This is a genomic window from Pseudoalteromonas sp. APC 3691 (genome assembly GCF_030408135.1).
GTDB lineage: Bacteria > Pseudomonadota > Gammaproteobacteria > Enterobacterales > Alteromonadaceae > Pseudoalteromonas.
This window is the reverse complement of sequence record NZ_JASDCB010000004.1, coordinates 57,672-115,342: the sequence shown is the minus strand read 5'-3', so window position 1 is coordinate 115,342 and position 57,671 is coordinate 57,672. Positions and strand designations below refer to the sequence as shown.

The following is a 57,671-nucleotide window of genomic DNA, read 5'->3' as shown; positions in this document are numbered from 1 at the left end:
TCATAGTCCACACTCGGCATTTATAATTTTAGTGGATGTAGTTATCGCAGGCTTTATTATTTTGACTACCTCCTTGATTACTTTTTATAATTTGACTTTATTGCTAAGTTTAACGTTATAGAAATATTTAGTATGATGTGTTCTTTTGCTATAAAGCCACCAGCTAATTTATATTAACTGCATTAAGAGTGTAAAAAGATGGTGAAATTATATTGAAATTGCAAAGTACTTACACTGCTTATTGCTGATCACAAAGGCGTAAGGCTGATTAAAAGCAGTAACAAATAGATGCGTATATGCTCATAGGTACTGACAGCATTCTAACTCAATAGCTACGCACTGTATATAAACACAGTGATTATATTTCCTGCGCAAATATAATTTAAACCAACTTTCCTTTGTAAGTCGTTAATAATATTAAACTAAGTAAAGTGCTATAAAACTGATTGAGCATTCTAAATACACAAAACAGCGATAACTGTATATACATACAGTTATCACTTAAACCTATCTAACCTACTTTTTAATAAACGTACTATAACCAGCTAATGCCTTAGCCACACTAATTGATGGATTATCTGAATGCTCAGCACCTTTGTTTATATCACTTTGCCACACAAGGTTATTGTTAGGATTGGTTGATAAAGCGGCCTCTAAATTACTAAACGCTTTTAACATTAGCGGATGCTCTGCCCCGCCCACCGAAAGATATAAATAAGTAGGCGCCTTAACTTTGTTAGCTTGAGTAGTTAAAAACGCTTCTACATTATTAACCACTGTCATGTCGTCATACCAAGCCGCTGGGCTAAATGCAAAGTAGCCATTAAACAGTTCAGGCTTTGTATGCAGTGTATAAAGTACAAAGCTACCACCTGCCGAAAAACCACTTAATACACGGTTATTACTAAGCTTATATTTTGCCGATAAATACGGGAATAACTCAGTTTCAATAAACGCTAAAAACTTGTCGGCTTCACCATTAGGCTCTATAAGTGTTTCGCCCTCTGGGCGCGCTTGTGTATTTACATCTTGGCGAGCATAAGGAGGCACTAAATCGCGATTACGTGTATCTGTAAAAAACAAATTAGGAATAGACACCAATATAGCCTTATCCCCTTTTTCGCTCTTAGCTTGCTTTGTAAGTGCTTTGTCCCATGTGTCTAAATTAAAGTTACCATCGGTTTTAATAATTAACGGATACGCTTTTTTAGGATTGTAATTAGCGGGTAATCTTATAAACACTTTGCGCGACTCGTTAAGCACGCTTGAGTTAATTGTTACGTCTGTATAGGCCGATACATAATGGTTGTAATAACGTATGGCTAAAATACTGATAGCAAAAATGACTACGGCTAAACTTAAATTAATAAAATAGTGTTTTGTTATTTTTATTGCCATGCGGCATTCCTTTAAATGTTTAGGATTTATTTAATCGAGCTTAACCCATTGTTTTATTTCAAGCGCGGTCATAATAAGCTCAACCGAAAATGCGGCTAAAATCATCCCCATCACACGCGTTAAAATAGACGCGCCGCCAGTACCAATAAGCTTAATTATTTTACCCGAAAGCAGCAACAGTATTAAAGTAATACCCAACACACCAAGTGTAACAAGCGCTGTGCCTATTTGAGTAGTAATTGGGTGTATGTGGTTGTCGGTAAGTAGTATCACCGCCAAAATAGCGCCTGGGGTCGTCGTTGCGGGTATAGCTAGCGGAAACACTGCTATATCGTGATCAGGGTCTTGTTTAGCTTTGTTAGAATCGTTTCCAAATATCATTTGCAGGCCAAACAAAAACAATATAATTCCACCCCCTAACTGAAACGACACCAACCTAATTCCCATCGCATTAAGTATTAGCTGCCCTATTAAAATAGAACCCAATAGTACGCAACCAGCATTAAGCACCGTTTTAAAGGCTGTTTTACGACGTTGTTGATCTGTTAAATGAGAAGTAAGCGCAGCAAACAGCGCCATAGTGCCTATTGGGTCAATGGTAGCCCAAATAACAAGCGCATCTTGAGATAGTTTTTCTAGCATATAAAATCCTTGTTAAGCGTAAATATTTAATAAAACACGGGTAACAAATTCATTTGCTTACGCTTAACTATAATAGAAAGCCGTTATTTTTTGTATTTTATTTACACTTGAAGGCGTTGACCTTTCAGGATTGAAAAAAGATAAGCACTTATAATTGCCGTCTTTCGTTAAAGTGATTTATGCCAAATAGAATTTTCTCTTAAACTAAAACCTAACTTAATAAGTAAATTATGGGAACGTGCATTGTGTGCACTCACCTCAGCCGATAAATGTTTAAGCGCAATTTCCTTAAGTAGCGTTTCAATAAAACCGGTGACTACTTCAAACATTACACCTTTATCCCAAAAGTCGGGGTGCAGCTCAAATCCTATAAACGCACTACTTTTACACGGTGTTAAATTATAAAGCCCACAAGTACCCATTAACTTCCCAGATGTATTATGTTCAATTGCCACTCTAATCACTTCGCCTTCGTAATAGGCGCTAATATCATCTTGTATTAATTGTTTGATTTGTGTTTTGCTGAGCGGTGTTTCGTAGTCGTTAAATTCTGACACATGCGGGTGGTTTAAAATATTAAATAAACACGCAGCGTGTTTGTGGGTAATTAAACGCAGCGTAACGCGTTCAAGCTTTGTGGTATTAAACATTTTATTTAAGTGGTTAGTTAAATTAGCTCTTTATGGGCAGGCATTATTAACTTACCATACCCCATTAACAAGCATTATCTTTAAAGCAAAAAGAGTAAGAGAACGTAATGAGTGACGATTTTCAAGTAATACAACCCACTACCACAGTATATTGCCCAAAGCGCGGCGAAGGCTGGACCTTAACAGGCATTACTAATATTAACGAGTTTACCTCAGTAATGTTTGACGGCACACGCTATACACTTCCAGCACGCGAAATAGTAGAAGAACTTCTTCCTAACCAAGTAGCGCGTGAGCAAAATAGCTAACCAAACACATACACAATAAAAAGGCTGCAATTTTGCAGCCTAATATCTAATTAACGAGTTAAAATGCTTCGTCTTCACTGTAAACATTAACGTTTAACTCGTCCTCATCTTCAAATACTACAAACGAAATAGGCTTACAGCATACTTGGCAGTCTTCTATGTATTGCTCATCAATATCTGCTGCATCAAGTAATACTTCTATACTTTCTCCACAATAAGGGCAGCTTATTGATTTTTCAGTTAACTGGTTCATTTATCACCTGCTAATTTATATTTCGAATGTTGTAACTTTAATGAACAAGCCAGCATAATTCAACACCCCATTAAATAACGCTTATTTGGCTAAACTAATTAAACAATGCTGCTAACTAAAAAGTGATCTAAATACCTGCTTTACGTTTATAAAACACCATAAGCACATTAGTTTGCACCATATATAAGTTAGCCAGCTAAAACTATGCCTCTACAATGAAATAGTATTAGCACTTAGCGGGTCTAACTTCATAAGTATTTAAACTCACACTTCAGGTGGATAATTTTATGAAAAAATCACTCGCACTCGCATTAACATCTGCCGCAATATTGTTTAGCACATTTACTCATGCAGCTAAAACCGAAAAAGCGGTTTTAGCTGGAGGTTGTTTTTGGTGTATGGAAAGTGACTTTGAAAAGCTAGAAGGCGTAACCGATGTAATATCGGGCTTTACTGGCGGTAAACTTAAAAACCCGACATACAATGCTAATCATAAAGGCCATTACGAGGCCGTAGAAATCACTTACGATCCAGCCATAGTAAGCTATCAAGGTATACTTGATCATTACTGGGTTAATATTGATCCTTTTGATGCAAAAGGCCAATTTTGCGATAAAGGCCCTAGTTACGTAAGCGCTATATTTGTACAAAACGACGAACAACGTAAATTAGCTGAAAAAACAAAAGCAGCAGTAGTAGCAGAGTTTCCTAATCAAACTGTGGTTACACCTATACTAAACGCAAGTGCCTTTTACCCTATTAAAGGGAGGGAAAGCTTTCATCAAGATTATTATAAAAAAAGTCCAATTCGATACAATACTTATCGTTGGCGCTGCGGTCGCGACAGCCGCCTAGAAGATATTTGGGGCGACAGAGCAACTCACTAACATACACACCTAAAAAGGCTGCTTAAATAAAGCAGCCTTTTTAATTTAACTGATACGCAGTTATTTTTTCTTATTTAATCTTGGCCATATTTTTGGTTAAATGCTTCATCAGACATCGTTAAATAAATTATAAACTCAACAAATGCTACTAATGCCGGTATAAACGTCCAGAAAAATATAAGGTATAAAAACCCTAAACCAATTTGACCTAAATAAAACTTGTGAACCCCAAAGGCACCTAAAAAGAAAGCTAACAACGCAGCCGCTATTTTACTTTTACCGTTTGGAGCTGTAGCCGAAAGAGAATTAGGTGCCGCTATTTGCCTAACACCACACTTAGGGCATATTTCAGCTCTTACTTTAATTGTACTACCACAATCAGAACAAAACTTCTCATCTGGACTTTTCGAAATTGGTGTATCACTCATTAATAACTCTCCATTGTTTTATAATTATGACTTACCCATGTAACCATAAAGTTATAATTGCTATTTGCTTGTTGCTATCACTTCAAAATTTAGCATACAAATGTAATCAACTTCAATACCTCTTTAAAATCATAAGGATATTTTTAACAATAACTGTATTACCCGTTCGCTTTAAGGCGGCTAAAGTACGACCTTAATCACATAGCTGTAGACACAATGGGTCAATACGGCGATCTAAATCCTCATTATCAATAAATAGTATATTCTGTTTCCTAAAGCAGGCTGTTTATCTACTAAATCAAATGCAATAAATTGCACTCCTAAATTGATATAAACCAAATTCAACAACTGGAGTTACACAAAATGTTTGCCAATCAATTACAGCTAGCGCGTGCTCTAGAGTTACCAACACGCCAAGCCATGCTTTACCGTGAACCAGCAGTACAACACTTTTGGAATAACAACACCGACCTAATTACAAACGCGTGGAGCGAATGGAAAACAACATCAATAGATGGCTCAACGTTTACGGTTGACGACACACTACTTGATAAAAACCTACGTGAAGCAGTAAAGCAAGCATGGGAAGATCCATCAAAAGAGCTGGCCGTAAAAGCGTTATTACACGAAGTTGCGCCTGATGTATTTCAATTTCAATTTTTTGATCCAGAGCGCCTTGCCGTATTACGCGGGTATTTAGAACAAGTATGGAATTCGCAAATTCCTATGCGCCCACCATATGGCATCGTGTTAAATCGCCGTGGTGCCATGCTTGATAGTCGATCAGAAGGTTATTTAGCAGCGCCAAGCTTTCAAGCGTTTTATAACGAAATACTAAACACTTACATGCGCCCTATTTCGCGTATGTTGTTCCCTGAGGTTACGGGGTTTGATACACAAACATTTGGTTTTTCTATTTATTATGAGCCAAACACAGATTCGTCAATTCGCCCACATACCGATGCATCGGCGGTAACGCTTAATATTAACTTAAACTTACCAGGCGAAGAGTTTACAGGGTCAGAAGTTGACTTTTATCACCCGTACACAGGCGACATTAAATCACTTACGTTTAAGCCCGGCACTGCCATGTTACATCGTGGCAATATTGCACACGCAGCCAAGCCTATTACCAGTGGTGAGCGAACTAATTTTGTTTTGTGGTTGTATGGAGAACGTGGGCGATTACCAGCACAAGGTGCACCACGCATTCCTATTGATGCTAAACAGCGCTGGATTAACCCTAAAAAGACGAACGACGGCTATGCACCATTTTAATCGAGTTATTAACTAAGTTTTTAACTAAACAAAAGGCTGCTTAATTTAAGCAGCCTTTTTGTTAGTATCGTTTTAGTTTACGTTTAAAACTTATACGTTGCAGATAGCCTTACACTTCTGGGTGTCCCCGGTTGAACCCAGGCATCAGCAAATGAGTTAGTGTAATAGGTCTCATCAAACAGGTTATCTACTTCTGCACGCAAGCCAATTGCCTTAGTTACATCAATATCTATAAAAGTACGCGCTGTTGTATAGCTTGGTAGCTCAAAGTCGGTACCAAAAAAACCGTTTCGAGAGTCTACATAAACTAAACCTGCGCCAAATTTAATTGCTTTGCCATATAACTCGGCTGATTTAACAAGCTGTAAACTAAGTTGATGTTTAGGAATATTTAATAAAGAACTACCCGCTTCAACGGTATAGCCAAAGTTAGCATCAAAAAATGAGTTTTCAATAGTTGCATCAACATACGCATACGATAACCATAGGCTTACATCATCCGTTAGCTCACCGTTTATATCAATCTCTATGCCTTTGCTTTGTGCTTCCCCTATTGCAGCAAAAGTAAATGCAGTGGGATCGTCAACCACCAGCATGTTGTCTTGCTCTACTTTAAACATCGCGATAGTGCCAAATAAAGCGCCATCGTTTAAAGTAAATTTAACTCCCAACTCTGTTGAAGTAGATCGATTTGGTTCAAACCCATCGCCATTTGTATCAGTGCCTGATAAAGGCCTAAAGTTTTCGCCATAAGCGGCATAAACAGATACAAACTCGCTCGCCTCATACACAACACCTAATTGGGGGCTAACACGTGACTCATTTTGTTTTGATTGTGTATCAGCTAAACGATTATTGAGTGTTTGTTGGTAGTCATCAAAACGTATACCAATACGTACATCAAGCTTATCGGTTAGGCTTATTTGGTCTTGTATAAATACACCTAACGACTCTTGCACTTCTAACTTATCGGTATTGGCCGTTGGCGTAGGTAACTCATATGCTCCATATACAGGATTAAAAACATTTATATACTGATCGCCACGTACACGAAGAACAAATTGATCATTTTCGAACTTATCAGAATCAACACCAATTATTAAACGGTGATCCAACCCTGCAACCTCTAAACTACCTGTCACCTCTGCTCTAAATACCTGATATTTTGCATTGTAATCACGGTAGCGCCTAAAGCGATTTACTTCGCCATCAATCACGCCATCAAAACCGGTTTCGGTAGCAACCCCTTTCAGCGAAGTATCACGGTAGTTAGCGCCCAGCAATACGCTCCAATTATCATTAAAGTCATGAATAAACTCTAATTGATGGCCAAGTACATCAGCCTCTATTGGGCCATCACCTGGCTCACCTAAAAAGCGGCTTTGTGGTATTAAACCAAGTTCGCCATCTATGGCTAATACGCCTCTATCAAAAGGAACCTCTTGGTCGCTGTATTCAAGCTCATATATTAGCTGGCTGTTGTCATTAATGTTCCATGTTATTGATGGGCTAAAGCCTTGTTTAGTTGTCTCTATTGTATCGCGAAAGCTTTTTGCGTCTTCATAAAAACCAACCAGTCTAATTGCTACGTCGTCGCTAAGGGGCGTGGTGTAATCTACATCAGCGCGGTAGGTGTCAAAGCTGCCTACGCTTAGCTTTAGCTCGCCGCTTGTATCAAACGTTGGGCGCTTAGTAACGAGATTTACTGTACCGCCAGGTTCACCACGGCCAAATAAAGCAGCACGTGGACCTTTTAACACCTCAACCGATTCAATACCCGACAAATCACGTGAGCCACCAAAGCCACGCCCAGCATTAAACCCATTAACAAGGTAATTGCTTGGCAAGTTTTCATCGCCTACAAAGCCGCGTAGCGCAAAGCTATTCCAAAGCCCGCCAAAGTTATTTTGACGCGCTACCGATGCCGATAAATCAAGCGCTTGATTTAAATTTATAGCACCTGCGTTTTCAAGCGCTTCTAAATCTATTTTTAATTCTGGTTGCGGTGTTTCTAACGCACTAAATAGCCTTTAAAACCTCGTATCTCTCTCACAAGGTTCACCATCCCTATCACCATCCATTTTTGTATTCGGGCAGTTATTAATAAAAAATATTGCTTCATCTTTAGATGTCATTTGGCTGCAGTGCTGCCTGCCATCACACGTAAAATTTTGCGTGCTTTTAGGAATAACGGTTTTTGGGTATTTTTCATCAAAGGTGACTAAATCATCATTAGTAGCTAAATCATCATTAGGGCGTGTTGACCTTTCGTGGTTGATTTTGCAGCTGTATGTTTGGTTTTTAGGCAAGGCAGAGCCTATGTAGTGTGGTTATTCCCCATAAATAGGCGATAACGCAGCATAAATGCCGAACATGCGCTGCCCTTTGGGTTCTTTCTAGGGGCGATTAACTCTTTGTTGCTCGGTTTTTACTTAGCCCACTAGGTTACAAACCTCGCGCCGCGATTAAATCGCCCCTAGATTGAACAAATTTCAATCCACAAAGGTCAACACGCCCTAGTAATAACGGGTGTTTGGCTGCTTGAGTGAGTATTGTATTTATTAATCGCATAAAAACAAAGCGCAGCAATAAGCGCTATTGAGGCAACTTTGCCCAAAAAGCTACTAGCAAAATTAGATTTGGCAATGCAGTGCGGCTGGTTATTGTGTTTTTGATAAGGTGCTTTAAGCTCTGCAACGCCTTCTATACGGCAGTTAATTGCTTTGGTTTTACCGTCGGGCTGTGTAGCAACTTCAAAGTAAATGGTATCGCCAACTTTTGGCTTACGGCTCATGTGTTTGAGCGCTGATATGTGTATAAACGTGTGGTGTTCTAGGGTGTCTGATTTAATAAAACCAAAACCTTTGTCGGTTTTCCACGACTTTAACAATCCTTTGTGCATGTATCCGCCTATTATGCTTAAGCTGCGTTTTACGCAAATTCCATTTAGTTAACACTTGTTATTATACGTTCCTAAATTAAAACCATGCAACTAAATATTCATATTGTGTTAATTTTACGCTTTACCTACTAAACAAAATTATTAAACTAAGTTATTAAATTTAGCTAAAAATAAGCGTGCTAAAAACAACTAAACCTCAACCTGTTTTATTTATAATTTGCGGCCAAATGTCCTTTAATTCATATCAGCCACCGCGCACTCACCGATTAGCTTAACAGCTTGTTTACACTAGGTTTTGTCATTAGCTATTTCTATCTGAATTAACCGTTTTTAGTACGATTTTTCATTCGTTATTTACTTAATTTATCTATACAATCCACACCTTATTTTTACGCACGTATTTTAAGTGATTATCTCATGCTATTAACGATTGTTTATATTATTGGTATTACAGCAGAAGCCATGACTGGCGCACTTAGCGCAGGACGAATGAAAATGGATTGGTTTGGCGTAGTGCTGGTAGCCAGCGCCACCGCAATTGGCGGTGGTAGCGTACGAGATATATTACTAGGCAATTACCCGCTTACGTGGGTACAACACCCAGAGTATTTATTAATTACCTGTATTGCAGGTATTGTTACTACGTGGCTTGCTAAATGGGTAGTTAAATTTAAAGGCATTTTTATGCGCTTAGATGCGCTGGGTTTAGCTGCCTTTAGTATTATTGGCTGCCAAGTGGGGCTAAATATGGGGCTGCATTACGGTATTTGTGTAGTGGCTGCGGTTGTTACTGGCGTATTTGGTGGGTTACTGCGTGATTTAATATGCCGCCAAGCGCCGCTTGTATTACATAACGAGCTATACGCGAGTGTATCGTTACTTGTTGCCTGTTTATACTTAGCGCTACACCATTATAATATTGACGACAACATCAGCATTATTGCAAGCCTTGTTGCAGGCTACTTAATACGTATGGCATCAATACGCTTTAAATGGCGCTTACCTACCTTTAGTTTATTAGAGCAGCATGCTAAATAAAAATAAGCTTTAATACAAAGTAAGGCAGGTTATACCTGCCTTAGTTCATATAACTATTGGCGTATTAATTTAATGCCCGCTTACATCGCTTAACGCGGTTTTTAACCCACTGTTATTTTGCTTAAGTACGCTAAAACTGCCATCGGTTTCTAGCACTACTGCGGCTACATCTTCTATGGCTAGTATACCAGCGCCACGAATAGCGGCGCGAATTTCTGATTTTGTTACCCGCTGCGATTTAAGTGCAGCCGAGCAATATTCACCATCACTCAGTAAAAGCGTGGGTTCTGCTTTTATAAGTGCTGCAAATTTTGACGAGCGCACACTAAGCCACGTAATAATATATTGCAGCCCAATTAATACTACAAAGGCAAGTATGCCCTCAAACAGCGGAACACTTTTTGAAATAATAACAGACGCTAATATAGAGCCCAGCGCAATGGTGACTATAAAGTCGAACACATTCCACTTTGAAAGCGTACGTTTACCCGATATACGCAGCCAAAACACCAGTGAAATATAACCCAGTACACCTATTGTAAGTACACGTAATAATCCCTGCATATCATCATAAAACATAGTGGTTCCTTGCTATTAAAGGTGGCAATTAGCTTTTGCTTATAACCCTACATGGCGCTAAGTTAAATAACGATGAATAAAGTGCCTGCATCTACTTTGTTAGTTGTTTTACAAACTTAATTTTACTTAGCTCTGTGCTTTGATTATCAACGTAGCCACAAACATGATAATCATTGGTGATTAGCATAGTCAGCATTTGAGGAAACCGGTTCATCGATTTAACGTGTATATTGGTAAAGCCTTTTTCATAAGCCCACTTTTCTTGTTGGACAAGTAATTTTTTAGCAATACCTAATCTACGATAGTTAAAATGCACTCCACCCAGCCAACTATAAAATTGTGTATTAGATAGCTCATAGCCAATTTTAAAACCAACTAATGTATCTTCTTTATGTGCTACTAATATCAATGTTTTTTTGTTTTCTAAACGGTTACGTAAAGTGTCACTATCAATGGCTGTTAGTAGTTCAGGGATATATTCACTCACTGTGGTTACATCATCAATGGTGCCTGTAGTTATAGTTATAGCCATAAAATTCCTTGTTTTTATTATATGATTTGACCTAGACAGTTTAAATTTAAACTACGGTTGATTATGATGGTTTAAGCATTATATCTCTATTTTCGCTTCTTAATTTATACAAAGGATCACCATGTCTAGCTATAACGAATCTCCAGAGCAAATTGAACAAGCCACGCAAGGCTATGTGATGCAGCAAACTATGTTGCGTATTAAAGATCCAAAGCCGTCTTTAGAATTTTATGAAAATGTATTGGGTATGAAGCTTTTAGGTAAGTATGACTTTCCTGGTATGAAGTTTACGCTTTACTTTTTAGGCTACGAACAAGAGTTGCCAGAAGGCGATGATAAGGCAAAAGCTGAATGGGTGTTTCGTCGCCCTGCGTTGATTGAGTTAACCCATAATTGGGGCACTGAAAACGACGACAGCTTTGAGGGCTACCACAGTGGCAACCAAGAGCCTAAAGGCTTTGGCCATATTGGTATTAGCGTACCGGATGTTTACGAAGCCTGTGAGCGCTTTGCAAAATACGATGTTGAGTTTGTTAAAAAACCAGATGATGGCTCAATGAAAGGCTTAGCATTTATTAAAGACCCTGACGGCTACTGGATTGAAATACTATCTGCCGAAGGAATTACTGAGATTATTCTTTCTCAGTAATAATAAGCTGCCGTAAAAAGATCTTAGTTGTAATCTCCACCAGCAACTAATTACCAATTTAGAACCACTGGTTTTGTTACCTTGCTTTTAAGTGAGGTAACCCATTTAAAACGTTTAGGTAATTAGTTACCCGCCCCGCTGTATTTTAAGCATAAAAGGAGATTTAAATGCTCATTGGTATCATAGAAGATCATCAATTAGTAAGAGACAGCTTTAAAAAGCTTTTAGAGTTACAACCAGATTGGAAAGTAATTATTGAAGCCTGCAGCGTAACAGAAGCCAAGCTGGCTGTAGAGCTTGAACAACCTGATATATTTATTGTTGATATATCGCTTAACGGCACTGAAACCGGCCTTTCTTTTTTATCGTACCTTGAAGAGTTTTTCCCCCATATTAAAAGTATTGTTGCCTCCATGCACGACCACGAACCTTATGTAAGCAATGCTTTGCGATTAGGCGCTTTGGGTTATGTGTCTAAGCGTTCTGCCTCTGATGAACTAATAGATGCAGTTAAAGCGGTCGCTTTAGGTAAAAGGTACATTAGTGAAGACGTAAATTTTTCGATGAGTAGCGAAAATTTAGCATTAACGGTGCTTACTAACAGAGAGCTTGAAGCCCTTCCGTTATTTTCTAAGGGATTAAACGCTAAACAAGTTGCGCAAATACTCGAAATAATGCCTAAAACAGCACATGTACACAAAGCAAACATATACAGCAAACTTAATGTTACGACCTCGTTTGAACTGCTAAAAATTGCAATTGATGCGGGAGTAATACAGTTAGATGAACTTACCTAACGTTTCTTCTTTATCTAATGTTAGTTTTACTACCGCATACAAAGAGGTAGCTAAACAGTTATTGGTGGGGCTAATTTACTTTATTGCTTCACTCGCCACTTTTTGGGTTAGCCAAAACCTTGAAACCGTACCCGAGAGCAGCGCGATATTTATTCCCGCAGGCGTAAAAATTGCGTTTTACTTACTCACTCCAACACGCTATTGGCTCACCTTATGGGTTGTATCGCGAGCTTTAGCTGCACAGCTTGGTTTAACATACAGTGGGGTTTGGGAGTTTGATTTATTTCATAGCTTTTGGCAGGAACTTTGCTTTATAGCGCTTGTTTATATGTTTAAAAATAGCCGTTGGCCGCCAAGCATTAACGACAGCCTAGGTATACTTTCGTTAATACTGCTTTGTGTTGCAAGTACATCTATAAAGTGGTTTTTGTTTGCCAGTGCGTTTGAATTTACAAATGTATTAGTTGCTAAAGAGCTACTGCAATATCAGTTAAACATGTGCTTAGGCGATATTACTGGCTCATTGTTAATTGCCCCTTTCATTATGTTAATTTACGATTCTAAATACAGCTTTAACACAGTCAGGCTCACTAAATTATTTGGCCTAGTAGCCACTTTGGTGTGTTTTATATTAATTGTATTTTTTGTCTATGCGGTTCGCCCAGACACCTACCCGCTATTAAGGCTTGCATCGTTATTACCAATTATTTGGTTTTCATATAAGTATGGCTCGTTAGGCGCTGTAAGCAGTGCAGCGCTAATTAACGCGTTAATAATTGTTGAAGCAAGCATTACGCACGAGCCTAGTAATACCTACATTAGCCAGTTATTTATTTTAGCAAACGCAATTACCAGTATGGTTTTAGGCGCTGCAATTACTGAGCTTAAACGTAAAAACAATGAGTTAAAGCAAACCAATAAAGAGCTTAAAGAGCAGCTAACTCAAAACACGGCGCTGGCTGCCAAAATGGTGTCGGTTCAAGAAAACGAGCGAAAGCACCTTTCGCAAGAGTTGCATGACGAATTAGGGCAAAACCTAACGGCATTAAAAACAGATTTAGCTATTTTGTCGCACCTTAGTAACGAAGATACCCAATCGTTTGTGGCTACATTAAAAAACAATGCTAATTCGATGTATGACTCTGTTTATCAATTAATGCATTATCTTCGCCCGCGTGAGCTAGATGAACTCGGTTTAGAAAAGGCAATAACACAAGGGCGACTAAAAAGCTTACTGCACAAGGCAAATATTAAGTATCAACCACAATTTAAGTTAGATAATAGCCTTTCAAAAGATCACGAAATAGCTATTTACCGAATTTGCCAAGAAGCAGTAACCAATTGTATGAAGCACAGCAATGCCAGCAAACTGATTATAAATATAATAAACAGCGACGAATTTATTGAGTTAACAATTAGCGATAACGGGACTTTAGTAACCCCAACAGATAACTCAGGTCACTACGGTTTAGCGTTTATAGAGGAGCGCACTACGGCATTAGGCGGCACTTTTAAGGTGTTTAAACAAAATGGCTTTACCATTAAAGTAAAGCTGCCTTTGAGTTTTGACAGCGCAATTAACTAGCAAACATGAACTTGTTTGGTATAAAATTTTTGCCTTAATTGGCCTTCGTCAAGGTGGTCGGGATTAACTTGGATCTCGGCTTGATTACCTAATAGCTGTAATAGCATTCCTTTTGATATTAGGTAGTTGCCTAAACTTGATTTTACAATGACTTCTTTGCCTATGGCTTCTTGTAAGCGTGGCGTAGGTAAGCTCGGATGGCTAATTGGTTTTAAGCCCTCAGCTGAGGTAAATAAGTTTATGCAATGCTCTTTAGCTGCAACAATACTTTCGTTTTTACTTTTAATCACATCTACATTATTTAAAAAATGAATTAGTGCTTGGTTAGCCCGATCAAACTCTGCTGATACGTCATCTATATTTCGGGCGGTTGCCCATTTTCGCACAACTATGTATTCGTTTTTTTTAACACGAATTAAGCTTATTGAGGCTCCGGTCATTCTGCTATTCCACTCAATGCGGTAGCAATTAGTTCCTACGCTGTGAAGCAACACGCTCATGCTTCCAAAATCCTTTGTACTTTCATCAATCAAGCTCATTTTCGATCCCTCACTTGCAAGTTACAAGGAGTGTATAAACGATTACTTAAGTAATAAATCATCCATATTCTTAATCGCTCTAGGAAAATGGCTTATATAAATTTTGGATTTAGTGGCTTGCAAGTCAATAACTAATATTACATATAAAAAAGCGAGTGGTTTAGCTAACTGCTAATAATTAATTTGTAAGTGATTTATAGCTTATTTATAAGCCCAGGCATCGGTTATTGTTACTTGGCAATTGTTATAACTGGCCGCTTGTTTTTGCGCAATACCTCTTACTCTAAAGTTTGTTGAGTCATTAGGAAGTATAATTAGGTCTTCGTGGGTTATTGATAGCGTATCGACTAGCGTGTTTTGATCTGTTAAAAAATCGACCTTAAACTTTATATTTTTAAAGGTGAAGTCCGACTCGTTTTTTACCTGCCCTATGCATGCAACATACAATGCATCGTTTTCATTTTTAGTATTAATTTGGCTTACATTAGCGATTAAGTTTTTTTGTGCTAGCTTAAAAAAGTAACGATTTTATAACGCAATACAAATAACTGTATATAAATACAGTGCGTGCGATTTTAGCATTTTAACGTAAACATAAAAAAGCCAGCGGTTAAGCTGGCTTAGAATATTTACTAACTTACATAGTTACTTGCGTAGTGCGTCTATTCGCGCATCAAGCGGCGGGTGCGATGAAAACAGCTCAGCAACGCCTTTACCACTTGCAATACCAAAGGCCATCATAGAGCCTTCTAATTGCGAAGGATGGTTTTGCTTTAATCGCTCAAGGGCGGAACGCATTTTATCAGCACCAACCAATTTTGCTGCGCCGCTGTCGGCTGCAAATTCACGTTTACGGCTGTAACTTGCAACCACTATGCTTGCTAGCACGCCAAATAATACTTGGAATAACATATCGAATAAGAAGTATGTCCAGCTACTACCGCCCTCTTCTTCATCGCTATTAATAAAGTTATCTACAATGCCTGCCAGTACTTTTGCGGCAAATATTACAAAGGTATTTACCACGCCTTGTATTAGCGTAAGCGTTACCATGTCGCCGTTAGCCACGTGCGATACTTCGTGGGCGAGCACGGCTTCGGCCTGATCTTTGGTCATGTTGTGCATTAAGCCTGTGCTTACTGCCACTAACGAGTTGTTTTTACTTGGGCCGGTTGCAAATGCGTTCATTTCTGGGCTGTCGTAAATAGCCACTTCTGGCATTTTAATACCTGCTTTTTGTGCTTGCGAAGATACCGTTTGTACAAGCCAATGTTCGGTTTCGTTTCTAGGCTGCGTAATCACATGCGCGCCTGTTGATTTTTTAGCGATCCATTTCGACATAAATAACGAAATAAACGATCCACCAAAACCAAATACTGAGGCTATAAGTAAAATTCCGCCAAGGCTACGATGGCTTAAGCCCAGCGCACTCATTATTATTGAAAGCACTACACCTAATATCAACATAACCGCTAAGTTAGTTAATAAAAACAAAAATATACGTTTCATATTGTCCTCACAAAAATAGGTTTGATCACCGAACATAAAATTCAATTAGGTTAAAGCAATCACTGCGTTATGACACACTATGTCATAACGTTAGCGCTATTCTGTGACAAACTATGTCATAACACAAGTGTTATTTATGTGTTTATTGATAATTTTTTTAAGAAGGGTTTTACAGCAAATTTAAGACTAAAGTTTTTTATAAGTCATCTTATTACAAGCTGTTATTAAGCTCTGCCATATCAATTGGAAAACCACGCTCGTGTGCCAATATGCGTGCAACTTCGTCAATTTTTTCGCCGCTATTTTGTTTAAGGTACGACCATTGGTGGGTACTTCGGTGATGATTTACAGCAGGATCGCTACTTATTATTCCTAATTTTATAAACTCACCCACTATTTGATCTGCCGCTATTAACGTTGACGATGCTTTTACATTTTCGGCCCGTGCGTAACTAATATGCGAATATAAACTTACATCGGCTACGCGCAAAGTGTCGTCATCCCCTGGGATTTGTTGCCCGCCATACAAGGCATTATTTTGTGTATTAGCAGTTTTAAACGCAGGGACAAACTCGGCTACATAATCAATTGCTGTTTGGGTACGTGTTTGCAATGCTGCTTTGTCCCAGCCATCTTTAATATAATGCAGGTATTTATTGGGAAGTTTAGGTTGTGCGCTCATTGGCGTTGCATCAGCTAACCCATCATTAAACAATGTAATGTTGTTAGTCATGCCATGTATTTGAAAGTAACCATTAGGGTAAGGGGTTAGCTGCGCCATACCTTCTGGCGTACCTCGGTTACCATAAATAATTATTTCGGGTATTTGCCCACCAGCACCTTGCCAATGAGTAATGTATGAGGCTTTAAATTCGACCATGCGTTTTACATCTACACCAACCAGGTCGTCAATAATACCGGTTTGAAAACCACACGCATTAATTAGGTAATCTACCTCAATGGTTTGTGTATCGGCTTGTGTATCGGTTGAAGTATCAGGTTTTTCATTAAGACTTTGCTCTGATTGGTATTCAATGCGCCATTTAACTGTTTGCTTATCATTATTGGTATTTATCACTGGCGATACATTTTTAACACTGGTGCTTGTTAAAACGTGTGCATGTTTATACTCGGCAAGCGCGAGTTGAGCACTGGCAGATAAACGAAATATATTCCAACCATATTCTTGTGCAACAATGAGTGGAAACTTTAGCTTATCTAAATCTAAATGCTTAGCAACGGGTATCATCCACTCATCTAACGACGTTGGCTTGGCTACTTGTTTTTGCTTAGCAAGCTTTAGCATTTGTGCGCGACTATATAACTGATAATAATGCTCTGGCTCGCCTAATACTTTATTAGCGCTGTCTTGTTCAATAAGCTCGTTGTAGGCTTTTACTAATTTATTTAAACGCGGAAATAAATCCTCTGGTGAGTCGTCATCTCGTTTAGGTACGGCAAATACTGTGGGGCGAACATCAATAGTGTGAGGGTAAAGGCGCGCAATATCTATACATTGCTTGAGTAAATCTATGCAGTCTTCGTCGGGTATTTCACGGTATAAGTTGCCACCTGCATGCAAATGGCACATTGGAGGGCCATCAATTAACGACTTTTTCTTTTCAAGTACATAAGTTTCTAACCCTAACGCAGCAAGCCTAATGGCTATTGTGGCGCCAGCTGTACCTCCACCTATTATGCCTACGCGTTTTTTAGGTAAGCCATAGTGTAGTGCTTTTGGCTCGGCGCTTACGTGCGCATCTGGGGCGTAGCTTTGAATAAATGGGTGCGTCATATAGTCGTTATGTCCTTAGTAACATTGTCTTTAAGCAAGCTATGTATTTATAAATGTTTATATGTGTACTAAGGCTGACTATTTCAAGATTTACCTAAAAAAGTAACTTTTTAAAACCACTTAAGTGTTTATAGATAACGCACTAAGCAAGCTTTTGTATATTTGTAACTTAGGAGTTTGCTCGCTGTATGGGCTTATGGCAAGTATTGGGAACGGTAAACGTGCTTTAAGTGAATCAAGGTTTGCTTGGTACTCGTCCATATTTTTATCTACTTGGTTTGCAATCCAGCCAACGCAGTTTATACCCGTACTTTGCATATGCGCAGCGGTTAGTAACGCATGATTTAAGCAACCTAGCTTCATGCCTACAACGAGTATTACCGGTATTTTTTCTGCTTTAACCCAGTCGTATAAATACTCCGTATTGTTAATAGGTAACGCCCAGCCACCAGCGCCTTCGGTAAGTATGTAATTAGCGCCCTGCTGTTTTACATCTTTATAAGCATCACTTAGTTTATCAATAGTAATACTAACCCCAACTTTCTCAGCGGCTATGTGCGGCGCAATAGGGGGTGCAAACGCAAACGGATTTACTACGTCGTATTTAGCGCTCACTGTTGCACTTTCCATTAGTATAAGAGCATCGGCGTTTACTAGTTGATCGAACGCCATTTCGCAGCCAGCAGCAAGGGGTTTAAAGCCAATGGCTTGTTTTTTGTGTTGGGCAAGTAACTTTAATAGCAAACTGGTAACGTAGGTTTTTCCGGCATCGGTGTCGGTGCCTGTTATAAAAAATTCTTTCATGCGTTGCCTTATTATCTGAATCTAACTTTGGTTTAAGTTTGGTTTAAGTTTTAACTTAAGCAATTAATCGCTTTTTTCTAATGGCTTTTTTCTAATGATAACAGCACCACATGATAAGACACACATGCTTTGTTATTTATAAGCGGATACGCACTGCATACTTTTTTTAGCGCAGATTTAGTAAGTAGCCCTTGGCGCGTATTAGTATGATTTTGCGTAGTTGCACCTATAGCCTTAATTGAAGCAATAGCTTTTAAAGGTGTTGTGTATTCATCGGTGTAAATACGCTTTTTAGCGCTGTTAATAGTAAACCCTGCATTTTGGACTGATTGGTTTATATGCTGCTCATTATTAAAGGTATTTATGTGGCTGTTAGAATCAAGCGCGGCAAAGGCCGTTTTTATTTCGTTAAGTGAGCCCTCTACCACAGTGCTTATGTACGCCTGCCCGCCTGGTTTTAATATGCTGTAAAGCGATTGCATTAAAGCCGAAAAATTAGCAGACCACTGCACTGCAAAATTACTGTAAATAACATCAACACTGTTTGCTTGTAGCGGTAAGTTATCCATATCGGCGCATATTTTTGGTGCGGTTAAATCACTACTTTGCAACATGTTTAAGCTCAAATCCATTGCCACAACGCTTGCAAATACGCTTTGTAATGTGTGTGTATTAACAAGTGGCCCGGCGCCTAAATCAACACAAAGCTTATTTTTATTAAAGCCTGGTTTTATAAGTTTAAATAGATCGCTCGCAGCATGTTTTTGTACATTTGCATGGGTGTTATAACTCGCCGCCGCCTTTGAAAACTTACTTTGTGTAGACTTTTTAAGCTCCTTGTTTAGCTCTCGATTTGGCTCCTTATTTAATTCTTTATTTGAATCGCTACTCACTAGGCACGGTTTTACAAGTTGTGTTTGTACTAGATCTGTTTTTAATACTGGCTGAGCAGTCATGCTATTGCACCTACTAAATGCTTAACTAAGTGCGTTATGTCTTGCTCGGTATGTGCGGCGGTTAAAGTAATGCGTAAACGTGAGGTGTTATGTGCAACCGTCGGCGATCTAATTGCAGTGAGCCAAATACCCTGTTGTTTAAGTTTATCTGCCGCTTGTAACGTTTGCTCAGCACAACCTAATACAATGGGCTGTATGGCTGTATTTGATTCCATTACTGCAATATTATGGGTTTTAGTGAGTTGCTTAAATAATGCAATATTGGCATTTAGCTTATCGCGTTTATCATTGGCTGTTTTTATGTTTTTAATACGCGCAAGAGTGTGACTTGCCATAAGCGGCGACATAGCGGTTGAATACGTGTAATCGCGATTAAATTGCAGCATGTAATCAATAAACTGTTTACTGCCTAATACACACGCGCCACTACTAGCCACTGCTTTACCAAAGGTAATGACTAATATATCTGGCAGCGTTTGAGTAATAAACGCTTCGCAACTGCCCAAACCAGTTTTACCTAATGCACCAAAACCGTGTGCGTCATCAATCATTAGCCATGCGTTATGCTGTTTTGCAAGTACGAGTAATTCTTTAAGAGGCGCGGTATCGCCATCCATCGAAAATACGCCTTCGCTTATAATTAGCTTGTTTTGCGCTTTTGATTTTTCGAGCCGTGAACGTAAATGATTCATGTCGTTGTGATTAAAACGCACTAATGCCGCGTTTGAGTGCATAGCACCGTCAATCAAGCTTGCATGATTTAACTTATCTTGAAAAATAGCGCTGTTTTGCGCAGCGGCTTTATCTTGAAACAACGCTTTAATTACGCTGCTATTAGCGCTAAACCCTGAGTTAAATAGCATTGCTGCGCCATAACCAAATTGCTCACATAAGTATTGTTCAAGCGCTTTTTGCTGGGCCTGATAACCCGTAACCAATGCTGAGCTGTGACTCCCTAATGCGTGGGAGTCATTAAGATTAACAGCCACATCACCAAAGCCTAAGTAGTCGTTACTGGCAAAGTTAAGGTAGGTTTTATTATTAACCGTTATGGTGCGCGCTGTAGCGTGATGTACTACGTGGCGTTTACGAAGTAACGCACCTTGCTGGCGAGCCTGCAGATGCGTATTTATAAAATCAAAAGGCATTGATATAAGCCTACGCTTCGTAAAACAATTCAGAGGTTGCTTTGTCGGCTACTTGCGATGAAAGCGAGGCTTCAACTGCTTCGTCTGAATAGTCGTGACGTTTTTCTGGGTTCATACCTAATTTTTTAATTAGGTTCATATCGGCATCAGCGTCTGGGTTTTCGGTGGTAAGGAGTTTATCACCATAAAATATTGAGTTAGCGCCTGCAAAAAAGCACATCGATTGCATTTGCTCGTTCATGGCGTTACGCCCTGCCGATAAACGTACATAACTGTGTGGCATCATAATGCGCGCTGTTGCTATGGTACGTATAAATTCAAAGTGATCTAAATCGTCTACGTTTTCAAGCGGAGTGCCTTTAACTTTAACGAGCATATTAATAGGCACACTTTCTGGCTGTTGTGGCAAATTAGCTAGTTGCATAAGTAGTCCAAAACGGTCGCTTGCTTGCTCACCCATACCGACTATTCCGCCCGAGCATACTTTCATACCGGCATCGCGTACGTGGTCAATGGTATTTAATCTATCTTGAAAAGTACGGGTTGAAATAATTTGCTCGTAATACTCAGGTGACGTGTCAAGGTTATGATTATAGTAATCAAGCCCTGCATCTCTAAGTTCATGCGCTTTTTCGTTTGTGAGTTTACCCAGCGTCATACAGGTTTCTAACCCTAGCTCTTTTACTTCTTTAACCATTTGCGAAATGTATGGCATGTCTCTGTCTTTTGGATCTGACCATGCAGCCCCCATACAAAAACGGGTAGCGCCTTTTTGTTTTGCAAGGCGTGCTTGTTCTACTACTTTTTCTACTTCTATTAAGCGTTCGCGTTCTAAATCAGTTCGGTAATGCCCCGACTGCGGACAGTACTTACAGTCTTCTGGGCAAGCGCCTGTTTTAATTGATAACAACGTAGAAATTTGCACTTCATTTGGATTGAAGTTAGCACGGTGAACCGATGCGGCTTTAAACAGTAAATCGTTAAATGGCATTTCAAATAATGCTTTAACCTCAGCGTGGGTCCAATCGTGACGAACAGGTGCAAGTTTCATAATACTCTCTTATTTTTTTCATAACGGTGATATTGGCTTAGTCTACGAGTTGAAGTACCATTGTCAACGAAGCCCACCAAGTTAAAGTTTACATATGATTAAAAAGAATACGATTGACCTTGATTTTGATCGTGACCACATTTGGCATCCATATACGTCTATGACCAAGCCAATTCCGGTATACCCCGTTACACATGCTAATCACAATATTATTTACCTCGAAACTGGTGAGCAATTAATCGATGGCATGGCCTCGTGGTGGAGCGCAATACATGGCTATAACCACCCTGTTATAAATAACGCCATGATTGAGCAAATTAATAATATGAGCCACATTATGTTTGGCGGTATTACGCATAACAGCGCAGTAGAGCTGTGCAAAAAAATAGTAAATATAACGCCGCCTAGTTTAACTAAAGTGTTTTTAGCCGACAGCGGTTCGGTAAGTGTTGAAGTAGCAATAAAAATGGCGCTGCAATATTGGTTAAGCCAAGGCATTACAACAAAACAAAAACTAATGACGCCTTACAAGGGCTACCATGGCGACACCTTTGCAGCCATGAGCGTATGCGATCCAGTTAACTCAATGCATAGTTTATATTCAGGATTTTTACCTGAGCACGTTTTTGTGCCTGCACCGGTTAGTCAATTTGGGTTCGAGTTTAACCAAACTGAAGCCCAAGAGCTTGAAGAATACTTTAAAGCAAACCACAGCCAAGTAGCCGCCTTTATCATTGAGCCTATTGTACAAAACGCAGGTGGTATGAACTTTTATCACCCTGATTATTTAGCCTGCGTACGTAAATTGTGCACCCAATATAATGTACTGCTAATTTGCGACGAAATAGCCACAGGTTTTGGCCGTACAGGTAAATTATTTGCTGTAGAGCACGCTAATATAGAGCCCGATATAATGTGTATTGGTAAAGCATTAACCGGCGGTTCAATGACGCTATCGGCCACTATCACTAGCGATAAAATAGCCATTGGCATAAGCGAAGGTGAAGCCGGTGTTTTAATGCACGGCCCTACGTTTATGGGTAATCCGCTTGCCTGTGCAGCGGCCTGCGCAAGTATTGATTTATTACTTGAACAAAACTGGCAACAACGAATAAAGCAAATAAACACCCAACTACAACAACTTAATAAATGCAGTGAACTAGATGCGGTTGCCAATGTGCGTACCTTAGGTGCAATAGGCGTTGTTGAACTAAACGATACTGCAGGTAATGTTGATGTTGCTAAAATTCAGGCTTATTTTGTAGAGCAAGGTGTATGGATACGACCATTCGGTAAACTAATTTACCTTATGCCACCGTATATAAGTGACGACACCAGTATAAAAACACTGTGTGATGCCATTTATAATGCCATTAAAGGCAAGCATTACACTTAATAGTCGGTCTCAATAACTAATCCTAATACAGGTTATAGCGCTATTTGCTGTAACCTACCGCTACATTTAGTGTTTTTATCTATTAAGCGAGTTTGTAGTTATTGATCTCGTTAACCATTAGCTATATGATAATGTCTATCATTTACAATTACCTTTTTGGACTTCTTTGCTATGAAATTACTATTTAAACCAGCCAAAACTTTAGGTGCAAGCCTTTTACTAGCCTCGGCGTTTATGGCTCAACCAGTATTAGCTAACGGCCCTATTGGCGAGCATGTTAATCATCTTCAAGCTAACCTTAAAAGTTACGCAGAAGAAGTAGAATGGATGGTAGGCAAAGTTGATACCATGGTAAGCGACTACGATACTAAAGGCGCAAAATCTGTAAAAACTGATGATTTAATTGAATATTGGGAATCAGTTAAGTTTCACAGCGCAATAGAAACTAACTTTGTACCGGTATACGCTTCAATTTGGCAGGGTCTTTATGGCGTAAAAATGGCCATTGATAATAAGCAGCCTGCTGAGGAAGTTCGTAAACAACAAAAAGCGATGAACATAGCCTTGTGGCAAGGCCTTGGGGCTGTTAAGCTTGCTGCAAAATTCCAGCAAAAAGGCTTGTTAGACACTGTAAAAGCAACCGCTACAAAAGAAATGACACAAAGTGCCACAATTGATGAAATTAAGCACAAATTAGACCGTGTAGTAGCTAAATTTGCTGAGCGTTTACAAGACGAAGCAACTGAAATTGTTCACGATACTTATCTACACCTGTTTGAAGGCGTTGAAGGTACACTTATTGAGCAAGACGCTAACCTAGTTGAAGTGCTGGAAAAAGACTTTAACGTAACACTGCCACTAGCAATTAAAAACAGCAAAAGCGTAGATGAAGTACGCGATGTGATCAGTGATATGCAAACAAAATTAGACCGCGCTAAGGTTTTAATAGAAAAAGCCGAAAAAGCCCGTAAGGATGTATTTTAAGTGAAGCGTAGGACCTTTATTCAAGGCCTAGCTGCGTTAGGGGTGGTTGGCTCATTGCCTCTGCCTCTTTCTCGTGCGCTAGCCGCTGATATAGCAAACCCAGTTTCTGTTGATGATTTACCAAAGCTTAAAGGCGAGTTAACCCTTTATTTAGGCCGAGGCGAAGGTGGTTTGTATGAAAACGTATTGCAAGCAATCCAGAAAAAAAATCCAGACTTTAAACTCGGTATACGCCGAGGTCCTACTGCTGCTTTAGCAAATACGATTGTTGCAGAAGCTAAAGCCGGCGTTCGCCGCGCTGATTTATTTTGGGCGGTTGATTCAGGCGCAATTGGTTTAGTAACCGATGCAGGCCTTGCACAACCTATCCCAGGTGATTTATCTGCTCAGTTACAACCACAGTTTAGATATAAAGAGTGGGCACCTGTAACTGGCCGTATTCGTACATTGCCATATAACACGTCGCGTTTGACCAAAGATCAAATTCCAACAAGTATTATGGAAATTGCCGACAGCGATTTAAGTATTGGCTGGGCGCCCGCCTACGCTTCTTTTCAATCGTTTGTAACCGCAATGCGAATTTTAGAAGGCGACGACAAAACTGCTAAGTGGCTTAAAAAGATTAAAAAACGTGCTAAAACATACGCTGGTGAATTAGGTGTTGTTATGGGCGTTGAACGCGGTGAAGTTGATATTGGTTTTGCTAATCATTATTACACATTGCGTTTAAAATCAGGTAAACCTGATGCCAAGCTAGATTTAGCTTTTACACAAAATGATGCAGGCTGTTTAGTTAATGCATCGGGTGTATTAGCGCTTAACGACGATCCGCTTGCAACAAACTTTATGCGTTACTTACTGAGTAAAGAAGTACAAGGTTACTTAGCCAGTGAAGCGTACGAAATTCCGTTAGTAAATGGTATTATTCAACCTAAAGGTTTACCGTCACTTGCTAATATTTCCCCCCCTAAAGTAGATTTAACACAGCTAGCTGATTTACGCCCTACTATAGATTTGATGCGAAGCAGCGGCGTATTGTAATGAAAATACCGGCCTCTTACCCAATGGCGCTGCTTGCAGCGCTTGTTGCGCTTACCCCTGTTTATGTATTAATAGTGCTTGCAAGCGATGCAAGCTCAGTGTTTGACACCCACAATCTTCAAATTTTAGGAAACACGTTATCCTTAATGGGTTTAACGGTACTCGGATCTATTTTAATTGGTGTGCCACTTGCGTTTATTAGCGCGTATGTCCATTTACCATTTAAAAAGCTCTGGCTGGTTGTATTTGCAGCGCCGCTGGCAATTCCCAGTTATATTGGCGCCTTTACCCTCTATGCTGCTTTTGGCCCCGGTGGCGAAATAAACACCTTAACAGGAATAGAAACACCATCAATGTATGGCCTAACCGGCGCTGCCATTGTAATGACGCTTTATACCTTCCCATTTGTAATGATGACAACTCGCTCATCCTTACTAAGCCTTGACGCGAGCATGGTTAACGCAGCGCGTACGCTTGGAATGTCGATGACGCAAAGTATATTTAAAGTAATATTACCGCGCGTAGTTAACGGTATTGCAGCAGGCTCTTTGTTAGTCGCGCTTTATACGTTATCAGACTTTGGCACGCCCGCAATGATGCGCTTAGATACCTTTACCCGCGTAATTTACGTTGAATACAACGCCTTTGCGTTAGGGCGCGCTGCAATGCTTTCACTTCAACTGATGGTTATTGTCGGTTTTTTACTTTTAGTTGAATCACAAATAAAAACAGCGCCTGAGCGCAATGGTCGCCCGTTAATTTTATTTCCAAACAAATTACAGTTAAGTGCAATGTTTGTTACATTTGCACCTGTTTTGCTACTAGCTATTGGCTTACCTTTGGCTATATTTTCGCTTTGGTTAGCTCGTGATGGTTTTAGCTCATTTGATTTTAATATTGCGTGGAACTCTACGTATGCATCGGGTATTGCGGCAATTGTAGCTGTTATCGTTGCGATCCCCGTTGCACATGCCGCACTGAGTGGAAAAGCGGGTCGTATAATGGAGCGTGTTACTTACTTTGGTTTTGGTATTCCGGGCATAGTAATGGGCACAGCACTTGTTTACGGTGGTTTGCAGTTACCGTTTTTATATCAAACACTGGGATTGCTTATTATTGCTTATATGCTTCGATTTTTACCACTTGCTGTAGGCTCTGTTAGAACAAGCACTGAACACTTAGATCCAAGCTTAGTAAAGTCTGCGCGCGTATTAGGGGCAAGCCCACGTGAAGTATTTACTCGCATAACATTGCCTTTAACTATGCGCGGTATTATTGCCGGTGCAGCACTGGTGTTTTTAGAGTCAATGCGCGAACTAGAAGCCACGCTACTCCTTGGCCCAACAGGGTTTGAAACACTCTCTACCTATTTATGGCGTGTATACGAAGCGGGCTATTTTGGTCGCGCTGCTATTCCTGGGTTATTATTAGTAGTGATATCTGCCTGCGGGTTAGCTATTATGATGTCTGGCGAAAAACGCAACCAGTTTGAACATTAAGGATTTAAAGAATAATGCTATCTGTAAGTCAGTTGTCTATAGATTATGGCAGTAACCGCGTAGTAAGCGATTTAAACTTTTCGCTGGGTGAAAACGAAATCCTTATGCTTGTAGGGCCAACAGGTTGTGGTAAAAGTACAATTTTACAAGCCCTAGCTGGTCTTATACCAATTAGCGAGGGCGAAATAAACACGGGGAAATGGCGCGCTACTCCCAAATTAACACTACCTCCTGAAAAACGCAGTGTAGGTATGGTGTTTCAAGATTTTGCGTTATTTCCGCACTTAACGGTACAGCAAAACATTTGCTTTAGATTAAAAGATACAGCCCCTGCTGAGTATTGGATAAACCTACTTGGGTTGAGCGATTTTAGAGACAAAAAACCTGCAACGCTTTCTGGCGGACAAAAGCAGCGCGTTGCACTTGCGCGTACCCTTGCCCACCAACCTGACTTTGTATTACTTGATGAGCCGCTTTCAAACTTAGATGCCGCCCTTAAAGACATGCTTCGCTGGGATATTAGAAACGCACTTAAAGCCGCTGGCGTACCTGCTATTTGGGTAACACATGACCAAGAAGAGGCACTTTCTGTTGGCGATCGTGTTGGCGTTTTAAAAGGCGGTGAAATTCAACAAATTGATACGCCAGAGCGCTGCTTTAGTACCCCAAACAATCGCTTTGTGGCACGTTTTTTAGGTGAGGCGAGCTTTATTAGCGGCCAATTTAGCCAAGGACAAGCCACTACTTCAATTGGTAATGCTCCCGCTCATGGCGTTGACTGTGAAAGTGGCGACGTTGATGTACTACTTCGACCAGACGATGTATTACTTGTTCAAAGCAGTGTTGGCAATAACGGCGAAGTAATTTGGGTACGTTTTGAAGGTGGCAGCCGCTTGTGCGCTGTAAAACTTGCGTGCTCTACTGTTGTAACTAGTCGAGTAAGCCATGAAGTTGTGGTAAACCCTGGCGATGAAGTACATGTATCACTAAGTACATCCCACCCACTAGCGGTTTATAAACAAAAAGCTTAACTACTTTTTTACTTACATAAACCAAAAAGCCCATATATATGGGCTTTTTAATAGGTATTACTATGTATGTTACTAACTAAATTCGAAGCACTACCACTCGAACATGTAGGCCATTTTGCTTATAGTTTTAAGCGGGACATTATGCGAGTTACGCTTAGCATATAAGTGCTGCATTGATTTGTCTTTCACTTCACCCACTATTACTTCTTTTACTTGATAACCTAGAGCAACAGCAGCTTGAGAGTAAGCTATAAATTCCCACTTTTTAATATTGGTGTTATCTACAATTACCAATGGCATACCTTGAGCAAGTGCATTTATAAAGCGCGCTAAATTTAAATTATGAAATTGCGACAATTTAAATTTATCGAAATGATATTCGCCCTGCTCATTAATAAAGTAATCATCAGTTGAGCAGATTAGGTATTGGCTTTCGTCAACTCCACCTAATTCGTCAGCAAGGCTTTGCGCATAGTAAGACTTACCGCTTCCTGGTAGTCCTCGTAAAATAAAAACTTGTTTCATAGCATCGATTTTTTAAGTGTGAATAAATATTAATTTGATTTGTTTGTTAATAATGCCACAAAATCATTAAATTTAAGAGCAACAAATCATAATAGTGGCAATTAAACTCTAAAAACTGTTTAAAAATAAACCGCATGCATAAAAACTTTTAAAGAGTTGCCCACAATAGTTTTTTTATTCAACTTTACTAGGTAAGATACAGGGTTCAAGTGCAGCGCCGTTTATGTGCAATTTATGCCCGAGTGTTGCGCACAGTTAAAATAAAATAGTTAGGCAACTTATATCATTGGAGTGAAGATGAGCCATTTAGCGATTTCAGAGCTATTAAAAGGCAATGTTGCGGTAGACAGCCAAGTAACAATTAAGGGCTGGATCCGTACTCGCCGCGATTCAAAAGCAGGAATTTCATTTTTAGCCGTTCATGACGGTTCGTGTTTTGATCCTATTCAAGCGGTAGTTCCTAATTCACTGAATAATTATGATGAAGTTACTAGCTTAACAGCCGGTTGTTCTGTGTCGGTTACTGGTGTTTTAGTACAATCTGCTGGCCAAGGTCAATCTTACGAAATTCAAGCTAACACTGTGACTGTATTAGGTTGGGTAGAGAATCCAGATTCATACCCAATGTCGGCAAAGCGCCACAGCATTGAGTACTTACGTGAGCATGCTCACCTTCGCCCTCGTACAAACATGATTGGCGCAGTAACACGTGTACGTAACTGTTTAGCACAAGCTATTCACCGTTTTTACCACGAGCAAGGCTTTTACTGGATCAGCACGCCAATCATTACGGCAAGTGACTGTGAAGGCGCTGGCGAAATGTTCCGTGTATCAACGCTTGATATGCAAAACTTACCGCTTACAGATAAAGGCGAAGTTGATTACAGCGAAGATTTCTTCGGTAAAGAAGCATTCCTTACTGTATCTGGCCAATTAAACGGCGAAACTTACGCGTCTGCAATGTCAAAAATTTACACGTTTGGCCCAACATTCCGTGCAGAAAATTCAAATACATCTCGCCACCTTGCAGAATTTTGGATGGTAGAACCTGAAGTTGCGTTTGCTGATTTAGAAGACATCGCAAAACTTGCTGAAAACATGCTTAAGTATGTATTTAAAGCTGTACTTGAAGAGCGCCGTGATGACATGGAATTTTTTGCACAACGTGTAGAAAAAACCGCAATTACTCGCTTAGAAGAATTTGTAGATAAAGACTTCGCACAAGTTGATTACACAGACGCTGTAGAAATCCTTAAAACGTGTGGTAAAAAGTTTGAGTACGCTGTTGAATGGGGTGTTGATTTACAGTCTGAGCACGAACGTTACTTAGCTGAAGAACACTTTAAAGCACCGGTAGTTATTAAAAACTACCCGCGCGATATTAAAGCATTTTACATGCGCCAAAACGAAGACGGAAAAACCGTTGCTGCAATGGACGTAGTAGCACCAGGTATTGGTGAGATCATTGGTGGTTCACAACGTGAAGAACGCCTTGATGTACTTGATGCACGCCTAGAAGAAATGGGCTTAAACAAAGAAGATTACAGCTGGTACCGCGATTTACGTAAATACGGTAGCGTGCCGCATTCAGGCTTTGGTTTAGGCTTTGAACGCTTAGTTGCTTATGTAACAGGTATGGGCAACGTACGTGACGTTATTGCCTTCCCTCGTACTAAAGGCAGCGCAACTTACTAATACTAAGTTAGCCGTTTATAAATACTAAAAACCAGCCAATTGGCTGGTTTTTTTGTGTTTTTAATTTACCGTATAAAAAAGCCGCAGCACTCTAAGAGCACCACGGCTTTCAACCAGAATAAATTTTGCTTAATTAAGCGTTATAAAGCGCCTTCAAGCTGAGGTAGCACTTCAAATAAATCAGCGACTAGGCCGTAATCTGCTACTTGGAATATTGGCGCATCAGGATCTTTATTTATCGCGACGATTACTTTTGAGTCTTTCATGCCCGCTAAATGCTGAATAGCACCGCTGATACCTACTGCAATATATAAGTTAGGCGCTACAATTTTACCTGTTTGCCCTACTTGCATGTCGTTAGGTACAAAGCCTGCATCAACTGCTGCACGCGATGCGCCAATTGCTGCACCTAGTTTATCGGCAATACCATTAAGTAATGCAAAGTTTTCGCCGTTTTGCATACCGCGACCACCCGATATGACCACACTAGCAGCTGTAAGCTCAGGGCGTTCTGATTCTGTTTGCTCAACACTTACAAAGCTGCTTAATTGCGAATCTGATACTGTATCTACATTTGTTATAGCAACAGCTGATTGCTCACCTTGTAAATCAAAGCTACTGGCACGTACGGTAATTACTTTTTTACTGTCGAGTGATTTAACCGTGGCGATTGCATTACCTGCATAAATAGGTCGTTTAAATGTATCTGCGTCTACTACTGCGATAATTTCAGAAATTTGCGCAACATCTAAAAGCGCGGCAACACGTGGCATAAAGTTTTTGCCTGTTGTCGTTGCACTTGCAACAATGTGGCTGTAGTCATCGCTAAGCGATAAAACTAAATCGCTCATGCTCTCAGCTAACTGGTGTTCATAAACGCTATTATCGGCAACTAAAACATTATCTACGCCATTAATGCTAGCAACGTGTGAGCTCATTGCGCTTAAGTTGTTACCTGCAATAAGTACATCAACAGGAAAACCCATTTTTACTGCAGCGTTAATAGTTTTTGAGGTTTCTGGTTTTAAGGCACCGTTGTCGTGCTCTGCAATTACGAGTGTTTTCATTTAAATCACCTTTGCCTCTGTTTTTAATTTTTCTACAAGCTGTGCAACGTCTTCAACAATAATTCCTGCGGTACGTTTAGCTGGCTCTTCTACGCTTATTAATTGCATTCGCGGTGTTAAATCAACACCAAGCGAATCAGCTGCTATTACTTCAAGCGGCTTACGTTTGGCTTTCATAATATTTGGCAGTGATGCGTAACGAGGCTCGTTTAAGCGTAAATCGGTTGTAACAACAGCCGGTAAGTTAAGTGCTACCGTTTGCAGGCCCCCATCAACTTCGCGGGTCACGTTTACTTTGCCATTTTCAATAACAACCTTGGATGCAAATGTACCTTGGCCACGTTTAGTTAAAGCCGCTAGCATTTGACCTGTCTGGTTATTATCTGAATCGATTGACTGTTTACCTAAAATTACAAGTTCAGGAGATTCTTGCTCTACAATTTTAGCGAGTAGCTTTGCAATATGGAGTGACTCGAGCTTTTCATCGGTTTCGATGTGAATGGCTTTGTCGGCACCCAGTGCTAGTGCTGTGCGTAATTGTTCTTGTGATGCTTTTGGACCAATAGTAACAGCAACAACTTCGCTGGCGGTACCGGCTTCTTTAAGGCGAATTGCTTCTTCTATAGCAATCTCACAAAACGGGTTCATTGCCATTTTAACGTTGGTTAAATCAACGTCGCTGTTATCACTTTTAACGCGTGCTTTTACGTTGTAATCAATCACTCTTTTTATTGGTACGAGAACTTTCATAGGAACTCCATAATTATTTAAACCTACAAGGTAACGTGCACGTCAACCTATTTATTTTATGAAATTAGACTACTTCCTGTTGACGTAAACGTCAACCTAAAATAACCTTTAACTATTCACAGTCTGTAACGTTTAATTTGCAAGGTTATAAATAGGCTGTACACCTTATTTAAATGCGTAGTAAACATTCAAATAAGTCCGTCATAGATAAAGAGGTTATTATGGTCGAACGTGAAACCATGGAATTTGATGTAGTAATTGTTGGTGCAGGCCCTGCTGGGCTTTCAAGTGCAATTAAACTCGCGCAATTAGCACAAGAAAAACAACAAGAGTGCATGATTTGCGTAGTCGAAAAAGGTTCTGAAGTAGGTGCACATGTACTCTCTGGTGCTGTTTTTGAAACCAGAGCTTTGGATGAACTACTACCTAATTGGCATGAGCTTGGCGCACCGGTTACAACCAAAGTAACTAATGATGAAATTTATTGGTTTAATAACGAGCAAAAAGCGACACCAATCCCCCACTTTGCTACGCCTAAAACATTCCATAATGATGGTAACTACATTGTGTCTATGGGTAATGTATGTCGATGGCTTGCAGAGCAAGCTGAAAACTTAGGCGTAGAGATATTCCCAGGATTTAGTGCTCACTCTTTAATAATTGAAGATAAAGCAGTAAAAGGCATTATTACTGGCGATATGGGAGTCGACAAAGACGGTAATGAAAAAGACGGTTACATGCCAGGCATGGAGCTTCGTGCAAAATACACTATATTTGCAGAAGGCTGCCGAGGTCATTTAGGTAAGCAGCTAATTAATGAGTTTGCACTTGATGCAGATTCATCGCCACAACATTACGGTTTAGGCTTTAAAGAAATTTGGCAAATTGATGAAAGTAAGCATGAGCTTGGCAAAGTTGTTCATGGTACTGGTTGGCCACTTAGCGGCGATACTAATGGTGGTGCATTTATGTATCACACTGAAAACAATCAAGTTGTTGTTGGTTTAATTGTTGACTTAAATTACTCAAACCCACATTTAAGCCCGTTCGATGAGTTTCAGCGAATGAAGCACCATCCAGTATTTAAAAACGTACTTGAAGGCGCAGAACGCATTGCTTACGGTGCGCGTGCTATTGCTAAGGGCGGTTTACATTCATTACCAAAAATGCATTTTGCTGGTGGCTTAATTATAGGGTGCGATGCAGGCACACTTAATTTTGCAAAAATTAAAGGTAATCACACCGCAATGAAATCAGGAATGATTGCCGCTGAGGTTATTTTTGAAGCATTGCAAAATGAGTTGGCAAATACCGATTTAGCTAATTATCAAACTGCGTTTGAGCAATCGTGGGCATATAAAGAGTTATATCAATCTCGTAACTTTGGCCCTGCTATGCACAAATTAGGTAAGTTTGTAGGGGGTGCGTATAACACGCTTGATCAAAACATCTTTAATGGCGCTTTACCGTTTACGTTTAAAGATAATACGCCCGATCACTCTACCCTTGTAGATGCTAACGCCGCTGACAAAATAGCGTATCCAAAACCAGATGGGAAATTGAGCTTTGATAAACTTTCAAGTGTGTTTTTATCAAATACGAATCACGAAGAATCACAGCCTTGTCATTTAAAGCTCAAAGATCCGTCAATCCCTATTAACGTAAATCTATTGAAATTTGATGAGCCTGCACAGCGTTATTGCCCAGCAGGCGTTTACGAAGTGCAAGAAGTAGAAGGCAGTAAAGAGTTTGTTATAAACGCTCAAAACTGTGTGCATTGTAAAACCTGTGATATTAAAGACCCTAGTCAAAACATTACATGGGTAACACCTGAAGGCGCTGGTGGACCAAACTACCCGAATATGTAACTAAATTATGCGCTAGATACGTATTTAAGTACTATTTTTACATATAAATTATAAACATATCCTAAATTGCAGGGGCTTCGGCCCCTTTTTTACGTTATGCTAATAGTAGTTTTAATAAATATGAGTATTATCTATGCCGTCGTCAAAAGTTGTTTTTCGTTTTTTAGCAGAGCCTACCGATGTAAATTTCGGAGGTAAAGTTCATGGTGGGGCCGTCATGAAATGGATTGACCAAGCAGGCTATGCCTGTGCTGCTGGTTGGAGTGGTCATTACTGTGTAACGGTTTCGGTTGCAGGTGTTAAATTTAGACGCCCTATTCTAGTAGGCCAAATTGTAGAAGTAGAAGCTAAAATTGCCCATACGGGTAGAAGTAGCATGCAAATATTTATTCAAGTTAGATGTGGCGACCCAAAAACACAGAACATGGTAGAAACAAACCACTGTGTTATTAGTTTTATTGCTATGGACGAAACTGGCTATCCAATAGAAGTTCCTTCGTTTAAAGCCGTAACCGAAGAAGATATTAAATTAGAAAACTACGCTATAAAAATGAAAGAAATTGCGATAGAAACAGAAAACTTGCTTCATACAGTTTAGATACCAAAATAATCATTTAAGAATGTATCCTATAGGCATGTAAAAAACTCATAATGTTTTGTAAAACATACAACTTATATTTGAAAACAAAATCATCAAAAAGTTCATTTTGTTTATAAAACAATCTAAACGCCATAATAACTAATACAAAAGTAGCTATTATGGCGTTTTAATATCATTTTTAAAATTGGCATGTTCGCTGCAACTAGATAATTGTCGTTTGATAAGTTTAATCAAACATTTAAATTATTTTAAAGGAGCTATTCAATGATTAAAACACTTTCTCTTTCTGCACTTGCTTTAGCAACAATGGGTTTTAACTCTGCAGCACACGCTGACATTTCTGATTTCGATTCTCCACGTATCTACACAGGTATTGGTTACGGTCAATATTCTTTTGAATTTGAAGATAGCGATAACGACACTGATTTTGACGACGATGCACAAATGCTTAAAGGTTACGTTGGTGCACAATTTAATGAATACTTAAGCTTAGAGCTTGCATATCAAAACTTTGATGAAGTGAGTGATATCGACAGCAAAGCTGAAATTGATGGCGTATCGCTTGCCGCACGTTTGGGCTATCCTATCACTGAGAGCTTTTCTGTGTATGCAAAAGGCGGTTGGCTTGAATGGGATGCTGATTACACACAAGATTTACCAGTAGGCGGTGTAACAGCTTCTACAGATGGTGGTGATGCGTTTTATGGTGCGGGTATTGAATACGCACTTACAACAAATGTACAATTTCGTTTAGAGTACGAACGCTACAAACTTGATGACGATATTGATCCAGATATGGATGTAGCATCTGTATCAGTTCAGTACATGTTTTAATTAATATTTAACATGTATAAAAGGTAAGCCTAAGGGCTTACCTTTTTTGTTTCAGGCTCTTTTTAATTAATACACTCATATAAACCATTCAGTCTAATTAAAGATTTAAACCGAGCGGTTTATAAGTAATAAACTTTCTTACCTTAATGCGATAAAGACTAAATGCGGGTAGAATAGCGCTCTATTTTATTTGTACCCGAGTACTATGAGCGATTACACCATTTCGGCTATTGGCCACATTGAATCTCCTTATAAACAAAAGTTTGCTATACCTAGGCAACCGCGTTTAGTGCCCCAAGCTAAAGCAAAGCTTATTTTTGCACCTGATTTTAATCGCGAAGAATTTGTACGCGGGCTCGATGAATTTACTCATATTTGGTTGCTATTTCGTTTTCACGAAACAGCTGATAAAGGTTACTCTGCTATGGTACGCCCTCCACGATTAGGTGGTAATGAGCGAAAAGGCGTATTCGCTACCCGCGCTACATTTAGACCCAACGCGATTGGAATGAGCGCAGTAAAACTTGAAGGCATTGAATATAAAAACGGACAGCTTAGCTTATTACTTGCTGGGATTGATTTACTTGATGGCACACCAATCATTGATATAAAACCGTATTTGCCTTATTCAGACTCAATGCCCGATGCAAGCGCTGGCTTTGCTGACACGCGCCCTGAAACACAAATGACGGTTGAATTTAGCCCTCAGGCAATTGAGTTCGTTAATGCCCAATCACAATACCCAGACTTACATGATTTTATAGCCAATGTTTTAAAACAAGATCCTCGCCCTGCTTATAAAAAACAAAAAGAAGAAATGCAAAGCTACGGGATGACTCTCTATGACTTTAATATTCGCTGGCAGGTTAATGATGCACATAACTTAGTAACAAGCATAGAAAAAAACTAAATAACTCACTTAGCGCTTTAGTGTAAAAGCATCCGCTGGTAAACTTAAGCTCTATTAAAAGAATATAATTACTCTATTTCGGAAAAAACATGCGTACAAGCCAATATATACTCGCAACACTTAAAGAAACGCCATCAGATGCTGAAATTGTATCGCATCAGTTAATGCTTAGAGCCGGTATGATCCGTCGCGTCGCTTCGGGTTTATACACTTGGTTACCCTCTGGTTTACGCGTGCTACGTAAAGTAGAAAACATTGTACGTGAAGAAATGGACAAAGCTGGCGCCATTGAAATGCTAATGCCTGTTATTCAACCTGCTGATTTGTGGGAAGAGTCTGGTCGTTGGAATGAATTTGGTCCTGAGCTTATGCGCTTTACAGACCGTCATAACCGTACGTTTGCACTTGGCCCAACACACGAAGAAGTTATTACAGATTTTGTTCGTAAAGAAATAAGCAGCTACAAACAACTACCGGTTACTTTATACCAAGTACAAACTAAAGTACGCGACGAACGTCGTCCTCGCTTTGGGGTAATGCGTGCTCGTGAATTTACAATGAAAGATGCCTACTCTTTTCACTTAAGTGAAGAGTGTTTAGATGCAACTTATCAAGCAATGCACAAAGCATACTGTAACATTTTTGAGCGTTTAGGCCTTGATTACCGCCCTGTTATAGCCGATACAGGCTCTATTGGTGGTAGCGTATCGCATGAATTTCATGTACTTGCTGAATCGGGCGAAGATGCAATTGCATTTAGTGATGGCAGTGATTACGCCGCTAACATTGAAAAAGCAGAAGCACTGGCACCTATTGAAGCTCGCCCTGAAGCATCAAAAGAGCTTAAAGCGTTTCCAACACCTGACGCTAAAACTATTAACGAGCTTAAAAAACACTACGGTGTTAAGCCACATCGCGGTGTTAAAACGTTAATTGTTTATGGTACGCCTGATGAAAATGAAGTACGTGGTTTAGTTGCCTTAGTACTTCGTGGCGATCACGAATTAAATGAACTAAAAGCTGAAAAACACCCATTAGTAGACTCTCCGCTTGAAATGGCAACAGAGGCGGATATTGTTGCTGCTATTGGCGCAAAGCCTGGCTCATTAGGCCCTGTTGGCTTATCAATGCCTATTATTGTTGATAGAACAGCTAACATACTTGCTGATTTTGTTGCCGGTTCAAATAAAGACGACGAGCATTACAGCGGTATTAACTGGGATCGTGACGTAACTGATTACGACGTTGCTGATATTCGTAATATTGTTGAAGGTGATATGAGCCCATGTGGTGAAGGTACTTTGCAAATTAAACGCGGTATTGAAGTTGGGCATATTTTCCAACTTGGCACTAAATACTCAGAAGCCATGAAAGCCGGCGTGTTAAACGAAGGTGGTAAAAACCAAACCATGACTATGGGTTGTTACGGTATTGGTGTTTCACGTATTGTTGCCGCTGCTATTGAGCAGAACAACGATCAATACGGGATCATTTGGCCAAAATCAATCGCGCCATTCGATTTAGCAATTGTTCCAATGAACATGCACAAATCGCATCGTATTCCTGATATAGCAAATAACCTTTACCAAGGTTTAAAAGATGCAGGTCTTGATGTGTTATTTGATGATCGTAAAGAGCGCCCTGGCGTTATGTTTAATGACATGGAGCTAATTGGTGTGCCATTTACGCTAGTAATTGGTGAGCGTAACCTTGACGAGAATAAAGTTGAGCTTAAAAACCGCCGTACAGGTGAAAAGCTAATGATTGATATCGATACAGCAATTGATGCAATTAAAGCAGCCGTTAAAGGTTAATAACACCCACGCTTAGAACAGACTATAAGGCCGCATTTAAAATGCGGCCTTTTTTATGCGCAATTAATAGCAATGCGTAATGGTAGCTGATCATCAACTCACCTTTCCTAAGGCGCATTGATCTCGTGGATCGAAATTCGCTCAATCTAGGGACGATTTAATCGCAGCGCGAAGTTTGTAACCTAGTAGACTCGATAACTGCTCCTGCGTTATTCTACTGACTTACATCCATGTAAGAATAAGTAAAAGCCGAGCAAAGCTTCCGCGTCCTGCTTACGCCCCTTACCGACATCTATGTAGGCAACAAAGAGCTAATAGTCCCTATAAGAACTCAAAGGGCAGCGCATGTTTGGCATTTATACTGCGTTATCACCTATTTATGGGGAATAACCACGCTACATATGATCTTCCTTGCCTAAAAACAAACAGTCTGCTGTAAAATCAATCACGAAAGGTCAACACGCCCTAGCTCTATATAAATATTTTAATTGCATGACTTTGTATAAATTGTCATAGAGGCTTCGCTAAAGTGTCTCATAAGTGTCATTGGGTTTATCTACAGTGTTAATTATTACACTATGGATAACGGGCATGACAAACAATCAACAGCGTAAGAAACAACACTACCCTACTATTTGGATATCAGATGTTCATTTAGGTTACAAAGACTGTAAAGCCGATTATTTGCTCGATTTTTTAAACTCGGTAGAATCCGACACACTTTATTTAGTGGGTGATATTATTGATTTGTGGTCGATGAAAAGACAGTTTTATTGGCACCCTTCGCATTATCAAGTATTGAGCTGTATACAACAAAAAGCAGTTAACGGTACACGCGTCATTTATATACCCGGTAATCATGACGAAACGTTTAGGAACTATATAAATCAAACGTTATTTGGTATTGAAATCCACCAGCAGTTTATTCACACCACTAAAGCTAATAAACGTTTTTTACTCGTACACGGTGATGATTTTGATTCCGCGACACGCTATAACAAACTTATTAGTATCGCGGGCGATGCAGGATACGACTTTTTATTATTTTTAAACCGCTGGACCAATCGTATTCGAAAGCTATTTGGTGGTAATTACTACTCGCTTGCATCATGGATAAAAGCTCGCGTACACAAAGCACGTGAAGCAATTAAAGCCTTCGAAGATGCCGCAATTCATGAAGCTAAAAAGCAAAACGTAGACGGTATTATTTGTGGACACATTCATCATCCCAAAATAAAAGTAGGTGACGGAATTATGTATTGTAACGATGGAGATTGGATTGAGAGCTGTACAGCGCTGGTAGAGCAGCAAGATGGAAAGATAGAATTACTACATTGGTCAGATACTCAGTTTATACTCGATAGCGCAGACATAGCTATTCTTAACACGCCTTTAAATACGTCAACAAATACCAAACCAAAAAAATCAGCTGCTTAGCAGCTGATTTTCAAAACGATTAACTTAACCAAGTAATTAGCTTGTCTTTTAAAGTTTGTGGTTTAATTGGTTTAGTAATGTAGTCGTTCATTCCAGCAGCTAAACAACGCTCTCTATCACCTTCCATCGCACTCGCTGTCATAGCGATAATCGGTATGTGAGTATAATCTACCCCTGCCTTACTATTTCTAATTTCACTTGTGGTATCGTAGCCATTTAAATTGGGCATTTGGCAATCCATTAATATAACATCAAAAGCTTGCTCTTCGTTTTCTCTCAGTGCTTCTAAGGCTTCTATACCGTCTGACGCACAAGTGATTTTTACTTTAGTACGTTTTAATATTGCCTTAGCTACTTCAATGTTTATCATATTATCGTCAACTAATAATACATGATACGCAGATAGGTCAGGCTCTACTTGTTCCTCTTCCAAGCCTTTTGGTGGCGCTATAATACAGTCACTACTAGCACCAAATAAGCTGGTCAATTTATAGCTGAATTGATCTTGAGTGAGTGGTTTATTTAAAATATGGCAGCCTTCAGGTAATACCGTTTTGATTGGCTTATCTGTAACCATATCTCGTAAAATTAAAACATACTTTTTATTAAACTGTTTACAGTAATCAATTAACGCAACAATTTGAGGATGCTCATCATCAATTAATAATAAATCAGCTTCAAACTCTTTGTGCTCACTAAAGTAGTCAAGTCGTACAATGTTTTCTGCTTTTACTTTGCAGGTTAATAACAATAAGTCGCACACGTTTTTATAAACGTTATCGCGCGCTATTAATGCCGCTACGTTAATACTTGTAGCAAGCTCAATACCTGTGTTTAGTTTTTTCTCTTGTGCTACATGTAGCTCAACCGTTGCGGTAAAGGTACTACCCGCGCCCTTTTTACTTATAACCGTAATATTGCCACCCATTAACTGAGCAAGTTTTTTACATATAGATAAACCTAAGCCTGTACCACCAAAGTGGCGGGTCGTGCTTGAATCTTCTTGCGTAAATACTTCAAATAGTTTGTCTATGTTTTCAGGCGCTATACCAATTCCGGTATCTTTTATTGTAAAGCTCATTAATAATTTTGAGTCAGTTATGTACTTAGAACCGACAGTTAAACTTACTTCACCTCGGTGGGTAAATTTAAATGCATTATTAACTAAGTTAATTAAAATTTGTTTAAGTCGATGGCTGTCGCCAATAACCATTCTGTCTACTACATCTTTAGTATCTAAAAATACTTCAAGACCTTTGCGTTGGCCCTGTAAAGCTAAAGAGCTAATCATATCGCTACATACAGTAACAACATCAAATGTATGGTTATCAATATCAAGCTTACCTGCTTCAATTTTAGAAAAATCAAGAATATCGTTAATCAGATTCATCAATGAATTAGCACTGCTATTTGCTAGTTTTAAATAATGGTATTGTTGATCGGTCAAGCCATCTTCTTTGAGCATTTCAAGCATCCCTAGTACGCCATTCATTGGTGTGCGTATTTCGTGAGAGATATTTGCTACAAAGTCACTTTTTGCTTGGCTTGCTGCTAATGCTTGGTCAATTGCACGTTCTAGTTCAATGGTCCTTTGTGAAACCTTTAGCTCCAGAGTACTGTTTAACGCTTCGAGCTCTGATTGCGTATTTTTTAATGAGCTAATATTTCTTAAAATAGCCGCTACCTGATAACGGTTATTATATACGTCAAAAATACTGCTAAGCGTAATCGAAAAATATTGTTTGTTGCCATAACCATCTGTGTAGATAGCTTCAAACGGCATTTTTGAACCGTTTTTAATAGTCTCTTGTATACAATTAGTGTCTGCGTCGTTTAAATTAAACAGCGAGACAAAATCAGGATTAGTGCCTGAAATTGAACTACCAAAAACCTCTTTAGCGGTATTATTAAAGTGAACAATTTCGCCGTTTTGCTCAATTGTAAAAATAGCATCTAGAGAATTTTCTATTACTTTATTATTTTGCTCTTTTAGAGAATTAATTAACAGCTTACGGTTTATAAAACGTTGGTATAAAAAAGCAATAACTAAAAATACGCTAAAAAATACTACTAACATTGCAATAAAGTTTTGACGTCTCTCATTCACCTTTGCAAACAATGTTTTTGTATCAACACTTACACCAAGCTCTAAAGGGAGCATGGCTATATCACCCTCAAACGAAATTCGTTTTTTTAAAGTGTAAGCCACTGGATAATTACTTATTGGTAAAGTACCTTGCTCTGCCATTGTGCTTGCAGTGGAAAATTCTTCAGTCCATGTTTTAGTTTTATTAAATTCAAAACTGAATCGAAGTTGAGGGTTTGGATGATATAAAAATTCACCTTCATTATTCATAAGGTAAATCTGCGTCCCTTGTGGAGATTCAACTGTTAAATCTTCAAGTAATTTATCCGCAAAGTAATTAGTAACTAATATTGCAAATATTTTATTATTTTCATCGAAAACAGGCTTAGCAACACGAAAAGTGCTTATATAAGGTTCTTGTATCTGTCCATTTTCACGGTTGTAGTTAATTGGAGAAATATAAACACTTTTCTTATCAAGCATGCTTGCTTTAATTATGTAATCGCGTTGGCCTTTTTTTTGTAATTGCAGACCTTGCAGTCGATTAATCTCTCCAAGTTGATTTCGGTCAACTCTAACAATCTCTTGCCCACCATCTTCGAGCATAATATAACGAGCTTGCAAAATACTGTCATCGGTCTGCATAAAACCAGTAAAAATACTTGCTAAGCGCTCTTGCCAAACATCTATTGGCGTACCAAGAACAGGATCAATTAGTTTATTTTCTTTAGCGCGGGTAATGCCTTGTATTGGTGGTGTAGCATCTAAAAAACGAATGGCGGTAACACTGTCTTTAAGATGTTTTTTTAATGAATAGCTCTTTGTTTCAAGTTCACGCTTTAATTCTATTTGAGCTGAATTATAAACATCACTTCTTACTTTTTGATCGAACAAATACAGAGATGGTAAAGCTATAAGAACAAATATTATTGTTGCAACGAGCATTAATTTATTATTTTTTGTCACGTTCAAAAAAATATTCTTTTTTAACATTTACCTTCACCATAAGTTTTTATTGTTATTAGTATAGAGTATTAAAGAGAGAATTGGACCCTCTAACTAATCAGTTATCGTTATAATTTTTATAATAAAAAGACTAAATCATTAGTTTTATTTAGAGCACAACCCTTATGTGAATTTTAAATGAATGGGTTAAAAAATATTGGCTTACAAAATTAATAAATGGGCTATTTTAACTATTAATCGCTTCAAAGTATAAAAGGTAGCAATTGCTACCTTTTATATATTCTTAAAACCTTTATGTACATTATCTAAATAGCACATCTTCTCTGTTAAACCACTTAACACAAAATGCCAATATCCCAGCAGCAATGATTGCAGTGGCTAAAAATATTAAGCCTACAAATGTGTAATCAACAGTCCCTTTTACTATTTCTTTAATTGCTAATGCTACGTTTGTAACAGGAATGAATGCTGTTTTAGCAGTGAGTTCCATATTTGGCATTATTGAAATAATAATCGGGAAAAATACGCCCATACTAAGTGGTGCCATATAATTCTGCGCTTCTTTAAACGTGCGAGCATAGATAGATATAGCCAGAGCTAAGGCCGAAAATATAGCTGCAACAGGTAATAATAGTACAAATATCATTAGTAAATCGGTAACTGCTAATGTACTAAACGCGGCTTTAATAAAATCAAGATCGGCAAATGCGAGCGCCAATGCTATCCAGCACCCCATACTTAAGACGGTTATGGTTGTGGAGGCAATGGATGTAGTTAACAAGGTTATAAATTTACCAAGCACCAGCTCTGTACGCGTAATAGGTGTAAGTAGGAGTGTTTCTAGTGTGCCGCGTTCTTTTTCGCCAGCGCCTAAATCAATAGCGGGATAAGTTGCCCCCATCAATACTAATGGAATAAGTAGGTAAGGTAAAAAACCGCCAATTTTTTCGCCAAGGTTTTCACGTTTATCGGCGGTATCTACTTTTATGACTTCAATTGGATTAAGAATAGATTTTTGAACAGACTCTTCAATACCAAAACTGATTAGCTTTTGAGTTTGCAGCACGTCACTGTATTCTTTTGCGAGCTCTTTAACGCGTTCGAATAAAAAGTTGATAGATTTTGAATCGTTAAAGACAACCTGCCACTGGCTTTGTTTTCCATCGTCCAATGTTTGCACAGCATGACTTGGTAAATAAATACCCATATCAATATCGCCAGCGATTACACCTGCTTTAAGCTCTTCAATGTTATTAAAGGTTTTAGTACCTTTATAAAGCTCAAAACTTTTGTGATAAAACACTTTGTCAGTAAATTCTTGTGCGTATTCACCGTTAATAATAGCGTATGTATTTACTTTTTGTTCTGCGTCCATTGCAGCTTGCGAGCTTATAAATGCCATTACGGCAAACAATAACGGAAATATAGCAACAGGGAGCGCGACTACAAATAATAGCGTTTTTTTATCGCGTAATAACTCTCTTAATTCCTTTTTAAATACCTCAAACATCATGTTTCTCCGTTAATATATTCATAAACGCTTGGTTAAGCTCATCACTATTACCTGCTTGTTTAAACTCTTCTACTGTTCCGTCAAAACAGCTAATACCTTCGTTAATTACAGCGACACGGTCACATAAAAGTGCAACTTCATCTAGATGATGGGTTGAGAAAATAACAGGCGTCCCTTGCGCTTTTAAACCTTTGATAAATTTAATAACGGTTTGTGTTGTCATTATATCAAGGCCCGTTGTTGGCTCATCAAGTACCACAACTGCTGGGCGATGAACAACTGCACGCGCTATATTTGCTTTTTGCTTCATACCTGTTGATAGGTTTTCAGCACGTTTATCAATAAACTTATGCATATCAAGTAATGTAAATAGCTCATCACAACGCGATGCAATATCGCTTTTGCTCATGCCGTGTAATTTTGCAAAATACTCTATGTTTTCTTTTACCGTTAAGCGACCATACAACCCGGTAGAGCCTGATAAAAAACCGATAGACTTACGCCCTAATAACGGTTTTTTTACAATGTCGTTTCCAGCAATTGTTATTGAACCTTCATCTGGCTTTAATGCGGTTGAAATCATTCTAAGTGTTGTTGTTTTACCTGCGCCATTGGGTCCTAGTAATCCAAGTACCTCACCCTTCGCGCAGCTAAAGTTTACGTCTCGTACTGAATGAAAATAGTCTTTATCTTCACGGGGGTCGATGTCGTCTATTTTATTTTTTTTGTGATCTTTAGTTAGCTTAAATTTCTTTTTAAGCCCAGCAACTTCTATCATGTTCGTATCCTTCGTTTCGCTCTAAAATAATCTGTATTGTTATAAAAAGAGTCGTCTTTATTTTCATCATGCCAACCAGGCACGCCTAATAATGGCAGTGGCGAAAGCTGTTTGTTATCGGCTAAGCAGTTATCTATTTTAATCATCTCATAAAGGGCTTGGTCTAGGTACTGGTATTGAGTTACTAAATCTTTACAAAATGTTTCATCTGGTACACAAACAAACAATGCTTTACCCGTTAAACCTATATAAGGTTTGGTGAGCATTTCATAATTAGCATGGCCAAACATAAACGCTTTAATGCTTTTTCCCCATTCACTTTTATGCTCAACAAACGCTTTTTTCCATTGGTGATCGCGAAGCAATTCTTGCCATTTAGTATCGCTTATTGCCAATACCACACCACATTCGTCAAAGAGCGTTAATGCATTACGATGTTTGGTACGCTTTTGCAAACCATGTTCAGCTATATCTTGCACATGACGCTGGTTAATAAGCGCTTTGGTTTTAGGAAATAAACACCAAATAAAGCCACCAAACAAGTCATGCCAATTCTCACTGCGTGTAGGTACAACACCCGTTTCAAAAATAACTTGTTCGTAATAACGATCGCCAAAATCTACCTTTGCATCATCTTCAAAAGTAATAGGAATATTATTCGCATTAATAGCGGTTAAAAATGGAGAAAACCACTGTGGAGCCGGCCAATCAGTTAGTTCGTTAACTTTAAATAGCTCACGTAAGTGCGAAAATGCACCGGTTTCTAAACTACTGATTTGCCACTGCTCGGGGGGAGTAAAACGCTTCATTTAAACCTTTAACAATTTATGCCTATAATTTACGAGAAGTTTACCGCAAAAACTGGTTCTACTTAATAGAAGTTAATATACTAATCACAACTTAAAACAAAAAAAGAGCTGACATGAAACATTATTTCTCTCTCACACTCCTCGCTACTGCTGTTTTAGCAGGTTGCGCAACAACAAGTATTACACCTACTGATGTAACAAATGGTTATAACAGTATTCAAGCTGATGAATTGGCTAAACATGTAAAAGTACTCGCATCAGACGAATTTGGTGGTCGTGCTCCTTCATCACCTGGCGAAAAGCTAACGCTTGATTATTTAACTGCGCAGTTTAAAGCCCTAGGTTTAGAGCCAGGTAATGGCGACAGCTACTTACAAGAAGTTCCACTTGTGTCGCTTGAGGCTGATGCAAACATGGTATTAAGTATTGGTGGTAAAGACTATCAATACAAAAAAGACATGGTTATGGGTAGCAGCCGCATAAGCGCACAAGAAGGCATAGAAAATTCTGAACTTGTATTTGTGGGCTACGGCGTTAACGCACCTGAATACAATTGGAATGATTACGAAGGATTAGACGTTAAAGGCAAAACGGTTGTAATGCTGGTTAACGATCCAGGTTTTGCAACAAAAGACCCTACTTTATTTACTGGCGACGCGATGACCTATTATGGTCGTTGGACATACAAATACGAAGAAGCGAGTCGACAAGGTGCCGCTGGTGCAATTATTATTCATGAAACAGCACCTGCTTCTTACCCGTGGTCGGTTGTTGAAAACTCGTGGAGCGGCGAGCAGTTTGGTTTTCAAAAAGAAAACAACAACGTGGACCGTGTAGCCGTTGAAGGCTGGGTTACAACTGACGTAGCAAAAGAGCTCTTTACTAAAGCAGGTTTAGATTTTGATACCGTTAAAACAAATGCTGCTAAAGGTGCTTACCATGTTGATATGGGCGATTTAACTGCTTCTGTTAATGTTAAAAATACGATTAAAAAATCAGTGTCGTATAACTTTATTGCCACTTTACCTGGTAGTGAAAAACCAGATGAGCATGTTATTTACTCGGCTCATTGGGATCACTTAGGTACAGATAAAACACGTAAAGGCGATCAAATTTATAACGGTGCTCACGACAATGCAACGGGTACCGCTGGGCTAATTGAAGTAGCTGAAGCGTTTACTAAATTACCAAAGCACCCTAGCCGCTCAATGACATTTTTAGCGGTAACTGCTGAAGAGCAAGGCTTATTAGGTTCTAAATACTATGCGGCAAATCCAGTGATTGCAGCGGATAAAACAGTCGCTAACATAAACATGGATAGCTTAAATTTATTAGGCAAAGTAAAAGACATGAATGTGGTTGGTATAGGGAAATCACAAATGGATGAGTTTTTAGAAACTGCAGCTAAAGAGCAAGGCAGAACAATATCAGGCGATCCTAAACCGTCATCTGGTGGCTATTACCGCTCTGATCACTTTGCATTTGCAAACATGGGCATTCCGGCCATGTACGCAGGTGGCGGCACCGTGGCTGCTGATGAAGAAACGGCTAATTACCGTAAACGTATGAGCTTAGTACTTCGCGGTTGTTACCATCAACCATGTGACCGTTACCGTGATGAATGGGATTTATCGGGTGCTGTTCAAGACTTACAATTATTTTATAAGGTAGGTTTTGATATTTCTGAAACAGAACAGTGGCCAACCTGGAATACAAACTCTGAATTTCAGCGTAAGTAGTTCTATTTAATCACAGCCTAATATTTAAGTTTAAACTAATTTGAGTTTAGCTATCGAAAAACTCAAACAGAGTAATCGATTTAAATAGATGCAAATGATATTGATTATCATTTAATTAAAATATACAGTGTGACCTAGTTAATTTATTAGGTCGCATTGTATGATTTCACTTCCTCACATTGGTTTTATTACTCCTGCCTCAAAACGATTTTTGAGCCAAAATAAACGCTTAATGCTGCCTTTATTTATTTTAACTTGCCTTGCAATACCGCAATTACGCGAAATAACAATGACCGCACTCAGTGATGCATTTTTTCAAGTGAGTGTGTTTGTTGCTGCTACCCTGTTAATTTATTACTACGCTATAGAACACTTACCTCAATTAGAGCTTTGTTATTTAAGTGCCAAGTCCCCTATTTTAGAAATTAGCTTTGCAGCGGTTTTAGGTGCATTACCTGGCTGTGGTGGCGCTATTATTGTGGTTACTCAATTTACAAAAGGCCAAGCAAGCTTTGGTGCTATTATTGCTGTGCTAACAGCTACAATGGGCGATGCAGCGTTTTTATTACTTGCTACCCGACCTACTGAAGGCTTGTTAATTATGGGCATAGGGTTAGTTGTGGGTACATTCAGTGGTTTACTGGTTAATACAATACACAAAAAAAATTTTTTACGCCCAACAGCGCAAGAACAAAAGCACCAAATTAAAATACTCTCAACTAACATTATTAAAATCAGTAAACCGATTTGGGTGGTAGCAATTATCCCAAGCCTTATAATTGCCTTTTTGATTGCCTTTAATGTTAATTTTACACAGTTTGGCACAAGCACTTTAGTTACGCTATTTGGTGCATTAATGGCTTTATTTATTGTTAGTATTTGGGCACTTTCGTCAAGAGGTGAAAGCTATCAAGAAGTAACGTCAGAAGACGATGCCTGTCACCCTCCTTCTAAAATAATAAAAGTATTACAAGATACCCATTTTGTTACGGCATGGGTTGTAGCCTCTTTTATGCTATTTGAGATTTTGGTTAACATTGCAGGACTTGATTTAAAAACGTGGTTTGTACATTACGCCTATTTGGCCCCATTAATTGCAGTGCTAATTGGATTTTTACCCGGCTGTGGCCCGCAAATAATTGTTACAACGCTTTATATTCAAGGCATTATTCCCTTTAGTGCTTTAGCAGGAAACGCAATTTCTAACGATGGTGATGCGTTATTCCCAGCAATAACAATGGCGCCCAAAGCTGCAGTTATAGCTACACTTTATACGTCTATTCCCGCATTAATAGTTGGTTATGGATTGTATTTTTTTGCTGAAATTTAAAAAATGAGATTTAAAAAACGCAAAAAAGCTCAGCAATTGCTGAGCTTTTAACATGTTAAGTTATTCTTACTTATACAGTAGTTGGTTCTGCTGCTAATTCTTTTGGATTTGGACCAAAATCGTTCTCGCCTTCGTGCGAATCTTGCGCAAGAAAAACAATTAAAACAATCCAACCGATGATTGGTACTAACCAAAGTAACTGCCACCAGCCTGAACGGCCTGTGTCATGAAGACGACGTGCACCCGCACTTAAGCCAGGAATTAATAGCGCTAAGCTATAAATAGAGCCAATGAACATTGTACCTAGTACACCATCAATCGCATTACAAACTACTGAAAAAATGAAGTTAAATAATATAAACATCCAATATGCTTTACGACGATTACGGCCTGAAAAATCCGCGTAACTACGCAACGCGTTCATATAATGTTCCATGAAATTTCCTTAGTGTTATTTTTTATATTCCCTAACGGGGTTAATCTAATTACTTTTTAGTAACATTTGTATCTTAATTAAAAACAGCTCAAATTAAAACAAAAAACCAGCTAAAAGCTGGTTTTTATTACATATTAACAATTTAGCTGTTAACTCATAGCCATCATCATTGCTGATGGATTTTCTAAGTACGATTTCCATAAATTATTAAAACGAGCAATAGTGCCCCCATCAATAACACGATGATCGCCAGACCAACTCACTTGCATAATAGCTTTACTTACAACTTGCCCACTTTCGTCAAAACGCGGTAAATACTGTAATTTACCAAGCGCAACAATTGCCACTTCTGGTTTATTAATTATAGGGGTCGCAATAGTGCCGCCAATCGCACCAATGTTAGAGATGCTAATTGTCCCACCTTTTAAATCATCCGGTGCAACACGCCCTTCTCGCGCTGAATGAGTTAACCTGGTTAAATCATTTGCCACATCAACAATGCTCTTACTCTGGCACGATTTAATATTAGGCACTAACAAGCCAATTTTAGAATCAACCGCAATACCAATATTATGATCGTTATAATAGGTAAGCTCTGAGCATTCATCGTTCACTTTTGAATTAAGTACAGGGTACTCTTTCATTGCTAGCGACAATGCTTTTACAAAAAATGGCATCATAGTGAGCTTTACGCCTTGTGCTTTGTACTGCTCTTTTAAAGAACTACGCAAAGCTATAAGATGCGTTAAGTCTATTTCATCACTAAACGTAAAGTGCGGAATAGTTGAAACCGACGCTACCATTTGCTTGGCCATGGCCGCTTTAATGCCTTTAATTTGCTCGACTCTTACGCCACCGCTTTGATTCTGCGTTTGGTTTTGTACTGCACTTTGAGAAGCATCGCTATCAAGCGGTGAAGTATCAATAGTATTTGGCACTTCGCCTTTTACAAACTCTTCAATATCTTGCTTGTAAATACGTCCATTTTTACCACTACCTGGTACACAGGTTAAATCAACATCTAGTTCACGTGCTTTACGACGAACCGCAGGCGATGCAACCGCTTTTTGATTGATAATTTTAGCAGCTTGCTGCGTTTTAACAGGGGAAACTTTTTCAGCGACGGCATTAGTTTGAGCCTTTACGACCGCTTGGTTTATATCAACATTTGGTTTTGGTGCACTGCCTGCAATTGTCATTTGAAACAACGGGCTATGTACTTTGGCTATTTCGCCTTTTTGATAATATAACTTTTGTACAGTGCCTGTATATTTTGCCGGAATTTGTACTAATGCTTTGTCGGTCATTACGTCACAAACCGCTTGGTCTTCTTCTATTTCGTCGCCTTCAGCAACTAACCAATCAACAATCTCACACTCAACAATACCTTCACCAATATCCGGTAATATAAAATCCTCAACCACATCAGCTGCATCATTAGTTTTATTTTCAGCTTGTACTGGCTCTTGTACTACTTCATTGCTAATGCTTTCACCGGCTACATCCATAGCGAATAAAGGGGCATGTACTTTAGCAATCTCACCTTTTAGATAATATAACTTTGAAATTACGCCATCATGCACTGCCGGAATTTGTACTAATGCTTTGTCTGTCATAACATCGCAGATTGGTTGATCCTCAGATACGGTATCGCCTTCTTGTACTAGCCATTCAACTACTTCGCATTCAACAATGCCTTCACCAATATCGGGTAATATAAAATCTTTAGCCATGGTAACCCCTAAAAATCCATTGATTGTTTAATTGCAGCCAACACTTTTAGTGCATCCGGTACGTATTCTTTTTCAAGTGCCAGCGGGTATGGGGTATCTAGACCACATACACGTAAAATTGGCGACTCTAAATGCAAGAAACACTCTTGTTGTATTGTTGCTGCTATCTCTGCACCAAAGCCATTGGTTATAGGCGCTTCATGACTCACGATTAAACGGCCGGTTTTAGTAACCGATTTAGCAATCGTTTCAACATCCCAAGGTAAAATACTACGAAGGTCAATTACTTCACAGCTTATACCTTGCTCGCTTGCTTGCTTTGCTGCATCTTCAATAATTTCCATTTGAGCACCCCACGCTAAAAGCGTAATATCACTACCCTCTAGTACTACTTCAGCCGTGCCTAATTCAATACTATAATCTTCTTCTGGCACTTCGCCAATTGATGCACGATATAAACGCTTAGGCTCAAAAAATATGACCGGGTTATCGTCTTTAATTGATGCACGTAATAATCCTTTAGCTTGATAAGGGTTACGCGGTACAACTACTTTCAAACCTGGTGTGTGCGCAAAATACGCTTCGGGTGATTGTGAATGGTACAAACCACCGGCAATGCCACCGCCGTAGGGCGTACGAATAGTTAAGTTACCGACATTAAATTCATTACCACTGCGATAACGAAACTTAGCGGCTTCATTTACTATTTGATCAAACGCTGGAAAAATATAATCAGCAAATTGAATTTCTGCTAATGCAGGCGCACCAAAAGCCGCTAAACCATTAGCAAAACCTAAAATACCTTGCTCGGTTAAAGGCGTATTAAAAACACGATGTTTACCGTACTTCTCTTGCAAGCCAGATGTTGCTCTAAATACACCACCGAAGTAACCAACATCTTCACCAAAAATACAGGCTTGAGGGTGTTCATTCATCGTAATATCGAGAGCAGAGTTAATTGCGTGGAGCATGTTCATTTTAGCCATTACTTAATTCTCCCTGCGGTTACTGGGTAAGCATCTGGATGCTGTTTTATATGTTCTTTTAGTTGCTCGTACTGGCGTTGCAATAATGGAATTGGTGTATCGTAAACGTCAGATACCAGTTCTTCTAAAGCGGGCTTCGCAACAACTTCAGCACGTTTAAGCGCTGCTAAAATTTCTTCACGAATCGACTCTTTTGCTTTTAAATCGTCTTCTTCGTTTAACCAGTCTTGCTTGACCAGCCATTTTCTAAATTTATCAATAGGACACGTTTGATGATTCGCTTCTTCATCTTTAGAACGATAACCACTTGGATCGTCTGACGTAGAATGCGCTCCTAAACGATAAGCAATCGATTCAATAAGTACAGGCTCACCTTGTGTTGAAGCTATTTCGCGTGCTTTTTTAGTCGCCGCATAAACAGCAAGTGCATCTGTGCCATCAACACGAATTGTTTTAATACCATAACCCACACCACGCGATGCAATACCGTCGCCTTTAAACTGCTCATCAGCAGGGGTAGATATGGCATAACCGTTATTACGTGCAAAAAATATAACCGGCGCTCTGTGAACCGCTGCCATATTTAAACCGGCATGAAAGTCACCTTCAGATGCAGCACCTTCACCAAAATAACAAATGGTTACATTATCAATTGTGCTGGAAAGCTCGCCTGTTTTAGTGTCGATGTGCTTTATTTTTTGGCCATATGCATAACCTGTTGCCTGTGGTATTTGCGTACCCAATGGCGATGAGATCGTCATGTAGTTTAGCGCTTTAGAACCATAGTGAATTGGCATTTGACGACCTTTACCTAAATCCAATTCATTTGAAAACATTTGGTTCATAAATTGATCAAGCGTAAAGCCACGATAATGCAGTGCTGCCTGTTCACGATATTGAGCCATGATCATATCGTCTTGATCAAGTGCAGCAGCAGAGGCTGTAACTGCGGCTTCTTCGCCTAGGCATTGCATATAAAAGCTAACACGGCCTTGGCGCTGCGCGCCTTGCATACGTTCATCTAACAAACGTATAAAACGCATTGTTTCATATAACTTAATAGCGGTATGTTTTGAAATATCAGGTGCGGTTGCACTAGGATGAATGTCGCCGTCCTCAGTTAAAATACTAAGGGTTGGAATATTAAGCGCTTGACCATCAATAAATTCAAGCTCGTGGTTAATATTCAGCGATACGTTATTTGGATTACTCATAACCTACCTTCTTTTGTTGTCGGTAAAACAGTGCCCCTTTAAATTATTATTATGGGTGATTGCTGCTGGTTAAACTTTGCAACATCTGCACTATCTTTAATTAAAGCTGCCAACACTTTACGTTAACGTAAAGTGTTATTCAACAGATCTGGGACGAAACAAAAGCAAATACAGGTTAAATAAGTGGCAAGTTAACGATACGATTACTTTAATTAATAGTAATCATATAGTTAACTTGAAGACATCAGTGGTCTGATGAGTTCAATTAGACGAAATTGCTATCAATATCCATTGGAATAACTGTAAGGAGTGCTCTTTGCCCTAATGCTACGCTCGCATTTGGGAAAATAATAGCCTCTCCTTCAACGTCAGCGTAAATCGCTTTATCACCGTCGGTTGCAAGTAGTTCACCTTTCGCAAAGCCAGTAAAGTTCTCAGCATTATCAGAAAAAGGAAAACTAAAATCGTCCTGTGTTCTATTAATTGTGCGATGGACAGCAAATAACTCAAAATCGTTTGCATTAAATTCAGGATATTCAACTTCATTTTGACTAATTAATGCCGTTAAGGTTTGCTTTGTTTTTTCAAAGCGAGCCATATCGTTTTGACCAAATGGTTTAACTTGACCTAGCTCTACGGTAAATGAATCAGCTCCATGTACAAATGATGAATAATAGCTAAATGTTGTTGCAGGAGATTTCATCATAAGTACGGTATTTACACCACAACTCAATAAAAATTGTAACTGAGACTTTTTCCAAGGCTTACCATGTAAAAATGGATACACAGCAAATTTTTCGTTTTTAGAGCCTCTAATTGCAGTGTGTAAGTCGTAGTGACACCGGCTACTGCCTTGCTCGCCACGCGTATAAAAATCGCTTACGTATTGCTCAAGCTTTGCAGCACGGGTACGCTCATTATTCATTGGTACACCTTCAACTGTATGGTGACCATTAAATAATCTATTTAAGTTTTCTTCTACAAAACGCAGGCCAATATTAATTGATTGTGGATTACCATAAATAAACAAAGCGCGCTGCTTAAGTATCAACTCGCCTTTTATAATTTGTTTAATAAGTGCATCACAAATTTCAATTGGCGCAGTTTCGTTACCGTGTACGGCGCTTGAATAAACTACATCTTTTGACGTTGTAACAGCAGGTTGAAACTCGATTACACCGGTATCGTGTATATTTACACGAGTTCCATTATCTAAAACAAACTCACCTGCATCTAAATGCCATTCGTTATTGCAACTAAGCGTTAAAAAATCGCCAGTGTGTTTTAATTCATTTAAGTAAGATGGATTGGCTGACATATAATAAGCCCTTAAAAAATAATGTGAGAGTAGACTCTTATGAATATATTTTTATATACACAAGGTATAGAAACGAAAACGGCTGAATAAATCAGCCGTTTTAAAATTATTAGATTAAGTTAGCTTATAACTGAATCTACAAGCTTTTTAGCTTCTTTTTCAAGTAATGCTAAATGCTCTTCACCTTTAAATGATTCAAGGTATATTTTATAAATATCTTCGGTACCTGATGGACGCGCTGCAAACCAGCCGTTCTCAGTTACCACTTTTAAACCACCAATGGCGGCATCATTACCTGGTGCATGAGTCAATTTTTGCAAAATAGGCTCGCCAGCAAGTGTATCTGCTTTAACATCAGAAGCACTCAATGCTTTTAAACGTGCTTTTTGACCGCTTGTGGCTGGTGCATCTAGGCGTTTATAAATTGGAGAACCAAACTCTTGTTCTAATTCTTTATAAAGCACTGATGGCGTTTTACCTGTCACAGCCAAAATCTCTGCGGCTAATAGACCCATAATGAAGCCATCTTTATCTGTACACCATACAGAGCCATCAAAACGTAGGAATGCAGCACCTGCGCTTTCTTCGCCACCAAAGGCAAGCTTGCCTTTGCTTAAGCCTTCAACAAACCATTTAAAGCCTACTGGTACTTCTTTAACCTTACGGTTGTTCCGAGCAGCGACTTTGTCGATCATAGAGCTAGAAACCAATGTTTTGCCAATTTCTACGGTTTCATTCCAATCACGGTGTTTAAGTAAGTAATCGATTGCCACCGCTAAAAAGTGGTTTGGATTCATTAAGCCATCTGGCGTTACAATACCGTGACGATCGTAGTCAGGGTCATTACCAATAGACACATCAAAATCATCTTTTAGTGCAATAAGATTTGCCATTGAATAAGGTGATGAACAATCCATACGAATTTTGCCGTCTTTATCAAGTGGCATAAAAGCAAAACGTGGATCAACAACATCATTAACTACGGTTAAATCTAAATTATATTTTTTTGCAATGACTGGCCAAAAATTAATACCTGAACCACCTAGTGGATCGATACCAATTTTAATACCTGCATCGCTGATTGCTTTTAAATTAACGATATTTGCTAAGTCATCAATATAAGGAGTCATTAAATCTTCGTAGCGGATAAAGCCCGAACGCGATGCTTTAGCGAATGGGAATAACTCAACTTCAACTAAATCTTCTAATAAAAGTTGATTAGCTCTGTCTTCAATCCACTTAGTTACGTCGGTATCAGCTGGTCCGCCATTAGGTGGATTGTATTTAAAGCCACCATCTTCAGGAGGGTTATGCGAAGGCGTAACAACAATCCCGTCAGCTAATTCATTTGGGTGTAGTTTATTGTGGCTCACTATAGCGTGGCTGATAACTGGCGTTGGTGTAAAATCACCGTCTTCTTGCGTTATCACTTGTACTTCGTTAGCAACTAATACTTCAATAGCCGAGTTAAATGCGGCTTCACTCAATGCGTGTGTGTCTTTGCCTAAAAATAACGGACCAAATATGTCATTTTGTTTTCTGTAATCACAAATAGCTTGAGTAATGGCTAAAATATGAGACTCGTTAAATTTAACATCGTAAGAACAACCTCGATGTCCTGAAGTGCCAAAGGCAACACAATGATCTGGATTTTGTTCAAGATCAGGTTCGTTTAAGTAGTACGCAGATACTAATTTAGGTACGTTAACCAATGCCGATTGTGGAGCAGTTTTGCCTGCGCCTGAATGAATAGCCATTATATTTCCTTACAGGTAATCGCGAATTTTTTCAGCTTGCTCAGCACTATATCCAAGGCAAAGAGCAACTTCATGAAGCATCATTTTTTTACGTGTTGTATTAGAATTAGTCATAACCCAATATTCACTATCGGTTATGTTCTTAGGGTTCATACTACTCCCGCTGTTTACTAAAGCTTCTTTACTAGTAGCAAAGTAAACACGGTCACGGCCTTTTATATCTAATACAGCCGAAAAATCAGTTTTATGTGTGCGGTAAAATGCACTTAAAATAAACAAAAAGCGTCCAACAACGCCCTTTTGCATTGCCAGCTCTTCTTTATTTAATACATTAAAAACATTATCGCTTTTTTGCTTCACTGGTGCGTGAGCTAAAGGCGTTTGTTTTTTTGAAGTCTCAGCAGCAGATGGCTCTGAGCTTTTTAATGTGGCGGTAGACGTAGTCGCAGTTTGATTGTTTTGAGTTAGTTCTACGTTTGCGGTTTGAATTTTTTCGCCGCTCAGATTTAATAAACGACGTAAAATAGTGGATGCACTTTCACCAATACTTTGAGTATTGCTTGCAATATATTGATATAACTCGTCGTCTATGTCGATTTGTTTCATGTTCTTCCTGTCATTACGGGTCACATTTTTTTCTCCCGTGTGATTATACCCAAACCAATCAGAAATGCGAGTTACAACAAGCACTCCCGTAAACATATTAATATTTACCTAATTGTTGTTGATTTAAAGCCCAAAAGCCCAATTTAATAAATAGTCGCTGTATTTTTTGCTTTTTAGAGCAATGCTCGGCAAACTATGGCGAAATTTTCAGGAGGCGGGTATGCAGTTAAATTACAGGCAACAAGGGCAAGGTCCTAATGTTATTTTGATACATGGGCTTTTTGGATCATTAGAAAACCTAAATGTAATCGCAAAACCATTAAGTGAACACTTTAATGTTATTAACGTTGATTTACGCAACCACGGACTTTCACCGCATAGCAGCGAAATGAACTACCCGGCAATGGCTCAAGATATTGTTGAGTTATTGGCAGATTTGAACATAGATAAAGCACATTTAGTTGGGCATTCTATGGGTGGTAAAGTGGCAATGGAATTAGCACTTACACATCCTGAACTTGTAAATAAGCTTGTTGTACTTGATATAGCACCTGTTAGTTACCCCGCTCGCCACACAAAAATATTACAAGCATTAAAAGCGGTTTCAGCGCAGTCAATAGATGATAGAAAGCAAGCTGATGTAATTATGCAACCTTATATAGAAGAACTGGGAGTGCGACAGTTTCTACTTAAAAGTCTCGCTAAAAATGAGGAAGGTCATTTTGCATGGCGGTTTAACTTAAATGTGCTTGACGAAAAATATTCTACTATCACATCCAATGTTAATGAAAATAATTCTTGTTTATGCGATACTCTTTTCATTAAAGGTAATGATTCTGACTATATTTTGCCCGAGCATCGTACTGCAATTAAAGCTCGCTTTAAAAATACCAAGGCTAAAATAATTCATGGCGCAGGCCATTGGCTTCATGCTCAAAAGCCACTTGCTGTAAATAAAGCGATAAACGACTTTTTAACTGCGGTTTAAAGCAATTTTAATCGCGTGTTTTTGATTTTGCGCACTAAATATATGAATAATTATATGCTATAGTACGCGCCGTTTAATTTAAAGGTTATACGTTGATGGTCAGTCAATTAATTAACGAATTTGATACCCTAGGGTTGTATTTTGGCTTAGCCGGTATTTTCATATTCATCGGCATGGCAATTAAAGACGTACTAAAAAGTGGCAATGTGCCTAAGTTCGGACAATACATTGT

General features: G+C 39.0%; 52 protein-coding genes and 2 pseudogenes (1 of these 54 only partly in view). 23 read left to right on the top strand and 31 right to left on the bottom strand.

Annotated features, from left to right (window positions below; all coding sequences use genetic code 11):
* Positions 1-516 precede the first annotated feature (516 nt).
* From QL998_RS02600 to QL998_RS02590, 3 genes are all read right to left on the bottom strand, one after another.
* Positions 517-1,398 (bottom strand): alpha/beta hydrolase-fold protein, encoded by an 882-nt coding sequence (locus tag QL998_RS02600; protein ID WP_024604286.1) that lies wholly within the window; start codon positions 1,396-1,398, stop codon positions 517-519.
* Positions 1,399-1,428: 30 nt separating this feature from the next.
* Positions 1,429-2,040, bottom strand: coding sequence for a MarC family protein (locus tag QL998_RS02595; RefSeq protein ID WP_290192098.1), 612 nt, complete (start codon positions 2,038-2,040; stop codon positions 1,429-1,431).
* A gap of 167 nt (positions 2,041-2,207) precedes the next feature.
* Complete coding sequence (locus QL998_RS02590) at positions 2,208-2,690, bottom strand: GNAT family N-acetyltransferase (RefSeq protein WP_182194604.1); 483 nt, start codon at positions 2,688-2,690, stop codon at positions 2,208-2,210.
* A gap of 107 nt (positions 2,691-2,797) precedes the next feature.
* Here QL998_RS02590 and QL998_RS02585 point away from each other — a divergent pair, with 107 nt between their 5' ends.
* Positions 2,798-2,998, top strand: coding sequence for a hypothetical protein (locus QL998_RS02585; RefSeq protein WP_182194607.1), 201 nt, complete (start codon positions 2,798-2,800; stop codon positions 2,996-2,998).
* A gap of 58 nt (positions 2,999-3,056) precedes the next feature.
* Here QL998_RS02585 and QL998_RS02580 read toward each other — a convergent pair whose 3' ends face one another.
* A complete protein-coding gene (locus tag QL998_RS02580; protein WP_024593951.1) occupies positions 3,057-3,251 on the bottom strand; it encodes a CPXCG motif-containing cysteine-rich protein in 195 nt (64 codons plus the stop codon).
* Between the two features lie 287 nt (positions 3,252-3,538).
* Between QL998_RS02580 and msrA the strand changes: the two genes are divergently transcribed.
* A complete protein-coding gene (gene msrA, locus QL998_RS02575; RefSeq protein WP_290192097.1) occupies positions 3,539-4,138 on the top strand; it encodes a peptide-methionine (S)-S-oxide reductase MsrA in 600 nt (199 codons plus the stop codon).
* A gap of 74 nt (positions 4,139-4,212) precedes the next feature.
* Here msrA and QL998_RS02570 read toward each other — a convergent pair whose 3' ends face one another.
* The gene (locus QL998_RS02570) at positions 4,213-4,566 is read right to left on the bottom strand and encodes a TM2 domain-containing protein (protein ID WP_182198090.1); all 354 of its coding nucleotides are present in this window, start codon (positions 4,564-4,566) and stop codon (positions 4,213-4,215) included.
* 363 nt (positions 4,567-4,929) lie between these two features.
* Here QL998_RS02570 and QL998_RS02565 point away from each other — a divergent pair, with 363 nt between their 5' ends.
* A complete protein-coding gene (locus QL998_RS02565) occupies positions 4,930-5,844 on the top strand; it encodes a 2OG-Fe(II) oxygenase family protein (RefSeq protein ID WP_290192096.1) in 915 nt (304 codons plus the stop codon).
* 83 nt (positions 5,845-5,927) lie between these two features.
* Here the strand turns inward: QL998_RS02565 and QL998_RS02560 are convergent.
* The 3 genes and pseudogenes from QL998_RS02560 to QL998_RS02550 form a co-directional block, all read right to left on the bottom strand.
* A pseudogene (locus tag QL998_RS02560) lies at positions 5,928-7,868 on the bottom strand (TonB-dependent siderophore receptor); the annotation flags it as partial.
* A 6-nt stretch (positions 7,869-7,874) separates the two neighbouring features.
* A pseudogene (locus QL998_RS02555) lies at positions 7,875-8,012 on the bottom strand (excalibur calcium-binding domain-containing protein); the annotation flags it as partial.
* Positions 8,013-8,350: 338 nt separating this feature from the next.
* The gene (locus QL998_RS02550) at positions 8,351-8,746 is read right to left on the bottom strand and encodes a cold shock domain-containing protein (RefSeq protein WP_290192095.1); all 396 of its coding nucleotides are present in this window, start codon (positions 8,744-8,746) and stop codon (positions 8,351-8,353) included.
* A 417-nt stretch (positions 8,747-9,163) separates the two neighbouring features.
* On the opposite strand from QL998_RS02550, the gene QL998_RS02545 reads away from it, so the two are divergent.
* Positions 9,164-9,784, top strand: a complete 621-nt coding sequence (locus QL998_RS02545) for a trimeric intracellular cation channel family protein (RefSeq protein ID WP_182736365.1) — start codon at positions 9,164-9,166, stop codon at positions 9,782-9,784.
* Between the two features lie 69 nt (positions 9,785-9,853).
* On the opposite strand, the gene QL998_RS02540 is transcribed toward QL998_RS02545, so the two are convergent.
* The gene (locus QL998_RS02540) at positions 9,854-10,363 is read right to left on the bottom strand and encodes a YetF domain-containing protein (protein ID WP_290192094.1); all 510 of its coding nucleotides are present in this window, start codon (positions 10,361-10,363) and stop codon (positions 9,854-9,856) included.
* 91 nt (positions 10,364-10,454) lie between these two features.
* Positions 10,455-10,895, bottom strand: coding sequence for a GNAT family N-acetyltransferase (locus tag QL998_RS02535; protein WP_290192093.1), 441 nt, complete (start codon positions 10,893-10,895; stop codon positions 10,455-10,457).
* Positions 10,896-11,016: 121 nt separating this feature from the next.
* Here QL998_RS02535 and gloA point away from each other — a divergent pair, with 121 nt between their 5' ends.
* The 3 genes from gloA to QL998_RS02520 all read left to right on the top strand — a co-directional run bounded on the left by gloA (position 11,017) and on the right by QL998_RS02520 (position 13,926).
* On the top strand, positions 11,017-11,544 hold the full coding sequence (gene gloA / locus QL998_RS02530; protein ID WP_197185722.1) for a lactoylglutathione lyase: 528 nt from the start codon (positions 11,017-11,019) through the stop codon (positions 11,542-11,544).
* 167 nt (positions 11,545-11,711) lie between these two features.
* Positions 11,712-12,341 (top strand): response regulator transcription factor, encoded by a 630-nt coding sequence (locus tag QL998_RS02525; protein WP_024589303.1) that lies wholly within the window; start codon positions 11,712-11,714, stop codon positions 12,339-12,341.
* A complete protein-coding gene (locus QL998_RS02520; RefSeq protein ID WP_290192092.1) occupies positions 12,328-13,926 on the top strand; it encodes an MASE1 domain-containing protein in 1,599 nt (532 codons plus the stop codon). The genes QL998_RS02525 and QL998_RS02520 overlap by 14 nt, the downstream gene beginning before the upstream one ends.
* Here the strand turns inward: QL998_RS02520 and QL998_RS02515 are convergent.
* From QL998_RS02515 to bioB, 7 genes are all read right to left on the bottom strand, one after another.
* Positions 13,923-14,465 carry a hypothetical protein gene (locus QL998_RS02515; RefSeq protein ID WP_024604301.1) on the bottom strand — a complete coding sequence of 181 codons (543 nt, stop codon included), beginning with the start codon at positions 14,463-14,465 and terminating at the stop codon, positions 13,923-13,925. The two genes, QL998_RS02520 and QL998_RS02515, sit on opposite strands and share 4 nt — an antisense overlap.
* A gap of 645 nt (positions 14,466-15,110) precedes the next feature.
* A complete protein-coding gene (htpX, locus tag QL998_RS02510; RefSeq protein ID WP_290192091.1) occupies positions 15,111-15,974 on the bottom strand; it encodes a protease HtpX in 864 nt (287 codons plus the stop codon).
* Positions 15,975-16,185: 211 nt separating this feature from the next.
* Positions 16,186-17,769 (bottom strand): FAD-dependent oxidoreductase, encoded by a 1,584-nt coding sequence (locus QL998_RS02505; RefSeq protein WP_290192090.1) that lies wholly within the window; start codon positions 17,767-17,769, stop codon positions 16,186-16,188.
* 120 nt (positions 17,770-17,889) lie between these two features.
* The gene (gene bioD / locus QL998_RS02500; protein ID WP_290192089.1) at positions 17,890-18,573 is read right to left on the bottom strand and encodes a dethiobiotin synthase; all 684 of its coding nucleotides are present in this window, start codon (positions 18,571-18,573) and stop codon (positions 17,890-17,892) included.
* 77 nt (positions 18,574-18,650) lie between these two features.
* Entirely contained in the window at positions 18,651-19,529 is an 879-nt protein-coding gene (locus QL998_RS02495) for a methyltransferase domain-containing protein (RefSeq protein WP_290192088.1), read from the bottom strand.
* Positions 19,526-20,677 (bottom strand): 8-amino-7-oxononanoate synthase, encoded by a 1,152-nt coding sequence (locus QL998_RS02490; protein ID WP_290192087.1) that lies wholly within the window; start codon positions 20,675-20,677, stop codon positions 19,526-19,528. The genes QL998_RS02495 and QL998_RS02490 overlap by 4 nt, the downstream gene beginning before the upstream one ends.
* Positions 20,678-20,687: 10 nt before the next feature.
* Positions 20,688-21,728, bottom strand: coding sequence for a biotin synthase BioB (gene bioB, locus QL998_RS02485; protein WP_290192086.1), 1,041 nt, complete (start codon positions 21,726-21,728; stop codon positions 20,688-20,690).
* A gap of 94 nt (positions 21,729-21,822) precedes the next feature.
* On the opposite strand from bioB, the gene bioA reads away from it, so the two are divergent.
* The 5 genes from bioA (at position 21,823) to QL998_RS02460 (ending at position 27,679) form a co-directional block, all read left to right on the top strand.
* Complete coding sequence (gene bioA, locus QL998_RS02480) at positions 21,823-23,124, top strand: adenosylmethionine--8-amino-7-oxononanoate transaminase (protein ID WP_290192085.1); 1,302 nt, start codon at positions 21,823-21,825, stop codon at positions 23,122-23,124.
* A 171-nt stretch (positions 23,125-23,295) separates the two neighbouring features.
* Entirely contained in the window at positions 23,296-24,108 is an 813-nt protein-coding gene (locus QL998_RS02475) for a hypothetical protein (RefSeq protein WP_024589225.1), read from the top strand.
* Positions 24,109-25,149, top strand: a complete 1,041-nt coding sequence (locus tag QL998_RS02470; protein WP_290192084.1) for an extracellular solute-binding protein — start codon at positions 24,109-24,111, stop codon at positions 25,147-25,149.
* On the top strand, positions 25,149-26,648 hold the full coding sequence (locus QL998_RS02465) for an iron ABC transporter permease (protein WP_182196391.1): 1,500 nt from the start codon (positions 25,149-25,151) through the stop codon (positions 26,646-26,648). Before QL998_RS02470 ends, QL998_RS02465 begins: the two co-directional genes overlap by 1 nt.
* 14 nt (positions 26,649-26,662) lie before the next feature.
* Positions 26,663-27,679: an ABC transporter ATP-binding protein gene (locus tag QL998_RS02460; protein WP_290192083.1), complete on the top strand. Its 1,017-nt coding sequence runs from the start codon at positions 26,663-26,665 to the stop codon at positions 27,677-27,679.
* Between the two features lie 90 nt (positions 27,680-27,769).
* On the opposite strand, the gene QL998_RS02455 is transcribed toward QL998_RS02460, so the two are convergent.
* Positions 27,770-28,204 carry an ATP-binding protein gene (locus QL998_RS02455; protein ID WP_024599550.1) on the bottom strand — a complete coding sequence of 145 codons (435 nt, stop codon included), beginning with the start codon at positions 28,202-28,204 and terminating at the stop codon, positions 27,770-27,772.
* Between the two features lie 297 nt (positions 28,205-28,501).
* Here QL998_RS02455 and asnS point away from each other — a divergent pair, with 297 nt between their 5' ends.
* A complete protein-coding gene (gene asnS, locus QL998_RS02450; RefSeq protein ID WP_007586801.1) occupies positions 28,502-29,899 on the top strand; it encodes an asparagine--tRNA ligase in 1,398 nt (465 codons plus the stop codon).
* A gap of 140 nt (positions 29,900-30,039) precedes the next feature.
* On the opposite strand, the gene QL998_RS02445 is transcribed toward asnS, so the two are convergent.
* Together QL998_RS02445 and QL998_RS02440 are read right to left on the bottom strand one after the other, a co-directional pair.
* Positions 30,040-30,966, bottom strand: a complete 927-nt coding sequence (locus QL998_RS02445) for an FAD-binding protein (RefSeq protein WP_290192082.1) — start codon at positions 30,964-30,966, stop codon at positions 30,040-30,042.
* On the bottom strand, positions 30,967-31,716 hold the full coding sequence (locus tag QL998_RS02440) for an electron transfer flavoprotein subunit beta/FixA family protein (RefSeq protein WP_170070850.1): 750 nt from the start codon (positions 31,714-31,716) through the stop codon (positions 30,967-30,969).
* Positions 31,717-31,937: 221 nt separating this feature from the next.
* On the opposite strand from QL998_RS02440, the gene QL998_RS02435 reads away from it, so the two are divergent.
* The 6 genes from QL998_RS02435 (at position 31,938) to QL998_RS02410 (ending at position 39,180) form a co-directional block, all read left to right on the top strand.
* The gene (locus QL998_RS02435) at positions 31,938-33,584 is read left to right on the top strand and encodes an electron transfer flavoprotein-ubiquinone oxidoreductase (RefSeq protein WP_290192081.1); all 1,647 of its coding nucleotides are present in this window, start codon (positions 31,938-31,940) and stop codon (positions 33,582-33,584) included.
* 133 nt (positions 33,585-33,717) lie between these two features.
* Positions 33,718-34,182 carry an acyl-CoA thioesterase gene (locus QL998_RS02430; RefSeq protein ID WP_007586808.1) on the top strand — a complete coding sequence of 155 codons (465 nt, stop codon included), beginning with the start codon at positions 33,718-33,720 and terminating at the stop codon, positions 34,180-34,182.
* Positions 34,183-34,449: 267 nt separating this feature from the next.
* On the top strand, positions 34,450-35,019 hold the full coding sequence (locus tag QL998_RS02425) for an outer membrane beta-barrel protein (protein ID WP_024599554.1): 570 nt from the start codon (positions 34,450-34,452) through the stop codon (positions 35,017-35,019).
* Between the two features lie 205 nt (positions 35,020-35,224).
* Positions 35,225-35,929, top strand: a complete 705-nt coding sequence (tsaA, locus tag QL998_RS02420; RefSeq protein ID WP_121953993.1) for a tRNA (N6-threonylcarbamoyladenosine(37)-N6)-methyltransferase TrmO — start codon at positions 35,225-35,227, stop codon at positions 35,927-35,929.
* Positions 35,930-36,018: 89 nt separating this feature from the next.
* Positions 36,019-37,743 carry a proline--tRNA ligase gene (locus tag QL998_RS02415; protein ID WP_290192080.1) on the top strand — a complete coding sequence of 575 codons (1,725 nt, stop codon included), beginning with the start codon at positions 36,019-36,021 and terminating at the stop codon, positions 37,741-37,743.
* A 591-nt stretch (positions 37,744-38,334) separates the two neighbouring features.
* A complete protein-coding gene (locus QL998_RS02410; RefSeq protein ID WP_290192079.1) occupies positions 38,335-39,180 on the top strand; it encodes a UDP-2,3-diacylglucosamine diphosphatase in 846 nt (281 codons plus the stop codon).
* 19 nt (positions 39,181-39,199) lie between these two features.
* Here the strand turns inward: QL998_RS02410 and QL998_RS02405 are convergent, their stop codons facing one another.
* The 4 genes from QL998_RS02405 to QL998_RS02390 all read right to left on the bottom strand — a co-directional run bounded on the left by QL998_RS02405 (position 39,200) and on the right by QL998_RS02390 (position 45,332).
* On the bottom strand, positions 39,200-42,259 hold the full coding sequence (locus QL998_RS02405) for an ATP-binding protein (protein ID WP_290192078.1): 3,060 nt from the start codon (positions 42,257-42,259) through the stop codon (positions 39,200-39,202).
* A gap of 274 nt (positions 42,260-42,533) precedes the next feature.
* Entirely contained in the window at positions 42,534-43,742 is a 1,209-nt protein-coding gene (locus tag QL998_RS02400; RefSeq protein WP_290192100.1) for an ABC transporter permease, read from the bottom strand.
* Positions 43,735-44,523, bottom strand: a complete 789-nt coding sequence (locus QL998_RS02395; RefSeq protein WP_290192077.1) for an ATP-binding cassette domain-containing protein — start codon at positions 44,521-44,523, stop codon at positions 43,735-43,737. Before QL998_RS02395 ends, QL998_RS02400 begins: the two co-directional genes overlap by 8 nt.
* A complete protein-coding gene (locus QL998_RS02390; RefSeq protein WP_170070844.1) occupies positions 44,520-45,332 on the bottom strand; it encodes a DUF3025 domain-containing protein in 813 nt (270 codons plus the stop codon). The genes QL998_RS02395 and QL998_RS02390 overlap by 4 nt, the downstream gene beginning before the upstream one ends.
* 113 nt (positions 45,333-45,445) lie before the next feature.
* Here QL998_RS02390 and QL998_RS02385 point away from each other — a divergent pair, with 113 nt between their 5' ends.
* Entirely contained in the window at positions 45,446-47,071 is a 1,626-nt protein-coding gene (locus QL998_RS02385; RefSeq protein ID WP_290192076.1) for a M28 family metallopeptidase, read from the top strand.
* A gap of 160 nt (positions 47,072-47,231) precedes the next feature.
* Complete coding sequence (locus QL998_RS02380) at positions 47,232-48,401, top strand: putative manganese transporter (RefSeq protein ID WP_290192075.1); 1,170 nt, start codon at positions 47,232-47,234, stop codon at positions 48,399-48,401.
* 70 nt (positions 48,402-48,471) lie between these two features.
* Here the strand turns inward: QL998_RS02380 and QL998_RS02375 are convergent, their stop codons facing one another.
* From QL998_RS02375 to seqA, 7 genes are all read right to left on the bottom strand, one after another.
* Complete coding sequence (locus tag QL998_RS02375; protein WP_010552684.1) at positions 48,472-48,837, bottom strand: DUF805 domain-containing protein; 366 nt, start codon at positions 48,835-48,837, stop codon at positions 48,472-48,474.
* A 149-nt stretch (positions 48,838-48,986) separates the two neighbouring features.
* Entirely contained in the window at positions 48,987-50,570 is a 1,584-nt protein-coding gene (locus QL998_RS02370; protein WP_290192074.1) for a dihydrolipoyllysine-residue acetyltransferase, read from the bottom strand.
* Positions 50,571-50,578: 8 nt separating this feature from the next.
* Positions 50,579-51,556: a transketolase C-terminal domain-containing protein gene (locus QL998_RS02365; RefSeq protein ID WP_170070841.1), complete on the bottom strand. Its 978-nt coding sequence runs from the start codon at positions 51,554-51,556 to the stop codon at positions 50,579-50,581.
* A complete protein-coding gene (locus QL998_RS02360; RefSeq protein WP_290192073.1) occupies positions 51,556-52,770 on the bottom strand; it encodes a thiamine pyrophosphate-dependent dehydrogenase E1 component subunit alpha in 1,215 nt (404 codons plus the stop codon). The genes QL998_RS02365 and QL998_RS02360 overlap by 1 nt, the downstream gene beginning before the upstream one ends.
* Before the next feature lie 265 nt (positions 52,771-53,035).
* Positions 53,036-54,088: a succinylglutamate desuccinylase gene (astE, locus tag QL998_RS02355; RefSeq protein WP_024605565.1), complete on the bottom strand. Its 1,053-nt coding sequence runs from the start codon at positions 54,086-54,088 to the stop codon at positions 53,036-53,038.
* A gap of 119 nt (positions 54,089-54,207) precedes the next feature.
* Positions 54,208-55,845, bottom strand: coding sequence for a phosphoglucomutase (alpha-D-glucose-1,6-bisphosphate-dependent) (pgm, locus tag QL998_RS02350; protein ID WP_024605564.1), 1,638 nt, complete (start codon positions 55,843-55,845; stop codon positions 54,208-54,210).
* A 9-nt stretch (positions 55,846-55,854) separates the two neighbouring features.
* On the bottom strand, positions 55,855-56,451 hold the full coding sequence (seqA, locus tag QL998_RS02345; protein WP_024605563.1) for a replication initiation negative regulator SeqA: 597 nt from the start codon (positions 56,449-56,451) through the stop codon (positions 55,855-55,857).
* A 220-nt stretch (positions 56,452-56,671) separates the two neighbouring features.
* On the opposite strand from seqA, the gene QL998_RS02340 reads away from it, so the two are divergent.
* Positions 56,672-57,439 (top strand): alpha/beta fold hydrolase, encoded by a 768-nt coding sequence (locus QL998_RS02340; RefSeq protein WP_024605562.1) that lies wholly within the window; start codon positions 56,672-56,674, stop codon positions 57,437-57,439.
* Positions 57,440-57,534: 95 nt separating this feature from the next.
* A protein-coding gene (locus tag QL998_RS02335) for a DUF2788 domain-containing protein (RefSeq protein ID WP_002962930.1) crosses the window boundary here: on the top strand, positions 57,535-57,671 show its 5' portion. The gene runs 85 nt beyond the window's last position; the window shows 137 of its 222 coding nt (coding positions 1-137); its start codon is at positions 57,535-57,537; its stop codon lies off the right edge, out of view.

Excerpts from the sequence above, each read along its gene's own strand:
- QL998_RS02370 (WP_290192074.1), bottom strand. The coding sequence starts at position 50,570 with ATGGCTAAAGATTTTATATTACCCGATATTGGTGAAGGCATTGTTGAA.
- QL998_RS02590 (WP_182194604.1), bottom strand. The coding sequence starts at position 2,690 with ATGTTTAATACCACAAAGCTTGAACGCGTTACGCTGCGTTTAATTACC.
- QL998_RS02535 (WP_290192093.1), bottom strand. The coding sequence starts at position 10,895 with ATGGCTATAACTATAACTACAGGCACCATTGATGATGTAACCACAGTG.
- pgm (WP_024605564.1), bottom strand. The coding sequence starts at position 55,845 with ATGGCTATTCATTCAGGCGCAGGCAAAACTGCTCCACAATCGGCATTG.
- bioA (WP_290192085.1), top strand. The coding sequence starts at position 21,823 with ATGATTAAAAAGAATACGATTGACCTTGATTTTGATCGTGACCACATT.
- QL998_RS02595 (WP_290192098.1), bottom strand. The coding sequence starts at position 2,040 with ATGCTAGAAAAACTATCTCAAGATGCGCTTGTTATTTGGGCTACCATT.
- QL998_RS02520 (WP_290192092.1), top strand. The coding sequence starts at position 12,328 with ATGAACTTACCTAACGTTTCTTCTTTATCTAATGTTAGTTTTACTACC.
- QL998_RS02525 (WP_024589303.1), top strand. The coding sequence starts at position 11,712 with ATGCTCATTGGTATCATAGAAGATCATCAATTAGTAAGAGACAGCTTT.
- QL998_RS02585 (WP_182194607.1), top strand. The coding sequence starts at position 2,798 with ATGAGTGACGATTTTCAAGTAATACAACCCACTACCACAGTATATTGC.
- QL998_RS02340 (WP_024605562.1), top strand. The coding sequence starts at position 56,672 with ATGCAGTTAAATTACAGGCAACAAGGGCAAGGTCCTAATGTTATTTTG.
- QL998_RS02440 (WP_170070850.1), bottom strand. The coding sequence starts at position 31,716 with ATGAAAGTTCTCGTACCAATAAAAAGAGTGATTGATTACAACGTAAAA.
- QL998_RS02545 (WP_182736365.1), top strand. The coding sequence starts at position 9,164 with ATGCTATTAACGATTGTTTATATTATTGGTATTACAGCAGAAGCCATG.
- QL998_RS02495 (WP_290192088.1), bottom strand. The coding sequence starts at position 19,529 with ATGACTGCTCAGCCAGTATTAAAAACAGATCTAGTACAAACACAACTT.
- QL998_RS02445 (WP_290192082.1), bottom strand. The coding sequence starts at position 30,966 with ATGAAAACACTCGTAATTGCAGAGCACGACAACGGTGCCTTAAAACCA.
- QL998_RS02505 (WP_290192090.1), bottom strand. The coding sequence starts at position 17,769 with ATGACGCACCCATTTATTCAAAGCTACGCCCCAGATGCGCACGTAAGC.
- gloA (WP_197185722.1), top strand. The coding sequence starts at position 11,017 with ATGTCTAGCTATAACGAATCTCCAGAGCAAATTGAACAAGCCACGCAA.
- QL998_RS02515 (WP_024604301.1), bottom strand. The coding sequence starts at position 14,465 with ATGAGCTTGATTGATGAAAGTACAAAGGATTTTGGAAGCATGAGCGTG.
- QL998_RS02580 (WP_024593951.1), bottom strand. The coding sequence starts at position 3,251 with ATGAACCAGTTAACTGAAAAATCAATAAGCTGCCCTTATTGTGGAGAA.
- QL998_RS02475 (WP_024589225.1), top strand. The coding sequence starts at position 23,296 with ATGAAATTACTATTTAAACCAGCCAAAACTTTAGGTGCAAGCCTTTTA.
- QL998_RS02375 (WP_010552684.1), bottom strand. The coding sequence starts at position 48,837 with ATGGAACATTATATGAACGCGTTGCGTAGTTACGCGGATTTTTCAGGC.
- QL998_RS02395 (WP_290192077.1), bottom strand. The coding sequence starts at position 44,523 with ATGATAGAAGTTGCTGGGCTTAAAAAGAAATTTAAGCTAACTAAAGAT.
- asnS (WP_007586801.1), top strand. The coding sequence starts at position 28,502 with ATGAGCCATTTAGCGATTTCAGAGCTATTAAAAGGCAATGTTGCGGTA.
- QL998_RS02565 (WP_290192096.1), top strand. The coding sequence starts at position 4,930 with ATGTTTGCCAATCAATTACAGCTAGCGCGTGCTCTAGAGTTACCAACA.
- QL998_RS02465 (WP_182196391.1), top strand. The coding sequence starts at position 25,149 with ATGAAAATACCGGCCTCTTACCCAATGGCGCTGCTTGCAGCGCTTGTT.
- QL998_RS02435 (WP_290192081.1), top strand. The coding sequence starts at position 31,938 with ATGGTCGAACGTGAAACCATGGAATTTGATGTAGTAATTGTTGGTGCA.
- bioB (WP_290192086.1), bottom strand. The coding sequence starts at position 21,728 with ATGAAACTTGCACCTGTTCGTCACGATTGGACCCACGCTGAGGTTAAA.
- QL998_RS02385 (WP_290192076.1), top strand. The coding sequence starts at position 45,446 with ATGAAACATTATTTCTCTCTCACACTCCTCGCTACTGCTGTTTTAGCA.
- QL998_RS02425 (WP_024599554.1), top strand. The coding sequence starts at position 34,450 with ATGATTAAAACACTTTCTCTTTCTGCACTTGCTTTAGCAACAATGGGT.
- seqA (WP_024605563.1), bottom strand. The coding sequence starts at position 56,451 with ATGAAACAAATCGACATAGACGACGAGTTATATCAATATATTGCAAGC.
- htpX (WP_290192091.1), bottom strand. The coding sequence starts at position 15,974 with ATGAAACGTATATTTTTGTTTTTATTAACTAACTTAGCGGTTATGTTG.
- msrA (WP_290192097.1), top strand. The coding sequence starts at position 3,539 with ATGAAAAAATCACTCGCACTCGCATTAACATCTGCCGCAATATTGTTT.
- QL998_RS02600 (WP_024604286.1), bottom strand. The coding sequence starts at position 1,398 with ATGGCAATAAAAATAACAAAACACTATTTTATTAATTTAAGTTTAGCC.
- QL998_RS02365 (WP_170070841.1), bottom strand. The coding sequence starts at position 51,556 with ATGGCTAAAATGAACATGCTCCACGCAATTAACTCTGCTCTCGATATT.
- QL998_RS02400 (WP_290192100.1), bottom strand. The coding sequence starts at position 43,742 with ATGTTTGAGGTATTTAAAAAGGAATTAAGAGAGTTATTACGCGATAAA.
- QL998_RS02490 (WP_290192087.1), bottom strand. The coding sequence starts at position 20,677 with ATGCCTTTTGATTTTATAAATACGCATCTGCAGGCTCGCCAGCAAGGT.
- QL998_RS02415 (WP_290192080.1), top strand. The coding sequence starts at position 36,019 with ATGCGTACAAGCCAATATATACTCGCAACACTTAAAGAAACGCCATCA.
- QL998_RS02380 (WP_290192075.1), top strand. The coding sequence starts at position 47,232 with ATGATTTCACTTCCTCACATTGGTTTTATTACTCCTGCCTCAAAACGA.
- QL998_RS02405 (WP_290192078.1), bottom strand. The coding sequence starts at position 42,259 with ATGTTAAAAAAGAATATTTTTTTGAACGTGACAAAAAATAATAAATTA.
- QL998_RS02540 (WP_290192094.1), bottom strand. The coding sequence starts at position 10,363 with ATGTTTTATGATGATATGCAGGGATTATTACGTGTACTTACAATAGGT.
- astE (WP_024605565.1), bottom strand. The coding sequence starts at position 54,088 with ATGTCAGCCAATCCATCTTACTTAAATGAATTAAAACACACTGGCGAT.
- QL998_RS02460 (WP_290192083.1), top strand. The coding sequence starts at position 26,663 with ATGCTATCTGTAAGTCAGTTGTCTATAGATTATGGCAGTAACCGCGTA.
- QL998_RS02570 (WP_182198090.1), bottom strand. The coding sequence starts at position 4,566 with ATGAGTGATACACCAATTTCGAAAAGTCCAGATGAGAAGTTTTGTTCT.
- tsaA (WP_121953993.1), top strand. The coding sequence starts at position 35,225 with ATGAGCGATTACACCATTTCGGCTATTGGCCACATTGAATCTCCTTAT.
- QL998_RS02360 (WP_290192073.1), bottom strand. The coding sequence starts at position 52,770 with ATGAGTAATCCAAATAACGTATCGCTGAATATTAACCACGAGCTTGAA.
- QL998_RS02410 (WP_290192079.1), top strand. The coding sequence starts at position 38,335 with ATGACAAACAATCAACAGCGTAAGAAACAACACTACCCTACTATTTGG.
- QL998_RS02455 (WP_024599550.1), bottom strand. The coding sequence starts at position 28,204 with ATGAAACAAGTTTTTATTTTACGAGGACTACCAGGAAGCGGTAAGTCT.
- bioD (WP_290192089.1), bottom strand. The coding sequence starts at position 18,573 with ATGAAAGAATTTTTTATAACAGGCACCGACACCGATGCCGGAAAAACC.
- QL998_RS02390 (WP_170070844.1), bottom strand. The coding sequence starts at position 45,332 with ATGAAGCGTTTTACTCCCCCCGAGCAGTGGCAAATCAGTAGTTTAGAA.
- QL998_RS02550 (WP_290192095.1), bottom strand. The coding sequence starts at position 8,746 with ATGCACAAAGGATTGTTAAAGTCGTGGAAAACCGACAAAGGTTTTGGT.
- QL998_RS02430 (WP_007586808.1), top strand. The coding sequence starts at position 33,718 with ATGCCGTCGTCAAAAGTTGTTTTTCGTTTTTTAGCAGAGCCTACCGAT.